Origin of the sequence: Paracoccus sp. (in: a-proteobacteria) (assembly GCF_046462195.1) — a bacterium.
Taxonomy (GTDB): domain Bacteria; phylum Pseudomonadota; class Alphaproteobacteria; order Rhodobacterales; family Rhodobacteraceae; genus Paracoccus.
On record NZ_JBKGUN010000227.1, the window covers coordinates 1 to 44,014 of the forward strand.

Genomic DNA, 44,014 nt, shown 5'->3' on the forward strand with positions numbered 1-44,014 from the left:
CAAATTCGCGATAGATCTCGTGGAAGTCCTCGCTGCGTTCCGTGGCCAGACGTTTCTCGGGCATCTCGCGCGGGGTCGAAACGAACTTGAGCATCTTCTGCGTGGCCATGGCTGCGCTACCTTCCCTGAAAGGACCTTCGCAAATCCATTAAGCCAAGGTGTTCCGAATGAAAAGTCAGCTATACTGACCTATTTGCCAGATTTTATCGGCGAGGTGGAAGTTTTTGGGAAAATTCCTGAAAATAAAGGTCAGCTATTCTTACATACCTGCTGCGAGAGCCAGCAAAATAAGGCTGCCGACAAGAATGCGCCACCAAGCGAACAGCGCATATCCGTGCTGGGACACATACCCTAACAGCCAGCGCACGACGATGATGCCGCTGATTAGGGCTGCAAGAAAGCCGACGCCGATATTGCCGATGGCTGCCGCATCAAGAGCGTCTCGGTTCTTGTAAAGGTCATAAGAGAACGCCCCCAACATCGTGGGCATCGCCAGAAAGAACGAGAATTCGGCGGCCGAGCGCTTGTCGGCCCCCAGAAGCAGTGCCCCGACGATTGTCGCACCCGATCGCGACACGCCGGGGATCATCGCCATGCACTGGAACAGGCCAATCTTCAGCGCCATGGACAGCGGAAATTCCTCGGCCCGGGTATGGCGCGGTGTGGTGGCATGGCGATCCACCCATAACAGGACCAGTCCGCCCAGAATCAGCATGACCGCGATCAGCATCGGCGATTCGAACAGGACCGTCTTGATGAAGTCATGCGCCAGAACGCCGATCACCACTGCGGGCAGAAAGGCCACCAGCACCGCCGTCACGAAGCGGCGTGCCGCCGGATCATGCGGCGCATCGGACAGGATCTGCCAGATCCGCCCCGCATAGACGCCCAGGATCGCCAGCAGCGCGCCCAACTGGATTAGCACCTCGAAGGATCGCGCGGGTGACTCAAATCCCAGGAAGTGGCCTGCCAGAAGAATGTGACCCGTCGACGAGACCGGAATGAATTCGGTCAGCCCTTCGAGAATCCCGAGGACGGCTGCCACGATCGTGTTTTGCGCCATCAGTTGTCGCGCAGGTTCTTTGCAGAACGCTTGATCGCGTCATATTGCCCCGACGGGCGGAAGCGCCAAAGATAGCCGTCGATGACCGAGCCCGCGGCAATCGGCTCGATCCCCAATTCCTTGAAGCCTCGGGCCCCGGGGGAAACCACGTTGTCGGTCCGCAACAGCGCAAGCTGGTCGCGGCTGAGCGTGGTATTGGTGAACAGGCCTCCGGTCAGGGTCTGCATCAAGTCCAGCACCCCGGCCCCGATCCGGGCGACCGGAAAGGGCAGGTTCACGATGGCCTTGCGGCGATGGACCGTGCCCAGGACCTGGTTGACGATCTGCCGCATGGTCAGGACCTCGGGGCCGCCCAGCTCATAGATGCCCGGCTCGGCCTCGCCCGTCGCGCCCAAGACCGCCGCCCGTGCCACGTCCTCGACAAAGACGGGCTGCATGCGGGTGCGACCGCCGACGATGGGCAGGACCGGCGCCATCCGCGCCATGGCTGCAAACCTGTTGTAGAAGTTGTCGTCCGGCCCGAAGATCACCGAAGGGCGCAGCACCACCGCGTCGGGGCGATGGGCCAGCACGGCAGCCTCGCCTCGCGACTTGGATGCGATGTAGCCGCTGTCCGATTCGGTATCGATGCCCAGGCCCGAGATATGGACGATCCGCTCGACGCCCAGTTCGGCGGACAGGCGGGCGATGTTCTCGGCACCTTGTTCGAAGACGGTGTGAAAGGTGCTCTTGCCTTGGGCCGTCAGGATGTTGACGCAGTTGACGGCGGCATCGGCACCGGTCAGCGCAGCACGGACCGACATCTCGTCCCGGATATTGCACATGACGGGCATCACCTGGCCCACCACGCCATAGGTGCGGGTGAACAGCGCTTCGTCCGGGCGGCGCACCGCGATCCGCACGCGCCAGCCTTGCTTGGCCATCAGCCGGGCCACCTGCCGGCCGACAAATCCCGATCCGCCGAAGATCGTGACCAGTTTCGCCATGGGCGTCTCGCCTCCCTCTCATGTGCCGAATATCGTGCGATCCTTACTCTTGCGCAGCGGCTGCGGCAAGGCGCTGCAGGGTCGCGGCACCGGTCCCGGCAAGGGCAATCCCTTGCCTGTCAAAAAACTGTTGAAAAGATGCTCGACCCCCATTGACGGCCCCCACCACTGTCTTTAATCAGCCGCTCACACCACCTGCCCAGGTGGCGGAATTGGTAGACGCGCACGGTTCAGGTCCGTGTGCCGCAAGGCGTGGAGGTTCGAGTCCTCTCCTGGGCACCAAGAAACACCCCCGGCCGCAAGGCTCGGGGGTTTTTCTTTGTCCGCGGCACGATGTGGTCGCGTGATTTTCACTGGATAGGCGCCGCGCTTTCTGGTCAGAAAGGCGCCAGACAGGCTGACCCGCGCGCGGTACAGCGATCCCATGCAGGACAGACGATGAGCATCCATCTGTATCCCAACGACCTTCCCGATGGCCTCGTGCTTGGCCCCGTGGTCGCCATTGACACCGAGACGATGGGCCTGGACCCGCGCCGCGACCGCCTTTGCCTGGTTCAGCTGTCGTCCGGCGACGGCGAAGCGCACCTGGTCCAGATCGACCGCGGCCAGACCGAGGCGCCAAACCTGACGCGCCTTCTGACCGATCCCAAGATCCTGAAGCTGTTCCATTTTGGCCGCTTCGACATCGCCGCGCTGGAAAATGCCTTTGGAGTGGTGACTGCGCCCGTCTGGTGCACCAAGATTGCCTCCAAGCTGGTTCGCACCTTCACCGACCGCCACGGGCTGAAATATCTGCTCAGCGAACTGGTCAGCGTGGATGTCAGCAAGCAGCAGCAGACCAGTGACTGGGGCGCGGCCGATCTGACGGACGCGCAACTGGAATACGCGGCATCCGACGTCCTGCACCTGCACAAGCTGAAGGAAGCGCTGGAGGAACGGCTCAAGCGCGAGAACCGTCTGGGGCTTGCCCAAGCCTGCTTTGACTTCCTGCCGGCGCGTGCCCATCTGGACCTGCTGGGCTGGGGCGACGAGAACGACATCTTCCAGCACTAGCGTTCCTGTTGCCGGGGCAGCGGCTATGTCCCTGACCTTGGCGGATGTCGGAACAAGGATGAAAGGGCCGCGCATGGCAAATTACATCGAGACGGCGCGACGGGTGATTCGGACCGAGATCACCGGTCTTGAGGCGCTGGCCCAAGGCATGGGCCAGGAATTCTCCCATGCGGTCGAGATGATCCTGGCGGTCAAGGGACGGGTGATCGTCTCCGGCATGGGCAAGTCGGGCCATGTCGGACGCAAGATCGCAGCCACGCTGGCCTCGACCGGGACGCCCGCACAGTTCGTGCATCCTGCCGAGGCCAGCCATGGCGACTTGGGCATGGTGACTCGGGACGACTTGGCACTGGTTCTTTCCAACAGCGGCGAAACGCCGGAACTGGCCGATCTGATCGCGCATACGCGACGCTTCCGCATCCCCTTGATCGGGGTGGCGGCGCGGCCGTCCTCGACCCTGATGCGGCAGGCGGATCTGGGACTGGTCCTGCCGGCGGCCGACGAGGCCTGCGGGAACGGGATCGTGCCCACCACGTCGACCACCATGACGTTGGCTCTGGGCGATGCGCTGGCGGTGGCGCTGATGGAGCATCGGCAGTTCACGCCCGAACATTTCCGCACCTTCCACCCCGGCGGCAAGCTGGGCGCGCTGCTGGCGAAGGTGGGCGACCTGATGCATTCCGACATGCCCCTGGTGGCCGAGGATGCGCCCATGTCCGATGCATTGCTGGTCATCAGCCAGAAGGGGTTCGGCGTCACCGGTGTCGTCGATGCCTCGGGCGCGTTGGTCGGGATCATCACGGATGGTGACCTTCGGCGGCATATGCAGGGTCTGCTGGCTCTGGACGCGGCTGCCGTCATGACTCGCGCGCCCCGGACCATTGCCCCCGGCGCGCTTGCCGAAGCGGCCTTGGCCCAGATGCAGGAACGCAAGATCACCTGCCTTTTTGCAGTGGAGGACGGCCTGCCCCGCGGAATCCTCCATATCCACGACTGCCTGCGCGCAGGGCTTGTCTAGGGATGAACCGCACGCGCGTCGTCCGCTGGCTTCGTGTGCTGCTGCCTTTGGCGGCCTTGGCGATGCTGTCGACGATGTTCCTGTTCTCGCGCCGGTCGGACACCGAATCGCGCATCCCTTATGCCCAGGTCGATGCCGAGGCCGCCGCCCGCGAAGGACGCATCGTCGCGCCCGAATACAGCAGCGTCACCAAGGACGGCACGACACTGGCCCTTCGCGCCGCCAGCGTTGCGCCCCGGACAGGCGGCGGAGCGGGCCAGGACCTGCGCCTTGACTGGCAGCGCCCCGACGGGCTGGTGGCGGAGGTGGCCGCGCCATCCGGCGGCATGACCGACGGGCGGGTCTGGCTTGACGGTGGCGTCACGATGGACACCTCGACCGGCTGGCAGATTCGGACCCGACGGGTCGAGGCGGCAACGGCATTGGCCGAAATCATCGCGCCCGAGGGGATCGAGGCCGAAGCTCCGTTCGGTCGGATCGAGGCTGGGCAAATGCGGCTGGCCCCCAATGAGAACGCGCCGGATGAACCGGCAATCTTGAATTTTTTCGGCGGCGTGCGTCTGATATACCGGCCGTGACCGGACCGGCCCCCACAGGCTGGCCCCACGAATTGGCATTGACCTCAAGCAAGGACCCATCGGATGCATCGCCCCCTGCTGATCGCCTTGGCGCTGGCCGCCGCGCAGCCCGCTTTTGCACAGAACACCACCTTCGGGGGGATGCGAGCCGATGTCTCGGCTCCGGTCGAGGTGGCGGCCGACAACCTGACCGTGAACCAGACCGACGGCAGCGCGCTGTTTTCCGGAAATGTCGTGATCGGGCAGGGGGAAATGCGTTTGTCCGCGGACGAGGTGACGGTCCGGTATGCCCAGGGCGGGCAGAACCGCATCAGCGCCCTGACGGCCAGCGGGAATGTCACGCTGGTGTCGGGCGCGGATGCGGCCGAAGCCCAGCAAGCGGTTTATGACGTCGAGGCAGGCAACGTGGTCCTGACCGGCGACGTGCTGCTGACCCAAGGAAACAACGTGCTGTCGGGCGAGCGGCTGACGGTCGATCTGGCCAGCGGTTCGGCGCAGGTCCAAGGCCGTGTCCGGTCCGTCCTGCAACCGGGCGGCAACTGATGCGCCGCATGCCTGTGCAGGACGGGGCGGGGCTGGAGGTGCGGGGGCTACGCAAGTCCTATCGCAACCGGCCCGTCATCCGCGATGTATCGGTCGACCTGAAGCGGGGCGAGGTCGTGGCGCTGCTGGGGCCCAACGGTTCGGGCAAGACCACCTGCTTTTACTGCATCGCCGGCCTGGTGACGGCGGATGCGGGACAGGTTCTGATCGATGGCCGCGATGCCACGCGTCTGCCGATGTTCCGCCGCGCCCGGATGGGCATCGGGTATCTGCCACAGGAAATGTCGATCTTTCGCGGCCTGACGGTCGAACAGAACATCATGGCCGTCCTGGAAGGCGCGCTGGACGATCCGCGCCACCGCCGCGACCGGCTGGAGGAACTGCTGGGCGATTTTTCGATCACGCATCTGCGCAATGCGCCCGCCTTGGCTCTGTCCGGTGGCGAACGGCGCCGGGCCGAGATCGCGCGTTGCCTGGCCTCGGATCCCAGCTTCCTGCTGCTGGACGAACCCTTTGCGGGAGTCGATCCCATTGCCGTGGGGGAAATCCGCACCTTGGTCCACGCCCTGAAGTCGCGCGGCATCGGCGTGCTCATCACTGATCACAACGTGCGCGAGACCCTGGGGATCGTGGACCGCGCCTATATCCTGCACGACGGGCATGTGCTGATGTCCGGAACGACCGACCAGATCGTGGCCGATCCAAAGGTGCGCGAGGTTTATCTGGGCGAAAGCTTCCGCATGGCCTGATGCCCTCTGCCGATGGCGGATGAATTCGTGGTCACGGGCTTGTGCATACCGTTGACAGAACTGATCGGCTGTCACCAAATTGATAAATGCGGGTGCGGGACTGCCGCAGCCGTCAAACCCGTCCCAGCCCTTGCCGGCGTTTCGAACGGGGCCGGTAAGGGCAGGTCGGGCAACCGGAGAGGAAAGACGATGCGCTATACCATCAGCGGAAAACACATCGATGTCGGAGATGCGCTCAGCACGCATGTGAAATCCGAATTGGGCGAAACGATCGAGAAATATTCCCAACGTCCCACCGATGCGACAGTGACCTTTTCGAAGGACGGCCACCAGTTCCTGTGCGACGCGGTGGTTCACCTGTCGACCGGCCTGAATGTCCAGGCGGGTGGATCGGCGGCCGACATCTATGCCGCGTTCGAGGCATGCCGCGAGCGGATGGACAAGCAGCTGCGCCGCTACAAGCGCCGTCTCAAGGATCATCACAACGGCAATACCGGGCCGGTTGTCTTCGGCGAAGCCGACAGCTATGTGCTGGCCGCCGACGAGGATGAATGGGAATCGCAGGACAGCGGCCTGCAGCCGATCATCATCGCCGAGATGGAATCGCGTGTCCCGACCCTTTCGGTGGGTGATGCCGTGATGCAGATGGAACTGTCGGGAACCCCGCTGCTGGTGTTCCGCAACGAGAAACATGGCGGCGTCAACGTCGTCCACCGCCGCGAAGACGGCAATGTGGGCTGGATCGACCCGCGCGGAAATGGCTGATGCCCTTCGCGCATGACGCCTGATATACTGTGCCGCCCCCGACGATCCCGTTGGGGGCGGGCAGCTTGGGAAAGATGCGACGAAATGCTACTCAGTGAAATCCTTCGGCCCGGGGCTGTCCGATCCTTGGGTCAGGTCACCTCGAAGAAACGCCTGTTCCAGGAACTGGCAGATCTGGCGCATGTCGAATACGGGCTTGGCGCGGCCGAGGTGCTGGATGCCCTGCAGGAACGCGAAAGCCTGGGTCCGACCGGCGTGGGACAGGGCGTGGCGCTGCCGCATGCGCGCCTGCATGGTCTGGACAAGGTGGCGGGCCTGTTCCTGCGTCTGGAAAAGCCGCTGGATTTCGATGCGGTCGACCGCCAGCCGGTTGATCTGGTCTTCGCGTTGCTGGCCCCCGAAAGCAGCGGAGTCGATCATCTCAAGGCGCTGGCGCTCGTGTCGCGGACGTTGCGCGACCAGGACCTGCGCGCCAAGCTGAGGGCCAATGATGACGCCGTGGCGCTGCATGCTGTCCTGTCTGCCGCCCAGGGCATCAAGGCGGCCTGAAAGGATCGGCCGGAACAGGGTTTGGGAAATGTCCGATTCGGCCCTATGATGGGCATCCACCAGTCAGGAGGGTCCTTTTCCGATGAGCAAGCATCTGGCTGACCAACCCCGGACGCGCGGCATGTCGCGTTTGGCCGCTTTCCTGCAGCACGAGCGGGCAGACGGGCTGCACAAGGCAGTCCGCAGTCTTCACGCCCGCCCGCAGTCACGCACCGAGGCGGGGCGAAAGATCGCGGAATATCTGCGCATCGCGCGCGGGCGGCTCGGCTGAAGCCATGAAACAGGCCGCCCGGTGGGGCGGCCTGTTCGTCCGGGTTCAGGCGCGGACCAGCGCTTCATAGCTTTCGGCCACGTCGCGGGTGATCTGGCCGACCTGGAAATGCCAGTCGGCGATCTGGCCCACCGGCGTCACCTCGGCGGCCGTGCCGGTCAGCCAGCATTCCTGAAAGCCTTCCAATTCGTCGGGCAGGATGCGGCGTTCATGAACAGTGTAGCCCTTGTCCTTCAGCATCTCGATGATGGTCTGTCGGGTGATTCCGTTCAGGAAGCGGTCTGCTAGGGGCGTATGGATCTCTCCGTCACGCACGAAGAAGATGTTGGCGCCGGTCGCTTCGGCCACATAACCCTCCCAGTCCATGAACAGGGCGTCTGAACAGCCCTTGGCCTCGGCCGCATGTTTGGACATGGTGCAGATCATGTAAAGGCCGGCAGCCTTGGCGGCGGTGGGAATGGTTTCGGGGCTGGGACGCTTCCACTTGGCGACGTCCAGTTTCGCGCCCTGCCACTTGGCATCGCCGTAATAGCTGCCCCATTCCCAAGCGCAGACGGCCATGCGGACCGGGTTGCGCGCAGCCGAGACACCCATGTCGGGTCCTGACCCGCGCCACGCCACCACGCGGACATAGGCATTCTCGAACCCGTTGGCCTTCAGCACGGCTTCCTTGGCGGCGTCGATCTCTTCGGCGGAATAAGGGATCGGCATGTCCAGCAAACGGCCGGACTCGATCAGGCGCAGAGAATGCTCGTGGCTTTTGAAGATCTTGCCGTCATAGCAGCGCTCGCCTTCGAAGACCGAACTGGCATAGTGCAGGGCGTGGGTCAGGATGTGCACCTTGGCATCGCGCCAGTCGACCAGTTCACCATCCATCCAGATCTTGCCGTCGCGATCGTCGTAAGCCGCCGTCATCTCTTTCTCCATCCGCCGCCCGTTTTTCCGATTCTTGCGTTTGTCAGGGCGTATTTGGCATGTTTGTTACGCAAGATGCTTGACGGCTAGCAATGGGTGCGTAGAAAGTCAACAACGCTGCCATATCGGGCAGGCTGGAAAAGGCGAGGGCCGGGATGCAGGAAAAGGCGCGGGTGCAGGCGATGGTGGGCGAGGATCTGCTGTTCCTGACCGACGATCAATTGCGCCGCGGGATCGAGGCCATGTTCTTTGCCTATCGTGCCTTCACGGCCGATCCAGACCTGATCCTGGCGGATCTGAATTACGGGCGCGCCCATCACCGCGCGCTGCATTTCATCCACCGCGAGCCGGGGCTGACGGTTACCTCGCTGCTGGCGGTGCTGGGCGTGACCAAGCAGTCGCTGAACCGTGTCCTGCGCACGTTGATCGAGGATGGACTGGTCGACAGCCGCATCGGCCGGCGCGACCGGCGGGAACGGCAGCTGCACCTGACCGCCGCCGGCCTCCAGCTGGAGCGCCGCTTGTCCGAGGCGCAGCGGGCCCGGATGCGCGCGGCCTATCGGAGGACCGGTCCCCAGGCCGTGGCCGGATTTCGGCAGGTTCTGGAAGCGATGATGGACCCCGAGACGCGGGCGCAGTATCAGGCGTTGAAGGATCTTCCCGAAGACCGTTGAGGCCCCATGACCGCTGCCCCCGATGTTCATCTGCTGGTCGTCGATGACGACGAACGCATCCGCGCGCTGTTGGGGCGGTTCCTGCGCAAGAACGGCTTCATGGTCAGCATGGCTCGGGACGCCGCACAGGCCCGTCGTCTGTTGGCAGGATTGGAATTCGACCTGATCGTCATGGACGTGATGATGCCGGGCGAGGATGGCCTGGCCCTGACCCGCGACCTGCGCACGCGCATCGACACGCCAATCCTGCTGCTGACCGCCAAGGGCGAAACCGAGGACCGCATTTCCGGCCTTGAAAGTGGCGCGGATGATTATCTGGCCAAGCCCTTCGAGCCGCGCGAGCTGCTGCTGCGGATTGGTGCGATCCTTCGTCGCGTGCCCGTGGTCGAGGTGGCACAGCCGAAATACCTGACCTTGGGGGCCTTGCGCTATGACACCGACAAGGGGGAATTGTGGAGCGGCGACGCCCCCCTGCACCTGACCGGCACCGAAACGGCCCTGTTGCGCCGTCTGGCCGCCAGCCGCGGCCAGCCTGTCAGCCGCACCGCCCTAATCGAGGACCTCGGCCGCGGCAGCAGTGACGAGGCCGAGAACGGAGAGCGTGCCATCGACGTCCAGATCACCCGCCTGCGCCGCAAGATCGAGCCCGACCCGCGCGAGCCGCGCTTTCTGCAGACCGTGCGCGGCACCGGCTACATGCTGGTGGTGGACTAGGGCCGCGCCGAGGCATAGCCTGCGCCGGTGATGGATCATCCGACATATCAGGGAATCGCGCTCGACGCAGAAACGGCGCTGGCGCTGCTGGACTGGCAGCTGGAAATGGGCGTGGACATACCGATGCTGGATACGCCCGTGGATCGCTTTGATCTGCCCGCGCGGGCACCGTCCGCGCCCCCCCCGCCTGCCAAGGCTGCGGCCCCCGCCTTTGCCCTTCAGCCTTCCGAGGATGACGATCTGGCAAGCCGGGTGGCTCAGGCCGAGGCCCTGGCGGCGGGTGCGGACAGCCTGGAGGCGCTGGCTGCAGCCCAGGAAGGGTTTGATGGGATCGAACTGAAGAAGGGGGCGCGGAACTTCTGCTTTGCGGATGGCAATCCCAAGGCCCGCGTCCTGGTTCTGGGCGAGGCGCCGGGCGACGAGGAGGACCGCCAAGGCCGCCCCTTTGTCGGCCGCGCGGGTCAGTTGCTGGACCGGATGTTCGCAGCCATCGGAGTGGCACGCGATGCCGTCGATGCCGAACGCGCGCTCTATATCGTGAACGTGCTGACATGGCGTCCACCGGGCAACCGCGACCCCAGTCCGGATGAAATTGCTGTGAGCCTGCCCTTCCTGCGCCGTCATGTCGAACTGGCCTCGCCCGATGTGATCGTTCTGATGGGCAACATCCCCTGCCAGGCGGCTTTGGGAAAGCGCGGCATTCTGCGGCTTCGTGGTCAGTGGGTGCAGGCTTTCGGGCGTCCGGCCCTGCCCATGGCCCATCCCGCCTATCTGCTGCGCAATCCCGCCGCCAAGCGCGAAGCGTGGAGCGACCTTCTGTCCTTGTCGGCACGGCTGGAATCGCTTTCCGTTTAGGTTTCGTTTCCGCATCATGCGTTGATCGGACCGCCCGCCACATGGACCTGACCGCATGCGTTTCCTGACCCGCAGCCTGATGGGGCTGTTCCTGACCTTTCTGACGATCGCCCTTCTGTTTCTGGCGGTTTTCCAGATATGGCAGGCACTGGAAGCACGGCGCGCAGACAGCGGCCCGGCCCGTGCGCCGGCCGAACAGGTCTTTGCGGCCCGGCTGATCCCCATCGCGCCCGAGGTGATCCAGCCGCAGATGCAGGTCTTTGGCCAGGTACAGTCGCGCCGTCAGCTGCAGCTGCGCGCCGGCGCATCCGGCCGGATCGTCCAGATGGACCCCGCCCTGCAGGAAGGCGGGACCGTTGTCGCCGGCCAGCTGCTGGCCCGCATCGATCCCTCGGCCGCGCAGGCCGCGCTGGACAGCAGCCAGGCCGAACGCGATGATGCGCAGGGCGTGCTGGAGGATGCACGCCGCGCCGTCGGCATCGCGGCCGAGGATCTGACAGCCGCCGAACGCCAGGCCGAACTGCGTCAGGCGGCGGTGGCGCGGCAGGAACAGCTGTCGGGCCGTGGTCTTGGCACCAGTCTGGACCGTGAAACCGCCGAACTGGCGGCCTCGACCGCTCAACAGGCCGTGATCAGTCGCCGCGCTGCACTGGCCGATGCCGAAAGCGCCGTGACCGCTGCCAAAAACGCCCTGCGCCGGGCCGAGATCGCCCTGTCCGAGGCACGCCGGGCCTTGGCCGACACCGAGATCCGCGCGGGCTTCGACGGCCGCGTGACCGAGGTGATGGCGGTCGAGGGGGGATTGGTCAGCCTGAACGAACAGTTGGCGCTAATCATCGATCCCGACGCGCTGGAGGTGCAGGTGCCGCTGTCGCTGGACCAGTTTGCCCGACTGGCGGCGGAGGGCAGCCGTTTGCAGGACCACCCGGTGACCGTGACGCTGGACGACAGCGGCCGGATGGCGGCGCGTGCACAGTTGGACCGCGCGGCCGCATCGGTCGCCGAAGGAACGGCGGGACGTGTCGTGTATGCTCGCATCACCGAAGGGGGCGAACGGTTGCGGCCCGGTGACTTTGTCCGCACGCAGATCGCCGAACCGGCCATCCCTGATGCGGCCCGGATCCCCGCTGCGGCGGTGGGTGCGGATGGCGCCGTCCTGGTTGCGGGTGACGAAGGACGGCTGACGGCCATGCCGGTGACCGTGCTGCGGCGGCAGGGGGATGACGTCATCATTGCCGTTCCCGCAGCTCTGGCCGGGACGCAGGTCGTGGCCGAGCGCGCGCCGCAGCTGGGAACCGGCATCCGGGTTCGCGACGCCGCGCAGGATCGCGGGGAAGGACCCGCGGGTCCGCGCCGCCCCGAACAACAGGTCCGCCGGAACGAGGGTGCAAGCCGTGGCTGAGGGTCGCGGCCTCGTGTCCCTGTTCGTCCGCCATGCCACCTTGGCCAATCTTCTGCTGGCGGTCATGGTGGTGGCGGGCCTTTACGCTGCGCCCCGGCTGCGGGCGCAGTTCTTTCCCGATACCGTGGTGCAGGAAATCGATGTCACCGTCCGCTGGGACGGCGCGGGCGCGGATGATGTGGATCGTTCGGTCGTGGGAGTGCTGGAGCCGGCCCTGATGGGCGTCGAGGGTGTGGACCTGACCTCCAGCCAAGCCAGCCAAGGTTCGGCCCGCCTGCGGCTGGAATTCGAACCGGGCTGGGACATGTCTCGCGCGACGGCCGAGGTGGAAACCGCCATCGGCGCGGCGGGCGATCTGCCCGAAGGCGCCGAGGATCCCGAGATCACGCGTCGGGCCTGGCGGGATTCCGTCGCCGACGTGGTCATTTCAGGTCCGGTGGGGCTGGACCAGCTGGGCCGCATCGCGGATGACCTGTCGAACCGGCTTTATGCGCGCGGCGTGACGCGGCTTGGGGTGGCTGGAATCTCGGCCCCGGAAACGCTGGTCGAATTGCGCATGGCGGACCTGATCCGCCACGACCTGACGATGGAGGAGGTCGCTACCGTCATTTCCGCCGCCGCCGCGCCCACGCCGGCAGGGGACATCGCCTCGGGAACGGCGCGGGTGCGGACGGGATCCGAGACGCGCGATCCGGCGGCGGTGGCGTCCCTTGTCCTCAAGGCGCTGCCGGACGGCACGCAGCTGACGGTCGGGGACGTGGCGCGGGTCAGCGACAGCGGCATCGGGCGCGACATCGCCTACTTCGTCCGGGGCGATCCCGCCGTGACGGTCGCTGTCCAGCGCAGCGCCTCGGGCGATGCCATCGGCATGCAGCGCGAGGTCGAGGCTGTCGTCGCGCAGATGGAGCCCGCCCTGCCGCAGGGCGTCACCATGGAACTGGTCCGGGCCCGGGCCGAACTGATCTCAGGTCGGCTGTCGCTGCTTCTGGACAATGCGGTCCTGGGGCTGGTGCTGGTTTTGGGCCTCTTGTTCCTGTTCCTGAACGCCCGCACCGCCATCTGGGTGGCGGCGGGCATCCCTGCCTCGCTGCTGGCGGCCGTGGCCCTGATGTATATCGCGGGCATGACGATCAACATGATCTCCTTGTTCGCGCTGATCCTGACGCTGGGCATCATCGTCGACGATGCGATTGTGGTGGGGGAACATGCCGATTACCGCGCCCGCAAGCTGGGCGAGCCGCCGCAGGTCGCGGCGGAGCGTGCGGCCTTGCGGATGGCGGCGCCGGTCATATCCTCGACCCTGACCACGGTGATCGCCTTTGCGGGGCTGGTGCTGATCAGCGGGCGCTTTGGCAGCCTGGTGGCGGATATACCGATGACTGTCATCCTGGTGCTGGTGGCATCCCTGGTAGAATGTTTCCTGATTTTGCCCAACCACATGGCGCATGCCCTGGCCCACAGCGCCAAGGACCGCTGGTACGACCGCCCGTCAAAGGTGGTGAACCGCTGGCTGGACCGCTTCGTGATGCACGGGCTTCGTCCGTTGACGCGACTGGTGCTGGTCGCGCGCTATCCGGTTCTGGCACTGACCCTGGCGGGTTTGTCATGGTCCGCGACGATGTTGATGACGGGCACCGTGCCCTGGCGGTTCTTTGACGCGCCTGAGCAAGGCAGCGTGTCGGGAAACTTTGCCATGCTGCCCGGTGCGACGCGCGAGGACACGCTGCGGGTCATGGGCTTGGTGCAGGAGGCCGTGGAAGGGGTTGCCGCCACATACGAGGATGAATACGGCACCAATCCCATCACCCACATGATGACGCAGATCGGCGGCAATTCCGGCCGTCCGCTGCCCGGCGCGGAAACCAAGGAGGCCGACCTGCTGGGCGCCGTCCAGATCGAACTGATCGACCCTGATTTCCGCCCTTATTCCAGCTTTGAATTCGTTTCGGCCCTGCAGGAGGCCATGCCCTCCGATCCCCGGCTGGAAACGATCAGCTTCCGCGGTTTTCGCACCGGACCCGGAGGGGATGCGATTTCCGTCCGCATGACAGGGGCCGACGCCGCCCAGTTGAAGGCGGCGGCCGAGGGCCTGAAGCAACAGCTGGCGGATTTCCCGGAAGTGTCTGCGTTGGAAGACAGCATGGACTATGACAAGGAAGAACTGGCGCTGCAGCTGACGCCCCAGGGTGAGGCACTGGGCTTCACCACGGCCGGTCTGGCGCGGGAACTGCGCCAGCGGCTTGGCGGGATCGAGGCCGCGACCTTTCCGGTCGGTACCCGCACCGGGGCAATCATGGTCGAATTGCCCGAAGAGGAACGGCAGGCCGACTTCCTTGACCGCATGATGATGCGTGCCGGTTCGCATCAGTGGGTGCCCTTGTCCGATATCGTGACAGTGACGTCCGAAGCCGGGTTTTCGGTGGTGCGACGGGAAAACGGGGAACGGATGATCCTCGTCACGGGCGACATCTCGGGCGACGATCCGGCGCGCGCGGCCCAGATCACCCAGGATCTGCAGGACCGGCTGATGCCTGATATCGCCGCCCGCTTTGGTGTCACCTTTGACGTCACCGGCCTGGCCGAGCAGGAGCGGGAGTTCCTGAACGACGCATTGACCGGATTCGGTCTGGCGATGCTGGGGATCTACATGGTGCTGGCCTGGATATTTGCCAGCTGGGCACGGCCCTTTGTGGTGATGTCGGTCATCCCCTTCGGCCTGATCGGGGCGGTCTGGGGCCATGCCAGCTGGCAGCTGCCCATGAGCATGTTCTCGATCGTGGGGCTGATCGGCATGGCGGGGATCATCATCAACGATTCCATCGTGCTGATATCGACCGTGGACGAGTATGGGCGCACGAGAGGCCTGCGTCCGGCCATCGTGGACGCGGTGGCCGACCGGTTCCGGCCGGTGCTGCTGACCACGGCCACGACCGTTCTGGGGCTGGCGCCATTGCTTTACGAGCGCTCGTCGCAGGCCTTGTTCCTCAAGCCGACGGTGGTGACGCTGGCCTATGGTCTGGCGTTCGGGATGGTGCTGGTGCTGCTGGTCGTGCCCGCGGTGCTGGCCGTGGGGGCCGATATCTGGCGGGCACGGCAAGGGTTCCGGCGCAGCCTGCGGGCGGGCGCCATGCAGGGCACGTTCCGTCGCGCCAGTGGAGCAGCGGCGGCAGGCTTGGTGCTGACGCTGGTGCCGTTGACCGTGGTCCCGGCCTTGGGGGTGACGCTGCCGCACTGGTGGCCGGTTGCATCGTCGGTCGGGTGGGCCTTGGGTCTTTACGCGCTGCTTCTTGGCCTCATCATGCTGGGCGCCGGATTGGCAATCACCCGCCGCAGCGGGCTCAAGGGTTAGCCTGACGGTTCGCAGCCCAGCATTTCAACCGCGCTGGCGCCTGCGCCCTGGCCCGAGACGACGGTGAGGCGCAGCTGGTTGTGGTCCAGTGCAAAGGGTTGTCCTGTCGGGCCCACCATCTCGACCGCCGCCTGAGGTCCCTCTGGCCCTTGCACGAGATCCGCGCCTGATACCCAGACATCGGGCCGATCCGTCAATTCCACTGCGGCCAGGGTGGCGTCCGGCCCGGGCAGACCGATCAGGACGCGCAGCCCGTCCGTGATCGGCGTGACGTGGCAGGCGGGACGATCCTGCAGCCGGACGGGTTCAGCCTCAAGCGCCTTCCTGATGGCAGGGTCGGCAAGCGCCCTAGCCTTTGGCGCCATCAGGTTCAGCTGTCCGGGGACGCAGATGTTTTCGCACAATCCCAGGTCGATCTGGGCCTTGACCGTGATCGGCAGGGCCGGATCCACGGCATGAGCGGTAAAGGGCAGAACAAGATGGTCGTGATAGCCCATTTCCAACCTCTCGCCGGACCGGATGGCCTCGGGGGCCGGCCAGTGGAAGGTGACGCCTGAAAGGTTCTGCGACCCTTCCCATTCGAAATGGGGGGGCAGGCCGGTATCGCCCGGGCTGCGCCAGTAGGTTTTCCAACCAGGCTGCAGTTGCAATTCCAGCGCCAGCACCCGGTTTCCGGCACGATCGGTCCAGCCCGGCAGCAGGCGTGCCGCCTCCAGCCCAGGCGGCAGATCCTGTCGCGCGGCTTGGCCTTCCGCCTCCTGCGCCTGGGCAGACGCAAGGGGATAAAGCAGGGTCAGAAGGACCAATGTCACGAGGTGCATGTTCATGCTGTCAGCCATAGCGGCCCAAATGCACCTCTGAGAAGTCACAAATCCGCGCAAGGCTTGCAACATTCCGTCCCGATCACGATTTAAACGAAAAAGGAGCGATGATGAGCAGCACCCCCTTCGACCAATCAGGGCCGCATCTGAACCTTGGTGATGCCGACCCCCAGAACCTGACGGGCAAGATCCTGATCGCGATGCCCGGCATGGCTGATCCGCGTTTCGAACGCTCGGTCGTGCTGGTTTGCGCGCATTCGGAAGAAGGTGCGATGGGACTGGTCCTCAACCACCCCCTGCCCGAAATCGATTTTGGCGACCTTCTGGAACAGCTTGGGATTCAGGCGGATGACCAGACGCGCCGGATCGAGGTCCGCTTTGGCGGCCCGGTCGAGCCGGGGCGGGGCTTTGTCCTTCACAAGGTGGCCGAGCATGGCGAGGATCCCGAAGGGCGGCTGCGAATCGGGCAGGCTCTGGCGATGACGACTACCCGCGACATCCTTGAGGATCTGGCGCATGGCCAGGGGCCGGATCCGGCGGTGTTGGCCTTGGGCTATGCGGGCTGGGGGCCGGGGCAACTGGAATCGGAGATGCTGGCGAATGGCTGGCTGACCGGTGATGGCGCCGAAGATCTGATCTTCGATTCTTCGGATGACGACAAATGGCAGCGTGCATTGCGTGCCCAGGGGGTCGACCCGTCACTCCTGTCGGCCGCCGCCGGCCGTGCCTGATCCTGTGATGCGGCCCGGGGGCCCCGCCTCTAGGCCGTAAAGCCACCGCCCTTTGGCAAGGCGTGCAGGGGGCGATCCGCCCCCCGTTCATCACCCTGTCAATTGATTTGCGGGAAGAACCGGTCTGACGGCGTGAAGATCTCGCATCCCTCAGCCGTCACGCCGATCGAATGCTCGAACTGCGCGGACAGGGACTTGTCGCGCGTGACGGCAGTCCAGTCGTCGGCCAGAACCTTGGTTTCGGGGCGGCCCAGGTTGATCATCGGCTCGATGGTGAAGAACATGCCTTCTTCCAGCACCGGACCTTTTCCGGGGCGGCCAAAGTGCAGCACGTTCGGCGGGGCATGGAACACGCGTCCGATGCCATGGCCGCAAAAGTCGCGAACCACCGACATCCGGCGTTCTTCGGCATAGGTCTGGATCGCTGCGCCGATGTCGCCAAAGGTGGCGCCCGGACGCACGACCTCGATCCCCTTCATCAGGGCGTCATGCGTGACCTGCAGCAGGCGCTGCGCCTTCAACGGAGCGCGTCCAGCCACATACATGCGGCTGCTGTCCCCGAACCAGCCGTCCAGGATCACCGTCACGTCGATGTTCAGGATGTCCCCATCCTTCAGCACCTTGTCACCCGGGATGCCGTGGCAGACAACGTGGTTCACGCTGATGCAGCTGGCATGCTGGTAGCCGCGATAGCCGATCGTGGCCGAAGTCGTGCCCAGTTCCTCGACCCGGGCGCGGATGAAATCGTCCAGCGCCCCGGTGGTCGTTCCCGGCTGCACCATCGGTCCCACCTCGTCCAGGATCCGTGCGACGACGGCGCCCGCGCGGCGCATCCCGTCGAAGTCCTCGGGCATGTGGATGCGGATGCCCTCGCGGGTGATACGGCTTTCGTCCATCGCAGATCCTTTCTTCATCCGGCCTAGATAGAGACGCAGGCCCACTTGTTCCAGCCCTTCGCGCGGGCATAGAAAGACGGAACCGCATCCAGAAGGGAACTACGCCCATGCAATCCGACAACCCTACCGCCGCAATTCTGGTCATCGGGGACGAGATCCTGTCGGGCCGTACCCGCGAGGGGAACGCCCACCACCTGGCTCAGGTCCTGACCGCCACCGGCTTCGACCTGCGCGAGATCCGCGTCGTGGCTGATGATCACGGCCGTATCGTGGCGGCAATCCGGGCTCTCGATCACAGTCTGGGGGGCGACTATGACCTCCTGTTCACCTCGGGCGGGATTGGGCCGACCCATGATGACATCACCGCGGATGCGGTCGCCGATGCCCATGGCACCACCGTCGCGATCCACCCCGAGGCGCGCGCCCTGTTGCAGGATCGCTGCGACCGCATGGGGATGGAGCTGACGGAAAACCGTCTGCGCATGGCACGCATTCCGGTGGGGGCAACGCTGATCGACAATCCTGTTTCGGCTGCGCCCGGTTTTTCCATCGGCGGCACGCATGTCATGGCCGGCGTGCCCGAAGTGTTTCGCGGCATGGTCGACTGGCTGATCCCGCGCCTGCCCGGCGGCCGTCCCGTTCAGTCCCTGACGGTCGAGGTGCGGCGCGGGGAAAGCGACGTGGCCGAGGATCTCAAGGCCGTGGCTGCCGAGTACGGCGACCTTTCCCTTGGCTCCTACCCTTTCCGGGACGACACCGGCTGGGGTACGAACCTGGTGGTGCGCGGCCTGGATGCAGGACGCGTGGACCAGGCCATGGCCGCGTTGCGCGCGCGGATCGGGGTCTGATGACGCGTCCGGATGCCGGACTGGCTGCAGCTTTCGAGGCGACCTGGCCGTCTGCCGAGACCTGCCGCTGCGGCGGCCTGCAGGTCGGGCGGGGATTGGGGGCCGGCGGGCGGGTCAGTTCGGCCCTTGCGGTTGCGCCGTGGGACAGGGATGACCTGGACGCCGCCGAGGCCCGGCACGCGGCATGGGGGCAGGCGCCCCTGTTCCGCGCCTGGGATGACGACAGCGCCCTGACCGATGCCCTGATCGGACGGGGATATCATATCCAGAACCCGACCCTGGTCATGATCGCGCCCGTTGCCACTCTGACCGATCGCCCGCTGCCCCCGGTGACGGCCTTTTCCGTCTGGCCTCCCTTGGCGATCCAGCGCCAGATCTGGGCCGCAGGCTCCATTGCCCAGGCCCGCCAAGCGGTGATGGAGCGTGTGGCGCAGCCGAAGGCGGCGCTTTTGGGCCGCATCCGCGACCGCGCCGCCGGTGCCGGTTTCGTTGCCTGCCATCAGGACGTGGCCATGGTTCACGCGATCGAGGTTCTGCCCCCATTCCGCCGCCAAGGTCTTGCGGGGTGGATGATCCGACAGGCTGCCTTCTGGGCTGCCGGACATGGCGCGACCCGCATGGGTCTTGCCGTCAGCCGAGCCAACTCAGGCGCCGTAGCAACCTATGCCAGCCTCGGCTTTGCCGTTGCCGGCAGCTACGCCTATTACGCCCGCCCCTGATCCGGCTCTGGCCGGCCGGCATCGACCGCGACCGGTCCGCAGGGCCGGGCGCCACCGGATCGGTCCTGCAGTTCCGAAGGGACGGCCGTCACAACTCGGTCCGCAGTTCCCACAGGTCAGGGAACAGCACGATGTCCAGCATCCGGCGCAGATAGTTGACACCGGATGTTCCGCCTGATCCGCGCTTGAAGCCGATGATCCGTTCGACCGTCGTCACGTGGTTGAAGCGCCAGCGACGAAAGTAATCCTCGAAATCGACCAGTTTTTCGGCCAGTTCGTACAATTCCCAGTGCTTGGCGGGGTCACGATAAACCTCGATCCAAGCGGCTCGCGCGGCCGGGTCCGGCTGATGCGGCCGGTCCAGCACCGCGCGGGCCGGAACGTCGAAGCCCGCCGCCCGCAGCCGCCCCAGCACCTCGTCATAAAGCGATGGCCGCGCGGCCTCGGCCTGCAGCGCCTCGGCCAGATCCTCGCGATGGGCATGAGGGCCGACCATCGCCATGTTGCGGTTGCCCGCCACGAACTCGATCATCCGGTACTGGTGCGACTGGAAGCCGCTGCTCTCGGCCAGCGCGGGACGAAAGGTCGAATATTCGGACGGCGTCATCGTGCGCAGCACGTCCCATGCCGAATTCAGCTGTTCCATGATCCGCGCCACCCGGGACAGCATCTTGAAAGCCGGCCGCAGGTCGCCTGCAGCGATCCGGGCGCGGGCGGCACCCATCTCCAGCAGCGCCAGCTTCATCCACAGTTCGGAGGTCTGGTGCTGGATGATGAACAGCATCTCGTCATGGGCATCCGACAGCGGATGCTGGGCGGCCAGCAGGCGGTCAAGGCCGAGGTAGTCGCCATAGGACATCCGCCCGTCGAACGACATGCGGGCGCCTTCGGATGCGGGGTCAACGGTCATTGCTTCAGCCTGAACCTCTGGATCTTGCCGGTCTGGGTCTTGGGCAGGGCACTGCAGAAGACGACGCGGCGGGGATATTTGAACGGCGCAATCGCATCCTTGACGTGGCGCTGCAAGCGTTCGGCCATGGCCTGGTCCGCAACGGTTCCGGGAACCAGCACGACATGCGCTTCGACAATCTGGCCGCGCTCCGGATCCGGGGCGCCGATGACGGCACATTCCAGCACCTCGGGATGGGCCAGCAGGGCCGCCTCCACGTCCGGACCCGCGATGTTATAGCCCGAGGACACGATGATGTCGTCGCAGCGGGCGGCGAAATGAAACCGCCCGTCGTCATCCTGCCAGAAGGTGTCGCCGGTCAGGTTCCAGCCATCCTGCACATACTCGCCCTGCCGCCCGTCATTGAGGTACCGGCAGCCGGTCGGCCCGATGACCGCCAGCCGCCCCATCTCGCCGCGCGGAACCTCGGTCCCCTGGTCGTCCACGATCCGCGCGCGATAACCTTGCACCGGACGGCCGGTGCAGCCGGGATGACTGTCGTCCAGACGGTTGGTCAGGAAGATGTGCAGCATCTCGGTCGCGCCGATGCCGTCCAGGATCGGCTTGCCGGTCCGGTCGCACCATTCCTGCCAGATGGGGGCGGGCAGGGTCTCGCCCGCGCTGACCGCCACACGCAGGCTGGACAGGTCCGCGCCCTCCTGCATCGCGCGCAGCATGACCCGATAGGCCGTGGGTGCCGTCACGCAGACGGTCGCACGGTGGGTCTGGATGATCTCGATCATGTTCGGCGGCGAGGCGTTTTCCAGCAGGACCGCCGAGGCACCGAAGCGCAAGGGAAAGACCGCCAACCCGCCAAGCCCGAAGGTGAAGGCCAGGGGCGGGCTTCCGACGAACACGTCGTCGGGCGTCACGCCCAGCACCTCGCGCGCATAGCCGTCGGCGATGATCAGGACGTCGCGGTGGAAATGCATCGTGGCCTTGGGTTCCCCGGTCGAACCCGAGGTCATGCCCAGCAGCGCCACGTCGTCCCGCCCGGTCCGCACGGCCTGGAACCGCACCGGCTTGGTCAAGGCCGCCCGGTCCAGCTCGGCGTCATGGTTGGCGGTGCCGTCAAAGCCCACGACCGTGTTCAGAACCGCCGATCCTTTTGCCGCACTGACCAGTACGTCCATCAGCCGCGTGTCGCACAGCGCGTGACTGACCTGCGCCTTGTCGATCACCTGCGCCAGTTCCTTTTCGCGCAGCATCGGCATGGTGTTGACCACGACGGCCCCCGCCTTGGTCGCGGCCAGCCAGCAGGCCACCATCGCCGGGTTGTTGGCCGAGCGGATCAGCACCCGGTTCCCGGGCTTCACGCCGTAATCCTCGACCAGGGCATGGGCCAGCCGGTTGGTCCAGTCCGACAGTTCCTTGTAGGTCCGGGCGCGGCCGTTGCCGACCAGCGCGACCCGGTCGCCAAATCCGCGGTCGACCATGCGGTCGGTCAGTTCCGCCCCCACGTTCAGCCAGTCCGGATAATCGAAACCCGAAACGTCGATCACCGGCCAAGCCTCGGGCGGGGGCAGGCTGTCGCGCGTGAAGCTGTCCGTATGTCCGCTTGGTCCCAACGCTGCCATGATCCCTGTCCCCTGCTGTCAGTCCGGCACGACTGCCGTTGCCTCGATCTCGACCTTGGCCCGGTCCTCGACTAGGGCCACCACCTGCACCAGCGCCATGGCCGGGTAATGCCGTCCGATCACCTCGCGATAGGCCGCGCCGACCTCGCGCAAGGCCTCCAGGTATTCACGCTTGTCCGTGACATACCATGTCATCCGCACCAGGTGCTGCGGCCCCGCGCCTCCTTCGGCCAGGACCGCCATGATGTTTTCGAGCACCTGCCGCACCTGGCCCGCAAAGTCGTCGGTCTGGAACTGCTGGTCGGCATCCCAGCCCACCAGCCCGCCGGTAAAGATCATCCGCCCGCGCGCCATGACGCCGTTGGCATAGCCCGAGGCACGCTTCCAATGCGCGGGATGAAGGGGTTCATGCATGATAGGCCTCCAGCACGGTGCGGATATCGTCGGGCCAGGGCGAGGGCGTGAAGTCCTGCGCCATCCAGACCACGGTCGCCCTTGCCTCGATCCGGTCTTCGGCGGTGACGCGGAACCGGGCGCTGGTGCGGCCCAGATGCTCGACCTGCAGTTGCCAGTCCAGACGGTCGCCCAGACGCGAGGGCTTGCGGAAATCCATTTCCAGCCGCACCGTCGGCATTCCCTGGCCGGCGGCCATCATCGGGCCAAAGCCGTGGCCCACGATCTCGAGGAAGAAGTTCTCGACCATGTGGTTCACCATCTCGGCATAACGGGGATAAAAGACGATCCCCGCCGGGTCGCAGTGGCAGAACTCGATCGCGATGCTGCGGGTATAGGTCATGCGCCCTCCAGAACGCTGCGGGCGATGACCAGCCGCTGCACGTCGCTGGCCCCTTCATAGATGCGCAAGGCGCGGATCTCCCGGTAAAGGCTCTCGACAGCCATGCCGCTGCGCACGCCGTCGCCGCCATGCAGTTGCAGGGCCTGGTCGATGACCTCCTGCGCGGTCTCGGTTGCGTACAGTTTTGCCATTGCGGCTTCGCGGGTGATGCGGGGGGCACCCTGATCCTTGGCCCAGGCCGCGCGATAGACCAGCAGGGCGCTGGCATCGACCTTCAATGCCATGTCGGCCAGATGACCCTGGACCATCTGCAGGTCCGCCATGGGCGCGCCAAAGATCTGCCTTTGCCGCACCCGATGCAGGGCCTCGTCCAGCGCGCGGCGGGCAAAGCCCAGGGCGGCCGCGCCCACGGTCGGGCGGAAATGATCCAGCACCGTCATCGCGATCCGGAAGCCTTGGCCCGGCTGGCCGATCAGCGCCTCGCCGGGCAGGCGGACCCCGGTCAGGCGCAGATGCGCCAGCGGGTGCGGCGCCATCACCTCGATGCGGCTGACGACCTCCAGCCCCGGCGTGTCGGCGGGCAGCAGGAAGGCCGACAGACCCCTTGCCCCCGGTGCCTCGCCCGTGCGCGCGATGATGACGTAAACATCCGCGATCCCGCCGTTCGAGATATAAGTCTTTTCCCCGTCCAGCACCCAGTTCTCGCCCTCGCGGCGCGCGCTGGTTGCCACCCGCGCCACATCCGAACCCGAGCCCGGCTCGGTCAGCGCAAAGCCGGACAAGGCCTGCCCGCTGCGCGTCCGCTCCAGCCATGCGCGCTGCGCCGGGCTGCCGAACAGCGTCACCGCGCCCATGCCCAACCCCTGCATGGCAAAGGCGAAATCCGCCAGGCCGTCATGGCGGGCCAAGGTTTCGCGGATCAGGCACAGGCTGCGGATGTCCAGCGCCTCGCCCCCCGAATGGCGCAGCCATCCGGCCTGGCCCAAGGCCGCCACCAGCCCCCGGCAGGCCGCATCGACATCGCCATGATCCACCGGCAGCGCGCCCTGCGCCCAATCCTCCAGTTCCGCGGCCAGGACACGGTGGCGATCCTCGAAAAAGGGCCAGTCCAGAAAACTTCGATCCATCGTCCTGCTCATATCCTAAAGGGCCGCTCAGTTGCCTTCGAATACCGGTGTTTCCCTGGCGGCAAAGGCGCGATAGGCACGCTCGAAATCGCGGGTCTGCATGCAGATGGCCTGCGCCTGCGCCTCGGCCTCGATGGCCTGGTCCAGCCCCATGTTCCATTCCTGGTTCATCTGCGTCTTGGTGATGCCATGCGCCCAGGTCGGACCCGCCGCGATCCCCCGCGCCAGATCCATCGCCGCCGCAAGGACGTCATCGTGCAGGCTGTTCCAGAAGCCCCAACGCTCTCCTTCCTCGGCGCGCAGGACGCGTCCGGTATAGAGCAGCTCGGCCGCGCGGCCTTGGCCCACGATGCGCGGCAGCATCGCGCAGGCGCCCATGTCGCAGCCTGCCAGCCCGACGCGCGTGAACAGAAAGGCTGCCTTGGCCGAGGGCGCGGCCAGCCGCAGGTCCGCGGCCATCGCCATGATCGCACCCGCGCCGACGCAAATTCCCTCGACCGCCGCGATGACGGGCTTGTTGCAGTGGATCATGGCGCGGACCAGTTCGCCTGTCATGCGGGTGAACGCCAGCAACCGGGGCATCTCCATGCCGACCAGCGGGCCGATGATCTCGTGCACGTCGCCGCCCGAGCAGAAGTTGCCGCCATTGCTGGCCAGCACCACCACGTCCACGTCATCCGCATGGGCCAGTTGCCGGAAGCAGGCGCCCAGTTCGGCATAGCTGTCGAAGGTCAGGGGGTTCTTGCGCTCGGGGCGGTTCAGGCGGATCACGGCGATCCGGTCGTGCATCTCCCACAGGAAATGCTGCGGCGTCAGGTTGGCCATCTGGACGGGCGTCATTCGTTCCTCCCGGCGCGGGACAGGATCTCGCGCATCGTGTCAAGGTCGGTATCGGTCAGGTCGGCAAAGATGGCATCGACCTCAGCCTCGTGGCCGGCCGCCATGGCCTCGAAGGCAATCAGTCCTTCGGGGGTCAGGCGGACGCGGATGCGGCGGCGGTCGCCATCCTCGGCCTCGCGGCGGACCAGGCTGTCGGCCTCCAGCCGGTCGACCACGGCCGTGGCGTTCCCGTTCGACACCAGCAGCAGCCGTGACAGTTCGGACATCGTGACCCCGTCGCGGCGGCGCCACAAGGCGGCCATCACGTCAAAGCGGGGCAGGGTGGTCGCATGTTCGCGCCGCAGGTAATCGCGCAGCCGGTTCTCGGCCAGCCGCGTGACACCCAGCAGGCGGATCCAGGTCTTGAGGCGGCGCTTGGACAGGTCGGTCATGCGCCTTCGCCCCCATCCAGCACGATCGCCTGGCCGTTCACGCTGACCGCCGCATCCGAGGCCAGCCACAGCGCCGCACCCGTCACCTCGGACGGGGCGATCAGGCGGCCCTGCGGGTTGCGCCGGGTCAGGGAGGCCACGGCGGCATCACGGTCGCGGCCGGTCTTTTCCATGATGTTGTCGAGGGTGCGGCCCGTCATGGCGGTGTCCAGATAGCCGGGGCAGATCGCGTTCACGGTGATGCCCTTGGTCGCGACTTCCAGCGCCAGCGAACGGACCAGCCCCATCACCCCGTGCTTGCTGGCCGCATAGGCCGAGGCATAGGCCGCCCCCCGCAGCCCTGCGATCGAGGCGATGGCGATCAGCCGGCCGCCCGTCTCCATCTGCGCCAGCCCCTGCTGAAAGGTCAGAAAGGTGCCGGTCAGGTTCACCGCGATCATCCGGTGCCAGTGATCCAACGTGACCTTGCCAAAGGGTGCGGCCTCTCCGGCCCCGGCATTGGCGATGACGATCTGGCAGGGGCCTGCGGCGTTGAAGACCGCACGGACCTGTTCGGGGTCGCTGACATCACCCTGCACCGCGCGGATCGCGCCGCCCGCGACGCGATCAAGGCGCGCCTGGTCGCGACCGGTGATCACCACCTCGTGGCCCTGGGCGGCAAAGGCACGGGCCATGTCGGCGCCGGTGCCGCTGCTGCCACCGGTGATCAGGACGCGGCTCACGCGCGGAGCTCCTCGGCCTGTTTCTCGGCCAGGCGCCGCGCCTGGTCGCGGCCGGCCAGATAGGGCAGGGGCCAGACCGCGGCGGTGTCGCCCAGCGCGACTGCGGCATGCAGCGTCCAATAAGGGTCGGCCAGATGCGGGCGTCCGATGCAGACCAGATCCGCACGGCCCGCCATCAGGATGCCGTTGGCCTGATCGGCGTCGCTGATATTGCCGACCGCCATCGTCGCCAGCCCCGCCTCGTTCCGGATGCGGTCCGAAAAGGGCGTCTGAAACATCCGGCCATAAACTGGGCGCGCCAGGGATGTGGTCTGTCCGGCCGAGACGTCGATGATGTCCACCCCCGCCGCATGAAAGGCGCGGGCGATCTGCACGGCATCGGCGGGCGTGATTCCGTCCTCGGTCCAGTCGGTTGCCGAGATGCGCACAGACATGGGCTTGTTCCCTGGCCAGACGGCGCGCATGGCGGCAAAGACCTCCAGCGGCCAGCGCAGGCGGTTGTCCAGGCTGCCGCCATAATCATCCGTCCGCCGGTTCGATACGGGCGACAGGAAGCTGCTGACCAGATAGCCATGGGCGGCATGCAGCTCGATCATGTCAAAGCCGGCCGCATCGGCCATGCGCGTCGCGGCCACGAACTGCGCCGTCACCGCCTCCATGTCGTCGCGCGTCATCTCGCGCGGGGTGGCGTTTTGCTCGGACCAGGGCAGGGCCGAGGCCGACATAAGGGGCCAGTTTCCCTCCTCCAGCGGCTGATCCATGCCTTCCCAGCCGATGCCGGTGCTGCCCTTGCGGCCGGAATGGCCGATCTGGCAGCAGATCCTGGCATCCGTCTGGGCGTGCACAAAGTCCACGATCCGCGTCCAGGCGGCCTGATGCTCAGGAGAATACAGCCCCGGGCAGCCCGGCGTGATGCGGCCTTCCGGGCTGACGCAGGTCATCTCGGTAGAGACCATGGCCGCGCCGCCCTTGGCGCGTTCGCCGTAATGGACCAGATGCCAGTCGGTCGGGCAGCCGTCGACAGCCTTGTACTGCGCCATGGGCGAGACGACGATGCGGTTCTTCAACGCCATTTCGCGCAGGCGGAATGGGGCAAACATCGGCGCACGGCCCGGTTGGCCGCCCGCGCGGGCCTGAAACCAGTCCTCGGCCCGTCTGACCCATTCCGGATCGCGCAGCGCCAGGTTCCGGTGCCCGATGCGCTGACTGCGGGTCAGCAGCGAATAGGTGAACTGGATCGAGTCCAGGTCCAGGTAGCGCTGGACCTCCTCGAACCATTCAAGGCTGTTGCGGGCGGCCGATTGCAGGCGCAGCACCTCGACCCGGCGCTCGTCCTGGTAACGGCGAAAGGCGGCCTGCATGTCGGGTTCGCTGTGCAGGTAATCGGCCAGTGCGATGGCGCTGTCCAGCGCCAGCCGCGTGCCCGACCCGATCGAGAAATGCCCGGTTGCCGCCGCATCGCCCATCAGGACGACGTTCTCATGGTACCAGCGGTCGCAGATCACGCGGGGAAAGTTCATCCAGACGGCTGAGCCGCGCAGATGCGCCGCATTGGACATCAGGTCATGCCCGTCCAGATGATCGGCGAAAACTTCGCGGCAGGTTTCGACGATCTGTTCCTTGGTCATGCCCTCGAAGCCGAAGGCGTCCCAGGTGTCCTGTGCGCATTCCACGATAAAGGTCGCGGTATCGGCATCGAAGGAATACACATGCGCCCACAGCCAGCCGTGCTGCGTCTTTTCGAAGATGAAGGTGAAGGCGTCGTCGAACTTCTGCCGCGTGCCCAGCCAAATGAACTTGCAGCGCCTCATGTCGATGTCGGGGCGGAAGACATCGGCATATTCCGACCGCACCCTGCTGTTCAGCCCGTCGGCGGCCACCACGAGGTCATAGTCATGGCGATAGGACTCGGCGGTGGCGAATTCAGTCTGGAACTGCAGGGTCACGCCCAGGTCGCGCGCGCGTTCCTGCAGCAGGATCAGCAGCTGGCGGCGACCGATGCCTGCAAAGCCGTGCCCGCCCGAAACCTCGCGGTGGCCTTCGCGGATCACCGCGATGTCGTCCCAATAGATGAAGTGGTCGCGGATCGCCTGGGCCGAGGGCGGGTCGTTCTTCTCCAGCCGCGACAGGGCATCGTCGGACAGCACCACGCCCCAGCCAAAGGTGTCGCCGGCGCCGTTGCGCTCCAGCACGGTCACCTCGTGGGACGGATCCCGCAGCTTCATCGAGATCGCGAAGTAAAGTCCCGCAGGACCGCCGCCGAGGCAAAGTATCTTCATGCCGTGCCACCTCCTGACTCGCAGGCTGGCACGGCACCGATATTATTTCAAGCTTGAAACTTCTCGGGTGATCGCGCGGCCGATCATTTCGGGCGCTTCGGGGGCCAGGCCGACAGGATCGAGTCGCGGGCCGGTGAAACCGGCCTGATCCAGCGCCTCGGGCAGGTCATCCAACACATGTTCGGCCCGCAGGGCGAACAGCGGCAGGCTGATCGCCCGCTCCAGCCCGCGCGCGGCATCGGCAATAAAGGGTTCCTGTTCGACAAAGCCGGTCACCACACGTGCGAAATGGGGCGAAAGCCGTTCAGCCAGCCTCGTCGTGATGTCAAAGCTGGCTTGACTGCGCTGAGAGCCATGGGCCGAAAGCAGCAGCGTGACCTGGTCTAGGGGCCAGCCCTGCGCCTCGGCCGCCTGACGTGCCTTGGCGATGATCAGGTCGGGCAGGCCGGGATCGGTGCCAAAGGGACGCATGATATGGGCGCCGGGTGCCCCCGCCTCGGACAGGCGGCGTGGCAGTTCGCTGCCCGTGAACCATCCTTCGGCCATGAACATCGGATAAACGACGCAATCGCTGCGGCAGGTGCGCGCCAGGGCGCCGGGCATGGCCAAGGTCGCGCCCAGAACCTCGATGCCCGTCGCATGACGGGCAACGGCCGCCGCCAGCATCTCGATCGCGGCCTGCTGGGGTTCGGGGTCGCCCGGCTGTCCGTGCGACACGATGACGGCGCGCGACAAGGTCTGCGGCTGGTCCGCCTCGCGGAAGAAGCGCGCAAGCGCTTCGGGCATGGGAAATTCGGCTAGGGCGCGGGCACGGCCTTCGGGCGACATCTTGCGGGCGGTCTTCTCGATGATGCGGGGCATCTTTTCATCGGGAATGGCGGCCATGAAGTCCCCGAGGTACCAGCGGATGAAGGTGAAGCAGATCACATCCTCCAGCGCCTGGACCTGCGGATCGCGCTTGAGGCCCTGCTTGGTCAGCATCCTGCGCGCGCGGTCGATCTCCTCCGCGTCATAGCCGGCATCGGCCATGATGCCTGCGATCCGCTCGGCATGGCGGCGGCCCTGTTCCTGGCGCCATTGCAGATAGCCGGGACGGTTCATGGGGAAGTCGCTGCGGGGCAGGGTCCAGCGCTCGATATGCTGGCCCCGGCAGGCGATGCGCAGCACGTCATCGGCCTGCGGGAACAGGTGCTGCTGTTCCTCGGTCATGCGCTGGCCATAGAGAAGGTTCGCGGGTTTGCCGTCCTCCAGATTCGGGTCCCGAGCATTGGCGGCATCGATGGCGACAAAGGCGTGGTCGAGGCGGGTGGTCATGCGCATCTCCGGCTGTTTGGGCCAGTGTGACGCCGCCGGGGGGGCAGTTGCAAGCGGTCAGGCCCGGGCAATCAGGGCAGGGCGAAGAGGTCGGGCAGGTTCTGGCGGCCGTCCAGCAGGACCTGCGCCGCCAGATCGGCGACCAGCGGCGCCATGCCAAAGCCGATCTTGAAGCCGCCATTGGCGATCAGGTGCCCCGGCCTCCCCGGCCAAGGCGCCAGCACGGGTGCACGGGAGCGGGCGCGCGGGCGCAGGCCGGCCCAGATGTCCAGAACCGCTGCATCGGCGAGGGCGGGGCAGAGGGCGCGGGCCCGCGCCAGCAGGTCCTCCGCCTGATGATCCGGTTCGCCATGGTCATAACTGTTTTCCGAGGTGGAGCCGATGGCCGTGGTTCCGTCCGCATGGGGCACGATATGCAGACCATTGGCAAAGACCTGCGGACTGGCGGGCGCGGCATGGGCCAACAGCACGGACTGACCCTTGACGCCCTGACCGATCTTGCGGTCCAGCTCCCGGTTCAGGTCCTGCAACCCCGGCGTGCCGGTGGCCCAGATCGTGGGGGCATGGTCCGCCTCGGCCGGATGGTTCTCGGTCACCTCGCCGCCCTTGGCGCGGATCGCACCCGTCAAGGCGGCCAGGGCAGCGCGCGGGTTCAGGCGGGCGGTCAGCCCGTCCTCCAGCCAAAGGCCAGTGGGGCTGTCGGGAGCCAGTGCGGCCTGCGGGTGGCGGGTCAGACGCATCCCTAGATCCGCCGGCCATTGCCGCTCTGCCGCCGCGATGCGATCGGCCAGCCGCGTGGCGGTTTCTGCGTCCGGGACGGGCTGCAGCCGTCCTGTCCGGCCATAGCCCGAAGGCAGGCCGGAGGCATCCTCGACCCTTTTCCAGAAGTCAGGAGCAGCCAGCAGGCTGTCCAGCTGCAACGCCTTCTTGCTGTTCCAGTTCTCGGGCGCGTGCGGCGCCAGCGCGCCCACATGCCCGCCCGAGGAGCCCGCGCCGATTTGGCAAGCCTCCCAGACCCGCACGAGGGCACCGCGCCGGATCAGCGCCCAGGCGCAGGCCAGCCCGAAGATGCCCGCCCCCGCCACATGGATCACCCTGTCCCTTGCCAAAGCCGCGTCCTTTCCCGAAAGCTGCCGCGCATGAGCGATCTAGACCAACCCTGCCCCGAAGACGAGCCGTCCCTTGACTGGCGCGAAGGCGGTGTGCCCGTTTCCACCGTTTTCAATGATCCGTATTTCAGCTTGGGCGGGGGGCTGGCCGAAACCCGGCATGTGTTCCTCGACGGCAATGACCTGCCGGCACGTCTGGTGCCCGGATTTCATGTGGCCGAGCTGGGTTTCGGCACCGGGCTGAACGCGTTGGCTCTGGCGCAGGTTGCGCAGGTGCCCGTGCGGATGACCAGCTTCGAGGCCTATCCCATGAGCGTCGCGCAACTGGCGCAGGCCCATGCGGCCTTTCCCGAACTGGCCGGACTGGCCGCGCAGTTGCGGGCGGGCTGGGGTCGACCCGTGATCCAGGTGGGGCAGGTCAGCCTGACGCTGGTTCTGGGCGACGTGCGCCAAACCCTGCCGTTGTGGACGGGGCGTGCGGATGCGTGGTTCCTTGACGGGTTCTCGCCAGCCAAGAACCCGCAGATGTGGGACGAGGACCTGATGCGCCAAGTGGGGGCGCATACGGCGCCGGGAGGCAGCTTTGCGACCTATACGGCGGCCGGTCATGTGCGCCGCGCCCTGTCCGGGGCCGGCTTCGACGTGTCCCGCCGTTCCGGCTTTGGCACCAAGCGGCATATGAGCGTGGGCCTGAAGGTGGAGTGATCGGAGCCACTGGCCCTTGGCGTCTGACGCCCCTTCGATGGGGCGGCCGCGCGTGGTCCAAGCCGTCAGCGGCGCGTGACGCGAGGGATGCGGGTTTCGGAATAGACGGCCTCCGGATGCGGCGGCTGCCCATGGGTGCGCGACCAGAACGCCGGCCCGCCGCGCCGCAGGAACACCGGCAGCGCCAGGACCAGCCCCGCCGCAAACCCGCCCGCATGGGCCCAATAGGCAACGCCCCCCTCGCCCGCGACCATGGAAAAGCCGCCGAACAGCTGCAGGGCGAACCAGATACCCAGCATGACCCAGGCAGGCAGGGTGAAAACCTTGAAGAAGATGATGAAGATGGCCAGCACATCCACCCTGGCCCGTGGGAACAGCAGCAGATAGCCGCCCATGACTCCGGCGATGGCCCCTGATGCGCCAACCATTGGGATCGGCGACAGCGGATCGGCCGCGATCTGAAGAGCCGCCGCCGCCAGCCCCGCGCCCAGGTAAAAGAACAGAAAGCCCGCCCGGCCCATCTGGTCTTCGAGGTTGTCGCCAAAGATCCACAGGAACAGCATGTTGCCCCCCAGGTGCATCAGCCCCGCATGCAGGAACATGTGGGTCAGAAGGCCTCCGATCATCTCTCCGTTGACAACCGCCAGCGGATAAAGGGCAAGGTTCACCCACAGGATCTCCCCGCCCTCGCTGCCGGGCAGGGTTGCCAGGTACAGAACGACATTGGCGGCGATCAACGCCCAGGTGACCCATGGCCGTCGGCTGGAAGGGTTGTGGTCGCGAATGGGAAACATGGCTACCGTCCCCCGGTCTTGCCGCCGTCACCCTGCGGTGCGGAAGGGGCAGGCGAGGCGGGGCGGACCATCGGGATCTCCGGTTGACAGGCCGGTCCAGACTGCCCGGAGCCGCCGGGGCGCGCAACCCTGCGCGGCTGGAACAAGGGCGCGGCTCTGGCAATATGGGAACGGGGTGCCTATCTGCGCCCAAGGGTGGATGCCACCCGTCGGCGCGAAGAATCGCCGGAACCGAACGGGGGACGCATGGGCGCGATCATCGAAATAGACCACCTGTCGAAACAGTATGACAGCGGCACCAAGGCGCTGGACGATGTCAGCCTGTCCATCGACGAGGGCGAGATCATCGCCCTTTTGGGACCGAACGGGGCGGGCAAGACCACGATGATCTCGATCATCTGCGGTCTGGTCGTGCCGACAGGCGGCACCGTCCGCGTGGGAGGACACGACATCCGCACGGACTGGCGCGCCGCGCGCAAGCTGATCGGTCTCGTTCCGCAGGAAATCGCGCTGGAGCCCTTCGAGAAGGTCATCAACTGCGTCCGCTTCACCCGCCGCCTTTACGGCATGCCGCCCGATGAAGCCTATCTGGAGCGCATCCTGCGTGCCCTGTCGTTGTGGGACAAGCGCGACGCCGCCACGCGGGAGCTGTCGGGCGGCATGAAGCGCCGGGTGCTGATCGCCAAGGCGTTGTCGCACCAGCCCAAAGTCCTGTTTCTGGACGAACCCACGGCCGGCGTCGACGTGGCCCTGCGCCGCGAGATGTGGCAGGTGGTGGGCGATCTGCGCCGCGAAGGTGTGACCATCATCCTGACCACTCATTACCTGGAAGAAGCCGAAGAGATGGCGGACCGCATCGGGGTCATCGCCAAAGGCCGCCTGCTGCTGGTCCGCCCGACGGCCGAGCTGATGGGCGAATTCGGCAAGAAGACCCTGACGATCGAACTGGACGCACCGCTTGCGGCCATTCCAAACGACCTGCAGGGCCGGGGCCTGACATTGTCTCCGGACAACCGGCAGTTGGCCTATGAATACGACACCCGTGCCGAACGCACCGGGATCGCGCGGCTTTTAGGCGATCTTGCGGCGCGCGGCATCACCGTGCGCGACGTCTCCACCCGCCAATCCAGCCTTGAAGAGGTGTTCATCTCGCTGGTCAGCGACGCCGAGAACGATGCGGAGGATGCGGCATGAACATGGTCAACTGGCACGGCGTCTGGGCCATCTTCCATCACGAGATGACGCGGTTCTTCCGCACCATATGGCAATCGCTGGCCTCGCCTGTCGTCTCGACGGTGCTGTATTTCGTGGTCTTCGGCGCTGCCATCGGCGGCCGCATCCAGTCGGTCGAGGGCGTGGAATATGGCGCCTTCATCGTGCCCGGCCTGATGATGCTGACCATCCTGCAGCAGGCCGTCAGCAATGCCAGCTTCGGCATCTATTTTCCGAAGTTCTCGGGCACGATCTATGAATACCTGGTCTCTCCCGTCGGCTGGATCGAGGTGACGCTTGGTTTCGTGGGTGCGGCGGCGGCCAAGGCCGTCCTGATCGCGCTGGTGATCCTGCTGACCAGCTTTGCCTTCGTGGGCGTCCATATCCTGCATCCGTTCTGGATGCTGGCCTTCCTGATCCTGTCGGCACTGGGCTTCAGCCTGCTGGGTTTCATCATCGGGCTGTGGGCCAAATCCTTCGAGCAGCTGCAGATCGTGCCGATGATGGTCATCATGCCGCTGGTCTTCCTGGGCGGGGCCTTCTACTCGGCCAGCATGCTGCCGCCTTTCTGGGAGGGCGTGGCCAAGATGAACCCGGTCCTTTACCTGATCTCGGGGTTCCGCTGGTCGTTCTTCGGACTGGCCGACGTGCCGGTGGGCGTGTCGCTGGTGGCCGTGGCGATCATGATCGCGATCTGTCTGGCGGTGATCCGCTGGATCTTTGCCACCGGCTGGCGGCTGCGCGAATAAGCCTTCAGCGCGGGATGCTGTCGCAGATCCGGGTTTGCGGGTCCATGCGCACATAGTCCCGCGCCGAGATCACCTGCATGTCCATTGAACGGTTCCAGCCCCCGAACCATTTGTCGCGGATGCCGCCGCGATAAAAGTTTCCCATGATCTGATCGACATAAGGAGGGATGATCTGCGTGCCCTGGATGCGCGGCGCGTGAAAGCCGATGCGGGCATGCGGCCCCAGGCAGGCATTGGGCAGCGTCGTCAGGATCGTGCAGGCGGACCGGCAATAGCCGCGAATACGCACCTGACGCCCGGAATTCTCCAGATCCTGACGTGTCTGGACCATCTGCAGCACATTGCCGCCCCGGTTGTTCCAGACATCGATGAAACGCCCGTTGTCCTTGATGCCAGAAGGCTGCTGTTGCGCAAGCGCGGGGCTGGCCGCGGCCAGCATGGCGATCAGGGACAGGACAAGGCGGGGGCGCATTTTCATGCCCTTCTTATTCCCGGAGCCGTGCGTCTTGGGAAATCACGTTGCGGCGAGAGCCATCCTGCGCCTTTTCCTGCAAGCGCGAATCGCTTATGTGCGGCGGATGCAACAGAACCCGCCCGACCTGCGCCCCGACCTTGCCCGCGCCCGCATTCCCGATGCCCATTCCGGGGAACGGCGCGACGGCCAGCCGACCATCGGCATGGTCAGCCTTGGCTGTCCCAAGGCGCTGGTCGACAGCGAACGCATCCTGACCCGCCTGCGGGCCGAAGGATATGCGATCAGCGCCGATTATCACGGCGCGGATGCGGTGGTGGTGAACACCTGCGGATTTCTGGACAGCGCCAAGGCCGAAAGCCTGGACGCCATCGGCGAGGCGCTGCGCGAGAACGGCCGCGTGATCGTCACCGGCTGCCTGGGGGCCGAGCCCGATTACATCACCGGAACGCATCCCAAGGTGCTGGCCGTGACGGGCCCGCATCAATACGAGCAGGTGCTGGACGCGGTCCACAAGGCCGTGCCCCCGCAGCCCGACCCCTTCATCGACCTGCTGCCCGCCAGTGGCGTCAGCCTGACGCCGCGCCATTACAGCTATCTGAAGATCTCGGAAGGCTGCAATCACAAGTGCAAGTTCTGCATCATTCCGGACATGCGCGGCCGCCTGGTCAGCCGCCCGGCCCATGCAATCGTGCGCGAGGCGGAAAAGCTGGTGGAGGCCGGGGTCAGGGAACTGCTGGTCATCAGCCAGGACACCAGCGCCTATGGCGTGGATCGCAAATATGCCGAGGAGCGCGGCCACCGCGCCCACATCACCGACCTTGCGCGCGATCTTGGCAGCCTGGGGGCCTGGGTGCGGCTGCACTATGTCTATCCCTATCCGCATGTGCGCGACCTGATCCCGCTGATGGCCGACGGGCTGGTGCTGCCTTATCTGGACATTCCTTTCCAGCACGCCCACCCGGATGTGCTGAAGCGGATGGCCCGTCCCGCGGCCGCTGCCCGGACGCTGGACGAGATCGCCGCATGGCGCGCGATCTGCCCCGAGATCACCCTGCGATCGACCTTCATCGTCGGCTATCCCGGAGAAACCGAAGCCGAGTTCCAGACCCTGCTGGATTGGCTGGACGAGGCGCAACTGGACCGCGTGGGAGCCTTCCAGTACGAGAACGTCAAGGGTGCCCGTGCCAACGACCTGCCCGACCATGTCGCCCCCGAGGTCAAGCAGGAACGGTTCGAGCGGTTCATGCAAAAGGCTCAGGCCATCTCCGAGGCCAAGCTGGCGGCCAAGATCGGCACCCGCCTCGAGGTGATCGTGGACGAGATCGACGAACAAGGCGCCACCTGCCGCACCAAGGCCGATGCGCCGGAAATCGACGGCAACCTGTTCATCGACGAGGGTTTCGACGCACTGAAACCCGGTGATATCGTGTCCGTGACGGTTGACGAGGCCGGCGAATACGACCTGTGGGGCCATCTTTGATCACCATCAGCCCGGCCTTCGACCCTGACGGCCTGCCGCGCAAGCCGGGCGTGCTGTGCATCGGGGCGCAAAAGGCCGGGACCAGCTGGCTGGCGCAGATGCTGGGACAGCACCCGCAGGTCTGGATCCCGCCCTTCAAGGAGGTGCAGTATTTCAACCACCTGCACATCCCCGGGCACCGCCGCTGGATCGCCTGGCATTACCGCAACAAGCCGCAGGAAATCCGCGACCGCCATGTGGCGCGCAAGGTCGATCTGCCCCCGGAGCTGGACGAATATCTGACCGCCGTCACCAGCGGCAAGATGTTCCACAACCAGTGGTACAAGCGCGTCTTCGCCCCCGCGCCCGCGCATGCCATTCCGATGGACTTCACCCCGGAATATTCCGGCCTGCCAGACGAGGGCGTCCAGGCGGTCAAGGATTTCCTGCCCAAGGCACGTGTCATCTATCTGATCCGTCATCCGGTCGACCGTGCCATCTCGCAGTTGCGCATGAACCTGCGCCGCGAAAAGCGCATGCCCGAAACGGTGGACGACTGGCTGGCCGAGGTTGCGAATCCGGTGCTGGACGAACGCGGCGATTATGCGACCTATCTGCCGCGTTGGCAGGCGCGCTATCCCGACATGCTGGTGATTCCGTTCGGGCTGATCGGCACGCAACCCGGTGCGGTCATGGACGCGGTCGAGGCGCATCTGGGGATCGGTCCGGGCCTTTACGCGAACCTGACCCAGAAGGTTTTTGCCAATCCCGCGGGCGTGATGCCCCCACCCGAAGCCGTGACCGCGCTGGAGGCGCGGCTGGCCCCCCAGATCGACGCGCTGCGCGACATGCTGGGGCAGGATTTCGTGGACCGGCTCCGCTGACCTTTCATCGGCACGTCCGATCGCTTACAAAACGGCAAATTACAGGAGATTCCGATGGCGTCCTATCAGTTCGTCTACCACATGGACGGTGTGTCCAAGACCTATCCCGGCGGCAAGAAAGTCTTCGAGAACATCCGCCTGAACTTCCTTCCCGGCGTCAAGATCGGCGTCGTGGGCGTCAACGGATCAGGCAAATCCAGCCTGATGCGCGTGATGGCCGGCATCGACAAGGACTTCACCGGCGAAGCCTGGGCTGCCAAGGGCGCGACCGTCGGTTACCTGCCGCAGGAACCGCAGCTGGACGAATCCCTGGATGTGCGGGGCAACGTGATGCTGGGCGTGGCGGCCAAGCAGGCCAAGCTGGACCGTTACAACGAGCTGGCGATGAACTATTCGGACGAGACCGCCGACGAGATGTCGGCCCTGCAGGACCAGATCGACGCGGAAAATCTGTGGGATCTGGACAGTCAGGTGGATATCGCGATGGAGGCCCTGCGCTGCCCGCCCGACGACGCGGATGTGACCACGCTGTCGGGGGGCGAACGTCGCCGTGTGGCGCTGTGCAAGCTGCTGCTGGAAGCGCCGGACATGCTGCTGCTGGACGAACCGACCAACCACCTGGACGCGGAAACCATCGCCTGGTTGCAAAAGCACCTGATCGAGTACAAGGGCACGATCCTGACCGTGACCCATGACCGCTATTTCCTGGACGACATCACCAGCTGGATCCTGGAGCTTGAGCGCGGCCGCGGCCTGCCGCATGAGGGGAACTATTCCTCGTGGCTGGATGCCAAGGCCAAGCGGGTCGCGCAGGAGGCGCGCGAGGACAAGTCCAAGCAGAAGGTTCTGGAAAAGGAACTGGAATGGATCCGCGCCGGTGCCAAGGCCCGTCAGGCCAAGCAGAAGGCCCGGATCAATGCCTACAACGAGATGGCCAACAAGACTGAAAAGGAACGCATTGCCAACGCCCAGATCATCATCCCCAACGGCGAGCGCCTTGGCGGCAAGGTGATCGAGGTCACCGGCCTGAAAAAGGCCATGGGCGACAAGCTGCTGATCGAGAATCTGGATTTCACCATCCCCCCCGGCGGCATCGTGGGCGTGATCGGCCCGAACGGTGCGGGCAAGTCCACCCTGTTCCGCATGCTGACCGGCCAGGAGCAGCCCGACGAAGGCACCATCACCCTGGGTGATACGGTCCAGCTGTCCTATGTGGACCAGTCGCGCGACGCGCTGGCTGACGGCAAGACCGTGTGGGAGGAAATCAGCGGCGGAGCTGAACTGATCGCCCTGGGCGATGCGACGATGAACAGCCGCGCTTACTGCAGTGCGTTCAACTTCAAGGGCAGCGACCAGCAGAAGAAGGTGGGCCAGTTGTCGGGCGGGGAACGCAACCGCGTCCACATGGCGAAACTGCTGAAGTCGGGCGGCAACGTCCTGCTGCTGGACGAACCGACCAACGACCTGGATGTCGAAACCCTGCAGGCGCTGGAGGCGGCGCTGGACGATTTCGCCGGCTGCGCAGTGATCATCAGCCACGACCGCTTTTTCCTGGACCGGCTGTGCACGCATATCCTTGCCTTCGAGGGTGATGCCCATGTCGAATGGTTCGAAGGCAACTTCGAGGCCTATGAACAAGACAAGGTCCGCCGCCTTGGACCGGATTCGATCGAGCCGAAGCGGGTGAAATACAAGAAGTTCACGCGGTAAGCGCAGAATGGTCCGGCGGGGATGCCTTGTCGGACTGTCTGGTTTTTTCCATGAAAAAAGGCGACCCGAAGGCCGCCTTTCTTGTCCCTTAGGGCAGGGATCAGAAGCGGAACGACGCCCGCAGCTGCACCATGTCGGTGTCCACGTTCAGGCCGTCGATGTCGTCCACATCGTCAAAATCCTGGCGGGTGTATTCCGCACCCAGCGACACGCGTTCGGTCACCTTGAACTCACCACCGATACCATAGGTGAAGGCCGTTTCCTTGAGGTCGAACGTGCCGAGGTCAGCCGACACGCGGGCAGCGCCCAGCGTGACGTAGGGCAGGAAGCGGCCCATGTCATATCCGGCGCGGGCACGCAAACGGGTCAGGTCGCCCTTTTCGTCAACGGTGTCGATGTCCAGACGGTTATAGTCCAGTTCGCCGCCCAGCACGAAGCGGCCGAAGTCGCGGTTGTAGCCGGCATGCACACCATAGGCATCAAAGTCCGTCGAGCCGTCAAACGAGGACAGTTCCCCGTCTCCCTTGCCGTACTGAAGACCGGCATAAAAGCCCGACCAGTCGGAACCCTGATTCATGACCGGGGTGACAATGGGGGCAGGCTGAGCCTCGACCACCGGGGCGACATAACCGCCGGCATGGGCCGTGCCGGCAATCAGAAAAGCAGCGATGGCAGCGGATGCAAGTTTCATTTCGACGTCTCCAATTCTGTCTTGTGGCGTTGATCTAGGCCTGCAGACCCGCAGAGTGAAGAAAGGGCCGTGAGGTGCATCGGCTTCGCGTGGCCTCGGCGCAACCACGCCGCCGTGAGCGGGCGTGAGCCCTCTTTCGCCGCGCAAGCCTGGCCCTCAAGATTGCTTGGCGACTCTGCTGCACGCGTTGCTCACGGTCAAGGGTGCCCGGTCCTTTACATCGGTGCAGGGTCATGAACTAATTCAGTCGGATCGGTGCAGCAGCGCACAGGGGATGGTGCTGTTCTGCAGAGGCGTTCCGCTCGTGATCGTCACCCGCCGTGTCTGCTGAAATCGTTCAGCGGTCCGCTCGCGGGCCTGTCATGACATCACGTTTCGATCACGGCCGCATCCCTTGCGACCCGCAGGCTTTTCGGGGGCAGGGGTGACCTGAGCCTCCTGTGGGGTGACTGTCGGGGCGGGTTGGGCCGGGGCATTCTGTGCAAGGGCGGGAACTGCCAGCGCAAAACTGGCAACCAGAGCAGTCAGGGTCAGGTGGGACATGGGCATTCCTTTCCGTTCGCACCCGTCAGGATGAGACCGAATCAGCGAATCTCCAACAGGAATGCGACCTATCGCACCTTGCCGGTAAAGCCCGGAGGACGGCGCCCGATCCAAGCCCAGAAACGCGCCAGTTCGGGATGGCCACGCAGCGCCTCCACCGTGTTGAAGTTGCGCGCCAGTTCGCCCTCGCGCAGCGTCTTGTGGATGGTCTTGTGGCAGATGTGGTGCAGCAGCACAGTTTCGCCTCCCTTGCCGCCCTTCAGCTTGGGGATCAGGTGATGACGGCTTTGCGGCACATCCGCAGGAATGGGACGCAGGCACAGCGGACAGACGGGGTCTGACGCCAACGTGACCGGTTCAGGATCGTATCTTGGTTTACGCATGGATCAGCCTCGCGTTACCCGCAGGCGATCAAAGCGCAGCCGCCGCGAAAGGACAAGCCATGCCCACACGTCGCACCTTGCTGGCCACCGCCGGCGCCTTTGCCGCCCTTCCGGCCTTTGCCCAGGATCGTCCCAATCCGATGCCCGACGAACTGCGCCGCGCACTGGAGCGGGACAGCACCGCCCCGGTCCTGGGCAATCCGCAGGGCAACATCACCCTGACCGAGTTCTTCGACTACAACTGCGGGTTCTGTCGCCAGATGTTGCCCATTGTGCAGCAGCTGGTCACGAGCGATCCCGAACTGCGCGTCGTTTACAGGGAGTGGCCCGTCTTCGGGCCAGGGTCCGATTTCGCGGCCCGTGCTTCGCTGGCTTCGCTGCCGACAGGGCGATACTGGCGGTTCCATGCGGGTCTCTTGGGCATGCGGGCGCGCGCCGAGGAGGCAACGGTGATGCGCGTGGCCCGGCAGGTCGGGCTGGACGAGGCGGAACTGCGTCAGGGCATGCAGTCGGACGCGGTCGAGCGTCACATCTCCAGCAGCCACCTGTTGGCCGAACACATGGCCCTGATGGGCACGCCCACCTTCATCTGCGGTGACGAGGCCGTCTTTGGCGCCCTCACCCTTGAGGAAATGCAGGCCCTGGTCGCGCGCGGCCGCCGGACGATGGGCGTCTAGTCCCGTGCGCCCCAAGCGGCATCCTGCATCTCTCGCAGGCGGCTGGCGGTGCGTTCGAATTCGAAGCTGCCTTCGCCCTCGTTGTACAACTGTTCCGGCTGGTCCGCGGCGCTGGCGATCAGGCGGACCTTGGCCTCGTAAAGCGCATCGATCAGCGTGACGAAACGCCGGGCCTCGTTGTAGTTCGACGCCGACAGCCGCGGCACCCCGTCGATCAGCAGCACATCGACCGAGCGTGCCACGGCCAGATAGTCGGCGGGGCCAAGCGGACGGCCGCACAGGTTCCAGAAGGAGGATCGCGCCACCCGGCCTGCGCAGGCCGACAGCTCGACCTGGCGGCCCTTGACCTCGATCATACAGGATGCGGGCGCTGCGCCATCGGTCAGCCTGTCCCATCTGTCATCCAGCGCCGTTTTTGCGGCCGCATCGGCAGGGGCGAACCAGACCTGGCTGCCGGTGCGGTTCTGGCGGTAATCGGTCTGGCTGTCCAGGCAGACGACCTCCATCCGCTGTCGGATCAGCGCGATGAAGGGCAGGAACAACTGGCGGTTCAGCCCGTGCTTGTACAGGTCCTCGGGCTCGCGGTTCGAGGTGGTGACGACGACCACTCCTTGATCGAACAGCACCTGGAACAGGCGACCCACGATCATTGCATCGGCAATGTCGGTGATCTGCATCTCGTCAAAGCACAGGAGGCGGGTCTGCCGGGCCACGCCTTCGGCCACGGGACGCACGGTGTCCTGTTCGCCGCGCTTGCGGGCCTCGTCCAGCCCGGCTTGGATTTCCTGCATGAATTCGTGGAAATGGACGCGACGGCAGGGAATGTCGCCCGCAGCCTCGGCCATCAGGTCCATCAGCATCGACTTGCCGCGCCCGACCCCGCCCCACAGGTAAAGCCCCCGCGCGCCCAGCGCAGGCTCCGGGTTGCCCACACCCAGAAAGGCCCGCCAAGCGGATCGTTTCGGCGCCGGAGTGGCCTCCATGTCGGCCAGCACGCGGTCCATGTAGGGCAGCACGGCCTCTTGTGCGGGATCGGGGCGCAGGACGCCCGATGCCACGCGTTGCCGGTAAAGATCGCTGACCCTGCCCATGCCTTGGCCTTTCCTTGACCGCCGACCCCTGCCACAAGGGCCCCGCCTGCCGCAAGGGGCCATTGCCCTTGACCCCGCGGACGGCCCCGTGCCACCCCAAAGCGCGCCCTAACGTCCGAGGTTCCCATGCCGGCCACCCTTGACCATCTTGCCGGACTGCCGGTTCTGTTCGTGATGGCGGCCCTGCCCGAATATGGGCCCGCCCTGCAGGCGCGCATCACGCCCCTGATCACGGGCATCGGTCCTGTCGAGGCCGCTGTCCAGTTGACAGCGGCATTGTCTACGATAAGCGTGCAACCGCGCCTGATCGTGTCACTGGGTTCGGCCGGATCCGCGCGGCTGGTCCAGACCGAGATCTATCAGGTGGGCGCTGTCGCTTATCGTGACATGGATGCCTCGGCTCTGGGCTTTTCTCGGGGTTGCACGCCGCTGCTGGACCTGCCGCGCGTGATCGGGATGCCACACCGCATTCCCGGCCTGCCGGTGGCCAGCCTGTCCACGGGCGCCAATATCGTCAGCGGTGCGGCCTATGCCGGCATCGAGGAGGACATGGTCGACATGGAAACCTTTGCCCATCTGCGCGTGGCCCAGCATTTCGGCGTGCCGCTGATCGGGTTGCGCGGCATCTCGGACGGGGTCGAGGAGCTGCGCAGCCTGTCCGACTGGACACAATACCTGCAGGTGATCGACGGCAAGCTGGCAGCGGCGGTGGATCTGCTGGAGCAGGCGCTGGGCTGCGGCACGATCCGGCCGTGACACCCCGTCGGCTTGTCCTTGGGCCTTCCGCAGCCTAAACCGGAATGCGGTAAAAACATCACGGTCAGGCTGGCATGGCACGCGGCGCTAAAATTCTGGAAGACCGGCCGACAAGCCGGCGCGTGGGTGCACTGGGTGCGCTCTGGCCCTTTGTTCGGCCTTATCGCGGGCAGGTCGTGCTGGCGTTGCTGGCGCTGGTGGCCACATCGGCCATCAGCCTGATCCTGCCGCTGGCCGCGCGCCGCGTGGTTGACAACTTCGACGACGGCGCAGGTTTGCTGGACGAATATTTTTCCGCTGCCCTGTTTATCGTGTTGGGCCTCGCCCTGGGCACGGCCCTGCGCTATTTCTTCGTCACGCGGCTGGGTGAACGTGTCGTGGCGGACATTCGCAAGGCCGTCTATGCCCGCGTCATCACCCTTTCGCCCGCCTTTTTCGAGCGCGTGATGACCGGCGAGATCCTGTCGCGCATCACCACCGACACGACGCTGATCCAGTCGGTCGTGGGCTCGTCGCTGTCGATCGCGCTGCGCAACATGCTGATCCTGGCGGGCGGCATGGCCATGCTGGCCTGGACATCGGTCAAGCTGACCGGACTAGTCCTGCTGATCGTGCCGGCGATCCTGATCCCGATCATCTTGCTGGGGCGCCGCCTGCGCGGCCTGTCGCGCCAGAACCAGGACTGGATCGCGGCATCCTCGGGCACCGCCTCGGAAACCCTGCTGGCGGCGCAAACGGTGCAGGCTTATACGGCCGAGGCGCGCAGCATCAGTCGCTTCGACAGCGTGACCGACCGGTCCTATGACGTGGCGCTGGCGCGCATCACCACCCGCGCGTTCATGACGGCCATCGTCATCTTCCTGATCTTTGCCGGGGTGATCGGCGTCCTGTGGATCGGAGCGCGCGACGTGCGCGAGGGCGCGATGACTGCAGGCCAATTGGTCCAGTTCGTGATCTATGCGATTCTGGTGGCCGGCTCGACCGGGGCCCTGTCCGAAATCTGGGGCGAGTTGCAGCGCGCGGCCGGCGCGACCGAGCGCCTGGCCGAACTGCTGTCGGCCGAGGACGAGCTGACGGACCCGGAGCAGCCCCGTTCCCTGCCACAGCCCTTGCGGGGCCAGATCGCGCTGGATGGCGTCAGCTTCCGCTTTCCCACCCGTCCCGATGCGCCGGCGCTGGACAGCATCGACCTGACCATCCGTCCCGGCGAAACGGTGGCCCTGGTGGGCCCCTCGGGCGCGG

Annotated in this window: 47 protein-coding genes and 1 tRNA gene; 26 read left to right on the forward strand and 22 right to left on the reverse strand. The window is 65.8% G+C overall.

Annotated features, from left to right (window positions below):
* Positions 1-259: 259 nt before the first annotated feature.
* Positions 260-1,063, reverse strand: coding sequence for an undecaprenyl-diphosphate phosphatase (locus tag ACLHHB_RS14005; protein ID WP_410218898.1), 804 nt, complete (start codon positions 1,061-1,063; stop codon positions 260-262).
* Complete coding sequence (locus tag ACLHHB_RS14010) at positions 1,063-2,049, reverse strand: complex I NDUFA9 subunit family protein (RefSeq protein WP_410218899.1); 987 nt, start codon at positions 2,047-2,049, stop codon at positions 1,063-1,065. The genes ACLHHB_RS14005 and ACLHHB_RS14010 overlap by 1 nt, the downstream gene beginning before the upstream one ends.
* Before the next feature lie 197 nt (positions 2,050-2,246).
* On the opposite strand from ACLHHB_RS14010, the gene ACLHHB_RS14015 reads away from it, so the two are divergent.
* The 9 genes from ACLHHB_RS14015 to ACLHHB_RS14055 all read left to right on the forward strand — a co-directional run bounded on the left by ACLHHB_RS14015 (position 2,247) and on the right by ACLHHB_RS14055 (position 7,575).
* Positions 2,247-2,331, forward strand: a tRNA-Leu gene (locus ACLHHB_RS14015).
* 156 nt (positions 2,332-2,487) lie between these two features.
* The gene (locus ACLHHB_RS14020; protein ID WP_410218900.1) at positions 2,488-3,102 is read left to right on the forward strand and encodes a ribonuclease D; all 615 of its coding nucleotides are present in this window, start codon (positions 2,488-2,490) and stop codon (positions 3,100-3,102) included.
* Between the two features lie 73 nt (positions 3,103-3,175).
* Positions 3,176-4,120: an SIS domain-containing protein gene (locus ACLHHB_RS14025; protein ID WP_410218901.1), complete on the forward strand. Its 945-nt coding sequence runs from the start codon at positions 3,176-3,178 to the stop codon at positions 4,118-4,120.
* Positions 4,121-4,122: 2 nt separating this feature from the next.
* Positions 4,123-4,698 carry a hypothetical protein gene (locus ACLHHB_RS14030; RefSeq protein WP_410218902.1) on the forward strand — a complete coding sequence of 192 codons (576 nt, stop codon included), beginning with the start codon at positions 4,123-4,125 and terminating at the stop codon, positions 4,696-4,698.
* 63 nt (positions 4,699-4,761) lie between these two features.
* On the forward strand, positions 4,762-5,241 hold the full coding sequence (lptA, locus tag ACLHHB_RS14035) for a lipopolysaccharide transport periplasmic protein LptA (protein WP_410218903.1): 480 nt from the start codon (positions 4,762-4,764) through the stop codon (positions 5,239-5,241).
* Complete coding sequence (gene lptB / locus ACLHHB_RS14040) at positions 5,241-5,990, forward strand: LPS export ABC transporter ATP-binding protein (protein WP_410218904.1); 750 nt, start codon at positions 5,241-5,243, stop codon at positions 5,988-5,990. Before lptA ends, lptB begins: the two co-directional genes overlap by 1 nt.
* A 189-nt stretch (positions 5,991-6,179) precedes the next feature.
* Entirely contained in the window at positions 6,180-6,755 is a 576-nt protein-coding gene (gene hpf, locus ACLHHB_RS14045) for a ribosome hibernation-promoting factor, HPF/YfiA family (protein WP_410218905.1), read from the forward strand.
* Positions 6,756-6,839: 84 nt separating this feature from the next.
* Positions 6,840-7,304: a PTS sugar transporter subunit IIA gene (locus ACLHHB_RS14050; RefSeq protein ID WP_410218906.1), complete on the forward strand. Its 465-nt coding sequence runs from the start codon at positions 6,840-6,842 to the stop codon at positions 7,302-7,304.
* Positions 7,305-7,386: 82 nt separating this feature from the next.
* Entirely contained in the window at positions 7,387-7,575 is a 189-nt protein-coding gene (locus ACLHHB_RS14055) for a hypothetical protein (RefSeq protein WP_410218907.1), read from the forward strand.
* A gap of 45 nt (positions 7,576-7,620) precedes the next feature.
* Here the strand turns inward: ACLHHB_RS14055 and ACLHHB_RS14060 are convergent, their stop codons facing one another.
* A complete protein-coding gene (locus tag ACLHHB_RS14060; protein WP_410218908.1) occupies positions 7,621-8,490 on the reverse strand; it encodes a branched-chain amino acid aminotransferase in 870 nt (289 codons plus the stop codon).
* 155 nt (positions 8,491-8,645) lie between these two features.
* Here ACLHHB_RS14060 and ACLHHB_RS14065 point away from each other — a divergent pair, with 155 nt between their 5' ends.
* From ACLHHB_RS14065 to ACLHHB_RS14085, 5 genes are read left to right on the forward strand one after another with little or no spacing between them, the layout of a single operon-like run.
* Positions 8,646-9,164, forward strand: coding sequence for a MarR family winged helix-turn-helix transcriptional regulator (locus tag ACLHHB_RS14065; protein WP_410218909.1), 519 nt, complete (start codon positions 8,646-8,648; stop codon positions 9,162-9,164).
* Positions 9,165-9,170: 6 nt separating this feature from the next.
* On the forward strand, positions 9,171-9,878 hold the full coding sequence (locus ACLHHB_RS14070; protein ID WP_410218910.1) for a response regulator: 708 nt from the start codon (positions 9,171-9,173) through the stop codon (positions 9,876-9,878).
* Positions 9,879-9,908: 30 nt separating this feature from the next.
* Entirely contained in the window at positions 9,909-10,733 is an 825-nt protein-coding gene (locus ACLHHB_RS14075) for a uracil-DNA glycosylase family protein (RefSeq protein WP_410218911.1), read from the forward strand.
* A gap of 55 nt (positions 10,734-10,788) precedes the next feature.
* Positions 10,789-12,135, forward strand: coding sequence for an efflux RND transporter periplasmic adaptor subunit (locus ACLHHB_RS14080; protein WP_410218912.1), 1,347 nt, complete (start codon positions 10,789-10,791; stop codon positions 12,133-12,135).
* Positions 12,128-15,484: an efflux RND transporter permease subunit gene (locus ACLHHB_RS14085; RefSeq protein WP_410218913.1), complete on the forward strand. Its 3,357-nt coding sequence runs from the start codon at positions 12,128-12,130 to the stop codon at positions 15,482-15,484. The genes ACLHHB_RS14080 and ACLHHB_RS14085 overlap by 8 nt, the downstream gene beginning before the upstream one ends.
* On the opposite strand, the gene ACLHHB_RS14090 is transcribed toward ACLHHB_RS14085, so the two are convergent.
* Complete coding sequence (locus ACLHHB_RS14090; RefSeq protein ID WP_410218914.1) at positions 15,481-16,311, reverse strand: protein-disulfide reductase DsbD domain-containing protein; 831 nt, start codon at positions 16,309-16,311, stop codon at positions 15,481-15,483. The two genes, ACLHHB_RS14085 and ACLHHB_RS14090, sit on opposite strands and share 4 nt — an antisense overlap.
* Before the next feature lie 194 nt (positions 16,312-16,505).
* Between ACLHHB_RS14090 and ACLHHB_RS14095 the strand changes: the two genes are divergently transcribed.
* Positions 16,506-17,036: a YqgE/AlgH family protein gene (locus tag ACLHHB_RS14095; protein WP_410218943.1), complete on the forward strand. Its 531-nt coding sequence runs from the start codon at positions 16,506-16,508 to the stop codon at positions 17,034-17,036.
* 98 nt (positions 17,037-17,134) lie between these two features.
* Here ACLHHB_RS14095 and map read toward each other — a convergent pair whose 3' ends face one another.
* Entirely contained in the window at positions 17,135-17,932 is a 798-nt protein-coding gene (gene map, locus ACLHHB_RS14100) for a type I methionyl aminopeptidase (protein WP_410218915.1), read from the reverse strand.
* A gap of 107 nt (positions 17,933-18,039) precedes the next feature.
* Here map and ACLHHB_RS14105 point away from each other — a divergent pair, with 107 nt between their 5' ends.
* Together ACLHHB_RS14105 and ACLHHB_RS14110 are read left to right on the forward strand one after the other, a co-directional pair.
* Positions 18,040-18,780, forward strand: a complete 741-nt coding sequence (locus ACLHHB_RS14105; protein ID WP_410218916.1) for a competence/damage-inducible protein A — start codon at positions 18,040-18,042, stop codon at positions 18,778-18,780.
* Positions 18,780-19,499: a GNAT family N-acetyltransferase gene (locus tag ACLHHB_RS14110; protein ID WP_410218917.1), complete on the forward strand. Its 720-nt coding sequence runs from the start codon at positions 18,780-18,782 to the stop codon at positions 19,497-19,499. Before ACLHHB_RS14105 ends, ACLHHB_RS14110 begins: the two co-directional genes overlap by 1 nt.
* 88 nt (positions 19,500-19,587) lie before the next feature.
* Here the strand turns inward: ACLHHB_RS14110 and ACLHHB_RS14115 are convergent, their stop codons facing one another.
* From ACLHHB_RS14115 to ACLHHB_RS14165, 11 genes are all read right to left on the reverse strand, one after another.
* Positions 19,588-20,409, reverse strand: coding sequence for a tryptophan 2,3-dioxygenase (locus ACLHHB_RS14115; RefSeq protein ID WP_410218918.1), 822 nt, complete (start codon positions 20,407-20,409; stop codon positions 19,588-19,590).
* Positions 20,406-22,025 carry an AMP-binding protein gene (locus ACLHHB_RS14120; protein ID WP_410218919.1) on the reverse strand — a complete coding sequence of 540 codons (1,620 nt, stop codon included), beginning with the start codon at positions 22,023-22,025 and terminating at the stop codon, positions 20,406-20,408. Before ACLHHB_RS14120 ends, ACLHHB_RS14115 begins: the two co-directional genes overlap by 4 nt.
* Before the next feature lie 18 nt (positions 22,026-22,043).
* Positions 22,044-22,439: a RidA family protein gene (locus ACLHHB_RS14125; protein ID WP_410218920.1), complete on the reverse strand. Its 396-nt coding sequence runs from the start codon at positions 22,437-22,439 to the stop codon at positions 22,044-22,046.
* Positions 22,432-22,821: an acyl-CoA thioesterase gene (locus ACLHHB_RS14130; RefSeq protein ID WP_410218921.1), complete on the reverse strand. Its 390-nt coding sequence runs from the start codon at positions 22,819-22,821 to the stop codon at positions 22,432-22,434. The genes ACLHHB_RS14125 and ACLHHB_RS14130 overlap by 8 nt, the downstream gene beginning before the upstream one ends.
* Positions 22,818-23,948 (reverse strand): acyl-CoA dehydrogenase family protein, encoded by a 1,131-nt coding sequence (locus tag ACLHHB_RS14135; protein ID WP_410218922.1) that lies wholly within the window; start codon positions 23,946-23,948, stop codon positions 22,818-22,820. Before ACLHHB_RS14135 ends, ACLHHB_RS14130 begins: the two co-directional genes overlap by 4 nt.
* 27 nt (positions 23,949-23,975) lie before the next feature.
* On the reverse strand, positions 23,976-24,788 hold the full coding sequence (locus ACLHHB_RS14140; RefSeq protein WP_410218923.1) for an enoyl-CoA hydratase family protein: 813 nt from the start codon (positions 24,786-24,788) through the stop codon (positions 23,976-23,978).
* Positions 24,785-25,219 (reverse strand): MarR family winged helix-turn-helix transcriptional regulator, encoded by a 435-nt coding sequence (locus ACLHHB_RS14145; protein ID WP_410218924.1) that lies wholly within the window; start codon positions 25,217-25,219, stop codon positions 24,785-24,787. Before ACLHHB_RS14145 ends, ACLHHB_RS14140 begins: the two co-directional genes overlap by 4 nt.
* Positions 25,216-25,941: an SDR family NAD(P)-dependent oxidoreductase gene (locus tag ACLHHB_RS14150; protein ID WP_410218925.1), complete on the reverse strand. Its 726-nt coding sequence runs from the start codon at positions 25,939-25,941 to the stop codon at positions 25,216-25,218. Before ACLHHB_RS14150 ends, ACLHHB_RS14145 begins: the two co-directional genes overlap by 4 nt.
* Positions 25,938-28,220 (reverse strand): bifunctional salicylyl-CoA 5-hydroxylase/oxidoreductase, encoded by a 2,283-nt coding sequence (locus ACLHHB_RS14155; RefSeq protein ID WP_410218926.1) that lies wholly within the window; start codon positions 28,218-28,220, stop codon positions 25,938-25,940. Before ACLHHB_RS14155 ends, ACLHHB_RS14150 begins: the two co-directional genes overlap by 4 nt.
* 42 nt (positions 28,221-28,262) lie before the next feature.
* Positions 28,263-29,534 carry a DUF4202 family protein gene (locus tag ACLHHB_RS14160; RefSeq protein WP_410218927.1) on the reverse strand — a complete coding sequence of 424 codons (1,272 nt, stop codon included), beginning with the start codon at positions 29,532-29,534 and terminating at the stop codon, positions 28,263-28,265.
* Between the two features lie 71 nt (positions 29,535-29,605).
* A complete protein-coding gene (locus ACLHHB_RS14165; protein ID WP_410218928.1) occupies positions 29,606-30,643 on the reverse strand; it encodes an NAD(P)/FAD-dependent oxidoreductase in 1,038 nt (345 codons plus the stop codon).
* A 30-nt stretch (positions 30,644-30,673) separates the two neighbouring features.
* Between ACLHHB_RS14165 and mnmD the strand changes: the two genes are divergently transcribed.
* The gene (mnmD, locus tag ACLHHB_RS14170; RefSeq protein WP_410218929.1) at positions 30,674-31,348 is read left to right on the forward strand and encodes a tRNA (5-methylaminomethyl-2-thiouridine)(34)-methyltransferase MnmD; all 675 of its coding nucleotides are present in this window, start codon (positions 30,674-30,676) and stop codon (positions 31,346-31,348) included.
* 65 nt (positions 31,349-31,413) lie between these two features.
* Here the strand turns inward: mnmD and ACLHHB_RS14175 are convergent, their stop codons facing one another.
* Complete coding sequence (locus ACLHHB_RS14175; RefSeq protein WP_410218930.1) at positions 31,414-32,142, reverse strand: rhomboid family intramembrane serine protease; 729 nt, start codon at positions 32,140-32,142, stop codon at positions 31,414-31,416.
* Between the two features lie 246 nt (positions 32,143-32,388).
* On the opposite strand from ACLHHB_RS14175, the gene ACLHHB_RS14180 reads away from it, so the two are divergent.
* The gene (locus ACLHHB_RS14180; protein WP_410218931.1) at positions 32,389-33,336 is read left to right on the forward strand and encodes an ABC transporter ATP-binding protein; all 948 of its coding nucleotides are present in this window, start codon (positions 32,389-32,391) and stop codon (positions 33,334-33,336) included.
* Positions 33,333-34,103 carry an ABC transporter permease gene (locus ACLHHB_RS14185; RefSeq protein ID WP_410218932.1) on the forward strand — a complete coding sequence of 257 codons (771 nt, stop codon included), beginning with the start codon at positions 33,333-33,335 and terminating at the stop codon, positions 34,101-34,103. Before ACLHHB_RS14180 ends, ACLHHB_RS14185 begins: the two co-directional genes overlap by 4 nt.
* Before the next feature lie 4 nt (positions 34,104-34,107).
* Here the strand turns inward: ACLHHB_RS14185 and ACLHHB_RS14190 are convergent, their stop codons facing one another.
* Complete coding sequence (locus tag ACLHHB_RS14190; protein ID WP_410218933.1) at positions 34,108-34,575, reverse strand: hypothetical protein; 468 nt, start codon at positions 34,573-34,575, stop codon at positions 34,108-34,110.
* Between the two features lie 106 nt (positions 34,576-34,681).
* Between ACLHHB_RS14190 and rimO the strand changes: the two genes are divergently transcribed.
* From rimO to ettA, 3 genes are read left to right on the forward strand one after another with little or no spacing between them, the layout of a single operon-like run.
* Positions 34,682-36,058 carry a 30S ribosomal protein S12 methylthiotransferase RimO gene (gene rimO, locus ACLHHB_RS14195; protein ID WP_410218944.1) on the forward strand — a complete coding sequence of 459 codons (1,377 nt, stop codon included), beginning with the start codon at positions 34,682-34,684 and terminating at the stop codon, positions 36,056-36,058.
* Positions 36,055-36,921, forward strand: a complete 867-nt coding sequence (locus ACLHHB_RS14200) for a sulfotransferase family protein (protein ID WP_410218934.1) — start codon at positions 36,055-36,057, stop codon at positions 36,919-36,921. Before rimO ends, ACLHHB_RS14200 begins: the two co-directional genes overlap by 4 nt.
* A gap of 54 nt (positions 36,922-36,975) precedes the next feature.
* Positions 36,976-38,631, forward strand: a complete 1,656-nt coding sequence (ettA, locus tag ACLHHB_RS14205) for an energy-dependent translational throttle protein EttA (protein ID WP_410218935.1) — start codon at positions 36,976-36,978, stop codon at positions 38,629-38,631.
* A gap of 100 nt (positions 38,632-38,731) precedes the next feature.
* Here the strand turns inward: ettA and ACLHHB_RS14210 are convergent, their stop codons facing one another.
* The 3 genes from ACLHHB_RS14210 to ACLHHB_RS14220 form a co-directional block, all read right to left on the reverse strand.
* Complete coding sequence (locus ACLHHB_RS14210; RefSeq protein ID WP_410218936.1) at positions 38,732-39,322, reverse strand: outer membrane protein; 591 nt, start codon at positions 39,320-39,322, stop codon at positions 38,732-38,734.
* Between the two features lie 360 nt (positions 39,323-39,682).
* On the reverse strand, positions 39,683-39,865 hold the full coding sequence (locus ACLHHB_RS14215; protein ID WP_410218937.1) for a hypothetical protein: 183 nt from the start codon (positions 39,863-39,865) through the stop codon (positions 39,683-39,685).
* Between the two features lie 68 nt (positions 39,866-39,933).
* On the reverse strand, positions 39,934-40,248 hold the full coding sequence (locus tag ACLHHB_RS14220) for an HNH endonuclease (RefSeq protein ID WP_410218938.1): 315 nt from the start codon (positions 40,246-40,248) through the stop codon (positions 39,934-39,936).
* 59 nt (positions 40,249-40,307) lie between these two features.
* Here ACLHHB_RS14220 and ACLHHB_RS14225 point away from each other — a divergent pair, with 59 nt between their 5' ends.
* On the forward strand, positions 40,308-40,925 hold the full coding sequence (locus ACLHHB_RS14225; RefSeq protein ID WP_410218939.1) for a DsbA family protein: 618 nt from the start codon (positions 40,308-40,310) through the stop codon (positions 40,923-40,925).
* Here ACLHHB_RS14225 and zapE read toward each other — a convergent pair.
* Positions 40,922-42,016, reverse strand: coding sequence for a cell division protein ZapE (zapE, locus tag ACLHHB_RS14230; protein WP_410218940.1), 1,095 nt, complete (start codon positions 42,014-42,016; stop codon positions 40,922-40,924). The genes ACLHHB_RS14225 and zapE overlap by 4 nt on opposite strands.
* Before the next feature lie 126 nt (positions 42,017-42,142).
* Here zapE and ACLHHB_RS14235 point away from each other — a divergent pair, with 126 nt between their 5' ends.
* Positions 42,143-42,772, forward strand: a complete 630-nt coding sequence (locus ACLHHB_RS14235) for a 5'-methylthioadenosine/S-adenosylhomocysteine nucleosidase (RefSeq protein ID WP_410218941.1) — start codon at positions 42,143-42,145, stop codon at positions 42,770-42,772.
* 74 nt (positions 42,773-42,846) lie between these two features.
* The coding region (locus ACLHHB_RS14240) for an ABC transporter transmembrane domain-containing protein (protein WP_410218942.1) at positions 42,847-44,014 on the forward strand (1,168 nt) is incomplete at its 3' end.

Excerpts from the sequence above, each read along its gene's own strand:
- ACLHHB_RS14005 (WP_410218898.1), bottom strand. The coding sequence starts at position 1,063 with ATGGCGCAAAACACGATCGTGGCAGCCGTCCTCGGGATTCTCGAAGGG.
- ACLHHB_RS14010 (WP_410218899.1), bottom strand. The coding sequence starts at position 2,049 with ATGGCGAAACTGGTCACGATCTTCGGCGGATCGGGATTTGTCGGCCGG.
- ACLHHB_RS14020 (WP_410218900.1), top strand. The coding sequence starts at position 2,488 with ATGAGCATCCATCTGTATCCCAACGACCTTCCCGATGGCCTCGTGCTT.
- ACLHHB_RS14025 (WP_410218901.1), top strand. The coding sequence starts at position 3,176 with ATGGCAAATTACATCGAGACGGCGCGACGGGTGATTCGGACCGAGATC.
- ACLHHB_RS14030 (WP_410218902.1), top strand. The coding sequence starts at position 4,123 with ATGAACCGCACGCGCGTCGTCCGCTGGCTTCGTGTGCTGCTGCCTTTG.
- lptA (WP_410218903.1), top strand. The coding sequence starts at position 4,762 with ATGCATCGCCCCCTGCTGATCGCCTTGGCGCTGGCCGCCGCGCAGCCC.
- lptB (WP_410218904.1), top strand. The coding sequence starts at position 5,241 with ATGCGCCGCATGCCTGTGCAGGACGGGGCGGGGCTGGAGGTGCGGGGG.
- hpf (WP_410218905.1), top strand. The coding sequence starts at position 6,180 with ATGCGCTATACCATCAGCGGAAAACACATCGATGTCGGAGATGCGCTC.
- ACLHHB_RS14050 (WP_410218906.1), top strand. The coding sequence starts at position 6,840 with ATGCTACTCAGTGAAATCCTTCGGCCCGGGGCTGTCCGATCCTTGGGT.
- ACLHHB_RS14055 (WP_410218907.1), top strand. The coding sequence starts at position 7,387 with ATGAGCAAGCATCTGGCTGACCAACCCCGGACGCGCGGCATGTCGCGT.
- ACLHHB_RS14060 (WP_410218908.1), bottom strand. The coding sequence starts at position 8,490 with ATGACGGCGGCTTACGACGATCGCGACGGCAAGATCTGGATGGATGGT.
- ACLHHB_RS14065 (WP_410218909.1), top strand. The coding sequence starts at position 8,646 with ATGCAGGAAAAGGCGCGGGTGCAGGCGATGGTGGGCGAGGATCTGCTG.
- ACLHHB_RS14070 (WP_410218910.1), top strand. The coding sequence starts at position 9,171 with ATGACCGCTGCCCCCGATGTTCATCTGCTGGTCGTCGATGACGACGAA.
- ACLHHB_RS14075 (WP_410218911.1), top strand. The coding sequence starts at position 9,909 with ATGGATCATCCGACATATCAGGGAATCGCGCTCGACGCAGAAACGGCG.
- ACLHHB_RS14080 (WP_410218912.1), top strand. The coding sequence starts at position 10,789 with ATGCGTTTCCTGACCCGCAGCCTGATGGGGCTGTTCCTGACCTTTCTG.
- ACLHHB_RS14090 (WP_410218914.1), bottom strand. The coding sequence starts at position 16,311 with ATGAACATGCACCTCGTGACATTGGTCCTTCTGACCCTGCTTTATCCC.
- ACLHHB_RS14095 (WP_410218943.1), top strand. The coding sequence starts at position 16,506 with ATGCCCGGCATGGCTGATCCGCGTTTCGAACGCTCGGTCGTGCTGGTT.
- map (WP_410218915.1), bottom strand. The coding sequence starts at position 17,932 with ATGGACGAAAGCCGTATCACCCGCGAGGGCATCCGCATCCACATGCCC.
- ACLHHB_RS14105 (WP_410218916.1), top strand. The coding sequence starts at position 18,040 with ATGCAATCCGACAACCCTACCGCCGCAATTCTGGTCATCGGGGACGAG.
- ACLHHB_RS14110 (WP_410218917.1), top strand. The coding sequence starts at position 18,780 with ATGACGCGTCCGGATGCCGGACTGGCTGCAGCTTTCGAGGCGACCTGG.
- ACLHHB_RS14115 (WP_410218918.1), bottom strand. The coding sequence starts at position 20,409 with ATGACCGTTGACCCCGCATCCGAAGGCGCCCGCATGTCGTTCGACGGG.
- ACLHHB_RS14120 (WP_410218919.1), bottom strand. The coding sequence starts at position 22,025 with ATGGCAGCGTTGGGACCAAGCGGACATACGGACAGCTTCACGCGCGAC.
- ACLHHB_RS14125 (WP_410218920.1), bottom strand. The coding sequence starts at position 22,439 with ATGCATGAACCCCTTCATCCCGCGCATTGGAAGCGTGCCTCGGGCTAT.
- ACLHHB_RS14130 (WP_410218921.1), bottom strand. The coding sequence starts at position 22,821 with ATGACCTATACCCGCAGCATCGCGATCGAGTTCTGCCACTGCGACCCG.
- ACLHHB_RS14135 (WP_410218922.1), bottom strand. The coding sequence starts at position 23,948 with ATGGATCGAAGTTTTCTGGACTGGCCCTTTTTCGAGGATCGCCACCGT.
- ACLHHB_RS14140 (WP_410218923.1), bottom strand. The coding sequence starts at position 24,788 with ATGACGCCCGTCCAGATGGCCAACCTGACGCCGCAGCATTTCCTGTGG.
- ACLHHB_RS14145 (WP_410218924.1), bottom strand. The coding sequence starts at position 25,219 with ATGACCGACCTGTCCAAGCGCCGCCTCAAGACCTGGATCCGCCTGCTG.
- ACLHHB_RS14155 (WP_410218926.1), bottom strand. The coding sequence starts at position 28,220 with ATGAAGATACTTTGCCTCGGCGGCGGTCCTGCGGGACTTTACTTCGCG.
- ACLHHB_RS14160 (WP_410218927.1), bottom strand. The coding sequence starts at position 29,534 with ATGACCACCCGCCTCGACCACGCCTTTGTCGCCATCGATGCCGCCAAT.
- mnmD (WP_410218929.1), top strand. The coding sequence starts at position 30,674 with ATGAGCGATCTAGACCAACCCTGCCCCGAAGACGAGCCGTCCCTTGAC.
- ACLHHB_RS14175 (WP_410218930.1), bottom strand. The coding sequence starts at position 32,142 with ATGTTTCCCATTCGCGACCACAACCCTTCCAGCCGACGGCCATGGGTC.
- ACLHHB_RS14180 (WP_410218931.1), top strand. The coding sequence starts at position 32,389 with ATGGGCGCGATCATCGAAATAGACCACCTGTCGAAACAGTATGACAGC.
- ACLHHB_RS14185 (WP_410218932.1), top strand. The coding sequence starts at position 33,333 with ATGAACATGGTCAACTGGCACGGCGTCTGGGCCATCTTCCATCACGAG.
- ACLHHB_RS14190 (WP_410218933.1), bottom strand. The coding sequence starts at position 34,575 with ATGCGCCCCCGCCTTGTCCTGTCCCTGATCGCCATGCTGGCCGCGGCC.
- rimO (WP_410218944.1), top strand. The coding sequence starts at position 34,682 with ATGCAACAGAACCCGCCCGACCTGCGCCCCGACCTTGCCCGCGCCCGC.
- ettA (WP_410218935.1), top strand. The coding sequence starts at position 36,976 with ATGGCGTCCTATCAGTTCGTCTACCACATGGACGGTGTGTCCAAGACC.
- ACLHHB_RS14210 (WP_410218936.1), bottom strand. The coding sequence starts at position 39,322 with ATGAAACTTGCATCCGCTGCCATCGCTGCTTTTCTGATTGCCGGCACG.
- ACLHHB_RS14215 (WP_410218937.1), bottom strand. The coding sequence starts at position 39,865 with ATGTCCCACCTGACCCTGACTGCTCTGGTTGCCAGTTTTGCGCTGGCA.
- ACLHHB_RS14220 (WP_410218938.1), bottom strand. The coding sequence starts at position 40,248 with ATGCGTAAACCAAGATACGATCCTGAACCGGTCACGTTGGCGTCAGAC.
- ACLHHB_RS14225 (WP_410218939.1), top strand. The coding sequence starts at position 40,308 with ATGCCCACACGTCGCACCTTGCTGGCCACCGCCGGCGCCTTTGCCGCC.
- zapE (WP_410218940.1), bottom strand. The coding sequence starts at position 42,016 with ATGGGCAGGGTCAGCGATCTTTACCGGCAACGCGTGGCATCGGGCGTC.
- ACLHHB_RS14235 (WP_410218941.1), top strand. The coding sequence starts at position 42,143 with ATGCCGGCCACCCTTGACCATCTTGCCGGACTGCCGGTTCTGTTCGTG.